The sequence below is a fragment of the Brevibacillus sp. FSL K6-0770 genome (genome assembly GCF_038000275.1).
In the GTDB taxonomy this organism is placed as follows: domain Bacteria; phylum Bacillota; class Bacilli; order Brevibacillales; family Brevibacillaceae; genus Brevibacillus; species Brevibacillus parabrevis.
Genome location: NZ_JBBOBQ010000001.1, coordinates 207501 through 262778 on the forward strand (window position 1 = coordinate 207501; position 55278 = coordinate 262778).

A 55278-nucleotide genomic window follows, 5' to 3' on the forward strand; every position below is an offset into this window, starting at 1 on the left:
CTGGTTGATATTTACCGACAAGATCACCAGAAGTTCATTCCCATGGGGATTCCTATTATGCATAAATTCCGCACTCCACTCGACGCCAATGAGATCAGGCAAAAGCTTGGACTTGTACCGGAGCAAAAATGCATTATTCTCTCTGGTGGAGGTCTTGGCCTTGGTTCGATGGAAAAGGTCCTCGATGGGCTGGAAGCGATCAACCTTCCGCTGAAAACGTTTGTGTTGACCGGAACCAACGAGAAGCTGTACAAAAAAGTGACGAACAGAAGCTATCGTCACGAGGTAGTCCCGCTTAAATTTATCAACAATTTTCACGAGTATCTGGAGGTTGCCGATTTGATCGTGACCAAATCTGGCGGACTGACCTCAGCCGAGGTCATGAGCAAACGGGTGCCGATGATTATTTACAACCCGTTGCCTGGACAGGAAGAACGGAACAGCCACTTCCTGTTGAACAACGGCTGTGCTGTACATGCCAATTTGTCGGAGCAGCTCATTTACTTTATCGATGAATTGTTGCACAGTCCATCAAAAGTTGACTATATGCGACGCATGGGACAAAAAATATCAAAGCCGGATGCCGCTCAGCGCATCGCCGAATTTATTTTGGACGACATGAGCATGGTGCAGGCTGAAACAGACTAATGTTCTCGGAAGCACTGACAGGAGGTTGCCTATGAGTATACCGTTTGCTATTTTCTTCGACATGGATGGCACATTGCTGCAAACGGAAAAGTTGTCGACGCCCGCCTTTGTGCGGACGTTTGAACGATTGAGAGAAACAGGCTTGTGGCAAGGCGAGACGCCGAGCGAGGAAGACCTGGTCAATGTACTGGGAATGACCATCGAGCAAGTTTGGCAAAAGCTGTTGCCAGGCGCAAGTGAAGAAGCAGTCCACGCCGCAGATACTTTTTTGCTGGAAAATGAAATTGCCTTGCTGAAGGAAAAAGTGACCGATTTATACCCAGGAGTGAGGTCAACTCTGGAACAGCTTCACGCCCAGGGGATTCCTCTGTTTGTCGCGAGCAACGGACAAGAGGAGTACATCGAGGCCATATGCCAGGAGTATGGGCTAAAGCCGCTGCTGACGGATTTGTACTCCGCAGGAAGGTTCCGTACGCGCTCGAAAAATGATCTGGTGGCAAAGCTCCTCTCTGACTATGACATCGCGCACGCGTACATGGTGGGGGATCGTCACTCGGATATCGAGGCCGGGACAGCAAACGGCTTGTTTACAGTCGGTTGCGACTTTGGTTTTGCCAAACCGGGAGAGCTGGATGGAGCCGATATGATCATTACAGATTTCCCGCAATTGCTGGATCATTTGCCAGCGATCGACACCAAATCATAGAGCCTGACATAAACCATTCCTTTAGGGAGTGGTTTTTTTCATACTTAGCAACCCGACATTTTTCGTAAAAAGAGTGCAACGCTTGTCGCTTATGCCCGACAAAAGGCTCGCCACCTGACTGTTTTGCATGGTTTCAAGCGACCGGATTTTGCCCACACTAGAAAGTGTATGGATCACTTGCAAGGGCGCCATAAACCCATTATAATTAAAGTCAAAGATAGTCAAAGTCAGTAGATGACACATATGGAATAGGAGGCGATGACTTGCGTAACATCTCGGACATCATTGAACAGCACTTGAAAGGCATTTTGACACAAAGTCCTAATGGCTCGGTCGAGATCCAGCGTAGTGAGCTTGCCGACTTATTTCAATGTGTACCGTCGCAAATCAATTACGTCATCAACACGCGATTTACTGTACAAAAAGGGTACATTGTAGAAAGCAAGCGTGGAGGCGGGGGTTACATCCGCATTCGCAAGGTACAGATTGTGAGCAAGGCGCGATTGCAGGAATTGCTGACCGAGGAACTGATTGGAGAAAGCATTTCGCAGAGTGTGGGGAACGCGATTGTGGAAAGGCTGTTCGAAGAAGGACTGGTCAATGTCAGGGAAGCGACCTTGATGAAAATCGCAACCTCACGAAATGTTTTGACTCTGGATGCTGAATTGCGAGATCGTTTGCGGGCAAATATTTTAAAGCAGATGATTGCGGCTATCTTGTTGAAGTAAACGAAGCATGTATGTGTTAGGGGGTAGGATGTAATGAACTGTGAGGAATGCGGAAAACGACCGGCGACACTGCACTTGACGAAAATCGTCAACGGCGAGAAAACCGAATACCATATTTGTGAGCAATGCGCTTCCGAAAAAGGGGACGTCTTTACCGGATTTCACAATTTCAGCATCAACAATCTCCTTTCAGGACTGTTAAAATTTGACCCCATGCAAAAAAACGGACGCGAGCCTGCCACCAGTAAGCCGCTCCGTTGCGAAACTTGCGGACTCACGTATGCCCAGTTCAGCAAAAGCGGCCGCTTCGGTTGCAGCGATTGCTACACCTTCCTGGGCGATCGACTCGATCCGTTGTTCCGCCGTATCCATGGCAATACGCAGCATAGCGGCAAAGTTCCGGAGCGCACAGGCGGACAGTTGAAAATCCGCAAAGAGCTGGAACAACTAAAGCGTGCGTTGCAAAACCATGTCGCCAGTGAAGAGTTTGAAAAAGCGGCAGAGATGCGTGACCGGATACGTGCGCTGGAACAAAAAATCGCTCAATCGTAACAAGGGGAGGTAAGCTGGTCATGTCACAACAGCAGTTTATGCAAAACCCGTGGAGCAATTGGATGAAAGGAGAAGGTCCTGATTCCGATATCGTCATCAGCACACGGCTGCGCATCGCCCGAAACCTGCGCCAGCACCCTTTTCCGTTACTGGCGACAGACTCGCAAGGGGAAGAAGTCGTCAGAAAGGTGACGGAAGTGAGCGAATCGGAGGCCATGCGCAAGCTCCAGCAGCTTCAAGTCCTCAACATGGACCAGATCAACCCGTTGGAAAAGCGGGTGCTGGTGGAGAAGCATCTGATTAGCCCTCACTTGGCGGAGGAATCGCGAAAAGGTGCTGTGCTGTTGAGTCCTGACGAGTCGGTCAGCATCATGGTAAACGAAGAGGATCATATTCGAATCCAGGTGCTGCTGCCGGGGTTTCGCCTGAACGAAGCATGGGAAATAGGAACAAAAATAGATGATGTTTTCGAGAAAAATTTAAACTTCGCGTTCGACGAGACGAGAGGCTACCTTACAAGCTGTCCGACCAACGTCGGCACAGGCATCCGGGCTTCCGTCATGCTGCATCTGCCAGCACTGGTGATGACGCAGCAAATCAGCAGAATTTTGCAGGCCATCAATCAGGTTGGCCTCGTCGTTAGAGGAATTTACGGGGAAGGCAGCGAAGCACTAGGAAACCTGTTTCAGTTGTCCAACCAAGTCACGCTCGGGATGTCGGAAAGCGATATTCTCTCCAACCTGTATGGCGTAGCCAGACAAATTATCGAGCAAGAACGCGTTGCCCGTACTTATTTGCTGGAGCATACACGCATATCTTTGGAAGACCGCATCTTCCGTTCCTACGGCATCTTGATGTATGCACGCACTGTGGAGTCCAAGGAAGCAGCTCAGCGCCTCTCCGATGTGCGCCTTGGCATTGACCTGGGCATTATCTCGGGAGTATCGCCACTGGTGATGAACGAGCTGTTGGTAACAACCCAGCCTGGCTTCTTGCAGCAGCATGCAGGGCAAAAGTTGACGCCAGACCAGCGGGACGAGAGAAGGGCTCGGCTGATTCGGGAGAGGCTCAGTACGACGGGCTCAGCTTGATTGTTTCTCAGACATAAGGCATCACAGCAGTTAACCTATAGAGAAAAAACATGGTTACACGGAGGTGTACGATATGATGTTTGGACGTTTTACAGAACGAGCACAAAAGGTACTGGCGCTTGCCCTGGAAGAGGCGGTGCGTCTCGGCCACAAGGATATTGGGACTGAGCATGTACTGCTGGGACTGATTCGGGAAGGCGAGGGTATTGCTGCCAAGGCATTGCAATCGCTCGGGCTTGGTCTCGATAAAATCCAGAGCGAAGTGGAGTCGTTGATCGGACGGGGAACAGAGCAGTCCGGTAGTAATTACACCCCAAACTATACACCTCGTGCGAAAAAAGTAATTGAACTGTCCATGGATGAAGCGCGCAAGCTCGGCCATACTTACGTGGGAACAGAGCACATTTTGCTCGGCCTGATCCGCGAAGGCGAAGGCATCGCTGCGAGAATCATGAACAACTTGGGAGTCAGTCTGAACAAGGCGCGCCAGCAGGTGCTGCAATTGCTGGGAAGCTCCGAAATGATGGCGTCGCATCAGCCTTCCGGCGGCAATCCGGCAGCGAATACGCCTACTCTGGACGGTCTGGCACGGGACTTGACTGCGATTGCACGCGATGGCGGGCTCGATCCTGTCATTGGCCGGCAAAAAGAAATCGAGCGTGTGATTCAGGTACTTAGCAGACGCACCAAGAACAACCCTGTCTTGATCGGGGAGCCTGGTGTGGGGAAAACGGCGATTGCAGAAGGTCTGGCTCAAAAAATCGTGAACAACGAGATTCCCGAAACTCTCCGCGACAAGCGCGTCATGACGCTGGATATGGGAACAGTAGTGGCGGGAACCAAATATCGCGGTGAGTTTGAAGACCGCCTGAAAAAAATCATGGACGAAATTCGCCAGGCAGGAAACATCATCCTGTTTATCGATGAGCTGCACACGCTGATCGGGGCTGGCGGAGCGGAAGGCGCAATCGACGCTTCCAATATTCTCAAGCCGGCGCTGGCTCGCGGTGAACTTCAGTGCGTAGGGGCAACCACCCTGGACGAATACCGCAAGTACATCGAAAAAGACGCTGCGCTGGAGCGTCGCTTCCAACCGATTCAGGTGGATGAGCCGACTGCCGAGGACGCGATTCGCATCTTGCACGGCTTGCGCGACCGTTACGAAGCCCACCACCGTGTGAAAATTACCGACGAAGCTATCGAGCAGGCAGTGAAGCTGTCTGACCGTTATATTACCGATCGTTTCCTCCCTGACAAAGCCATCGACCTCGTCGATGAGGCGGCTTCCAAAGTGCGCTTGCAATCGTTCACCGTCCCGCCTAACCTCAAGGAGCTGGAAGGGCGTCTGGAAGAAGTGCGCAAGGAAAAAGACGCTGCCGTGCAATCGCAGGAGTTTGAAGAGGCTGCTGCACTCCGTGATCAGGAGCAGAAGCTGCGCGAGGAACTCGACAAAACGAAAAAAGACTGGAAAGAGCGTCAAGGCCAGTTGAACATGGAAGTAACTCCTGAGGACATCGCCACTGTGGTAGCCAGCTGGACTGGTATTCCGGTGTTGAAGCTGAAGGAAGAAGAAACAGAGCGTCTGTTGAAAATGGAAGATATTTTGCACGACCGTGTTATCGGCCAGGACGAAGCGGTCAAATCGATTTCCCGAGCGATCCGCCGTGCCCGCGCTGGTTTGAAGGACCCGAAACGTCCAATCGGTTCGTTTATTTTCCTCGGCCCTACAGGTGTAGGGAAAACCGAACTCGCTCGCGCTGTAGCTGAGACACTGTTTGGAGATGAAGACGCCATGATCCGCGTCGACATGTCCGAGTACATGGAAAAACACTCTACAGCACGTCTCGTAGGGGCTCCTCCAGGGTATGTAGGCTTTGACGAAGGCGGTCAGCTGACGGAAAAAGTGCGCCGCAAGCCTTACTCGGTCATCCTGCTGGATGAGATCGAAAAAGCGCACCCGGATGTATTCAACATTTTGCTCCAGGTGCTGGACGACGGCCGATTGACTGATTCCAAAGGACGCACAGTAGACTTCCGCAACACCGTCGTGATCATGACCTCCAACGTAGGTGCAAGCATGATCAAGAAAAATACGACACTCGGTTTCACTACCAACGACACCGAGAAGAAATATCAGGATATGAAGGACAAAGTCATGGATGAGCTGAAAAAGAGCTTCCGCCCTGAATTTCTGAACCGTATTGATGAAGTGATCGTGTTCCACTCTCTGGAGCAGGAGCACATCGAGCAAATCGTGTCCTTGATGACCGACGAGCTGCGCAAGCGTTTGAAAGAGCAGAGCATCGACTTCCAACTGACCGAGGAAGCCAAAAAGCTGCTGGCAAAAGAGGGCTTCGACCCGGCATACGGTGCGCGTCCGTTGCGTCGCGCCATCCAGCGCCATATCGAAGACAATTTGTCGGAAGAACTGCTCAAAGGCAACATCAGCAAAGGCGATACAGTCAACATCGAAGCCGAAGATGGCAAGCTGGTTGTCAAGCGACTGGAAAAAACTAAATCGTAAGCACAAAATAGCAGAGAATGCCTCCTGTTCTGGGAGGTATTCTTTTTTTCAATGCGTAACTATGATAAAAGTAGAAAAGAAATTCCAAGTGAGGGTGCGATTATGTCAAAGTATAAAACGAAATACGCGTGTCAAGAATGTGGCTATGAATCGCCTAAGTGGATGGGAAAATGCCCTGGCTGCGGCAGCTGGAACACTTTGGTCGAGGAAGTGACAGTGAAAGCAGCCCCTCGTCATGAAGGAATCAGCGGCGGTACGCGTCAGGCGGCTATTCCTTTGACGCAGGTCGCCAGTGCAGAAGAACCGCGCATGGACACGACGATCGGAGAGTTGAACCGTGTTCTCGGCGGCGGGCTGGTACCAGGCTCCCTTATACTGGTTGGCGGCGATCCGGGTATCGGGAAATCTACATTGCTGTTGCAGACCTCTTTTGCCTTGGCTCATAAAGGGGCCAAAGTGCTGTACGTATCAGGCGAGGAGTCGGCAAAACAAATCAAGCTTCGCGCTGATCGCCTGCATATGCAAACCCCCCCGATGTTTGTGTTGGCAGAAAATGATTTGGATTTGATCGAGCAGCATATTAATCAAGTAGACCCTCACGTATTGATCATTGACTCGATCCAGACAGTCTTCCATCCCACGGTTCAATCCGCAGCCGGAAGTGTCGCACAGGTGCGTGAGGCTACCGCTCAACTGATGCGCATCGCCAAAGGCAAAGGGATCGGGACCTTTATTGTCGGCCACGTGACCAAAGAAGGTTCGATTGCAGGTCCGCGCATGCTTGAGCATATGGTGGACGCGGTCCTTTATTTTGAGGGCGAGCGCCACAATACGTTCCGAATCCTGCGTGCTGTCAAAAATCGATTCGGTTCGACAAACGAGATCGGCATTTTCGAGATGAAAGATCGCGGTCTGGAAGAGGTGGCAAACCCTTCGGAAATTTTTCTGGCCGAACGTCCTTTTGGCGTGGCAGGCTCCACCGTCGTAGCGAGCATGGAGGGCACTCGTCCCGTCCTGGTCGAGCTTCAGGCACTCGTAGCCCCAACCAGCTTCGTTACGCCGCGCAGAATGGCTACAGGCGTCGACCATCAGCGTGTGGCGATGATCATGGCTGTTTTGGAAAAGCGCATGGGGATGATGCTGCAAAATCAGGACGCGTATGTCAATGTCGCAGGGGGCGTCCGCTTGGATGAGCCTGCTGTCGACTTGGCGATCGCGGTCAGCATTGCCAGCAGCTTCCGCGACCACGCCACGAATCCGCATGACGTGGTGATCGGGGAGATCGGTCTGACGGGAGAGGTGCGTGGCGTATCGCGCATCGAACAGCGCGTGCGGGAAGCGCATAAGCTCGGCTTCAAACGCGTAATCATCCCGGAGAAAAATATTCGCGGCCTGGATGCTCCTGACGATATTCAGGTGATCGGGGTCAGCAATATCGCAGATGCTTTGAACGAGGTGATAAGGAGGTAAGGGCGGGATATGCAGGAGAACACCAAAAGAACTCCGCTGTTCGGCGATGTGCTTCGTTTGGTCGCACCCGGAACGCAGCTTCGTGAAGGGCTGGAAAATGTTTTGCGCGCAAAAACCGGCGGCCTGATCGTCGTCGGTTACGGACCGGAAATGAAGCAAATCGTCGATGGCGGTTTTTCCATCAATTGCGATTTTTCTCCTGCCCATTTGTATGAATTGGCGAAGATGGATGGGGCGATTATAGTAAGTGAAGACGCCAAGCGAATTTTGTACGCCAATACGCAACTGTTCCCGCCGGCATCCATCCATACCAGCGAGACAGGGACGCGACATCGGACGGCGCAACGAACGGCCATCCACACCAACTACCTGGTCATCGCCATATCGCAACGACGCAATGTCATCACGTTGTATCAAGGGAATTTCCGCTATGTGCTGAATGAAATCAGCGTCATTTTAGCCAAAGCCAATCAGGCTGTGTCCACCCTGGAAAAATACAAGGCCGTGCTGGATCAGACGATGACCAACCTGGGCGCTCTGGAATTTGAGGAACTGGTCACCCTGCATGAAGTTGCTTCTGTGCTGCAGCGGATCGAGATGGTGCTTCGGATCAAGACGGAAGTTTCCAAGTACATATGTGAACTTGGTGTCGAAGGCAGACTTGTCAGCATGCAATTGGAGGAGCTTGTGTCGAATATTGGCGAAGAAGCGCACATGCTTATTCGCGATTACGCCAAAGATTCGTCTTACGCTCCTGAGCTTGTACTGGGCGAAATGAAAAAGCTAAGCTCGGAGGAAGTGCTGGAGTTGGGGTCTTTCCTGCGCGTTCTCGGATTTTCGGCAAGCGCCAGCATGCTGGAGGAGTCGGTGTCGCCCAGGGGCTACAGAATTTTGTACAAAATCCCCAGATTGCCAATTTCTATCATCACAAACCTCGTCGCACATTTCCATTATTTGCCCAGAATTATGATGGCAACGATTCAGGAATTAGACGAAGTAGAGGGGATTGGAGAGGTGCGGGCCAGGGCGATCAAAGAGGGTCTGAAACGGATTCAGGAACAAGTGTTCATTGACAGGCACATTTAAAGTAGAATAGGATAAAGGCATTATTTGTTATTCAACATTTGCCCAGGGGACTTGAAAGCGAAAGTCAGCTTGACAGGATACACTGTCTCCTCTGCAAAAGAAATCAGGAGGTAGTCTATGTTCGTGAAATCGTTGCCGAACATGCTAACCGTAAGCAACTTGTTTCTGGGAGTCTTGGCAATTATTCTTGCGTTTCGAGGAGATCATTACGTCGATTATGCGGCGATCACGGTGATCATCGGCATGCTGGCCGACGGGTTGGATGGACGCGTCGCTCGTATGTTGAATGCGCAAAGTGAGTTTGGAAAGGAACTCGATTCGCTTTCTGACGTCATTACGTTTGGGATAGCTCCGGCTTTCATCATGTATGTTGTTGTCCTTCAGCACTTCGATCTGCTGGGGATTCTCATTACGGCCATCTTCCCGATCTGTGGGGCGCTCCGTCTGGCGAGATTCAACGTCCAGGCCGGGGTTCCGGGATATTTCATCGGATTGCCAATCACAGCTGCCGGCGGTGTGCTGGCGACTCTTGCGCTTTATCACCAGGTTTTCAACCCGGTACTGCTTGCAGTGAGCATGCTGCTCCTCGCCTTCCTCATGGTATCGAAGGTCAAGTATCCCAACTTCAAAAAGGTCGGGATTCCAAAATCCGCTTACTGGATTACGCCCATTATTATCGCCATCGTCGTCGTTGTTGCGATCAAGTATCCGCAACAGTTTCCGAAGATCGTCTTCTTGCCGCTTGCCTTTTACGCCCTGTACGGAATAAAAAAAAACGTTGACTTTCTCGTCAAAAAATTACGCAAGCGGAAAAACAAAGAAGAAGAATCTGTGCCATTTGAATAAGCCAGGCAATGAAAAAACCCGCACTTCGATGTGCGGGTTTTTCGTTTTTGTATGCAACTTTTCGTAGGGTTCATTCGTAATACGAGTGTGGGGTTAAGAAAGATTGAACACGCCCAGGGTATTCAGCCGGTTTGCCTCTTTTTGCAGGACGTCTTCCAGTTTGATGTCTGTGATGTTGCACAAGGCGGTCAGGTAAAAAAGATTTTTGCCAAGCTCTGCTGTGACTACATCGCGACAATGCTCGCATAGTGGGCCGTTAAAGTGAGTGTCCAGGTGGGACTTGTTCTCCTCCAGGTTTTTGCTGGAATCGTAACTTTGCTTTTTGGCTACCACTTCAACACAACCGCATTCGGTGATGGCTTTGGTCAGGGAGCGATTGATGCGAGATGCCGTCTCCTGAACTTTGGACATGACGTCCAGTACGCTTCGATGTCGGATCAAAAGCTCTGATACTTGCGTTTGAAAGTCGTCTACATTTCGTTTGTCCATATCAATTCACCTCTGCTTTAGGCTGATCGTATCGTCACAATTTTCGCTCATTGTGTTACTGCCATTATAAGAAGGGAGTCTGGTCGCTGTCAATTTGCCCGAGAAGGAAACAGGTGTTTGAGGTTGACGGGAAAATGACAACTATGTTAAAATTTTTGGCTATTTGACATGGTAAAATCATTTTTGCTATAGTGAGGGAAAGCGACAATGAAGCAATTTCGCTATTTGGAAAGTTACAGGGTTTTACTCAAAGGCTTCTGTCTATATTAATAAAAGGAGGTGAAGGCATGGTACGCCGCATAGGAAAAATCTTTTTTGTCTTGGTTGGCGGTGGCTTGGGCTACCAATACGGTGCCGAACTGTTTTCGCTGCTTAACCCGCTTTTGAATTTTGGAGTAGTTGGTGGAGCGCAATATATTGGGGCGGTACTTGGTGCCATTCTGTTCTTCTTTTTAGCTAATTGGCTTTTGGACTACGTCTTGAAAGTAGTTCGCTGGGGAGAAGAGACTCTCGTCAAAATGCCGATTGTTGACGTGATGTTCGGAGCGATGGGGTTGATTAGTGGTCTTATTGTTGCCTTTTTATTATTCCTGCCCATCAGTAAAATTCCGTTTCCGGTAATAGGTGATCTGTTGCCGCTGGTTGTTTCCGGGTTGCTTGGCTATCTGGGCTTTCAGGTAGGATTTCGCAAGCGGGACGAGATTATGTCGGTTTTCTCGATTGGACGCAAGGATAAGAAAAAGGAACAGGCTGCAACAGCAACAAATGTCGAGCACAAAATTTTGGACACGAGCGTCATTATTGACGGACGCATTGCAGATATTTGCCGTACGGGCTTTTTGGAGGGCGTACTGGTCATTCCGGGCTTTGTCCTGGAGGAACTGCAACACATTGCCGATTCTTCTGATGTACTGAAACGAAATCGCGGCCGTCGAGGCTTGGATATTCTCAACAAGATTCAGAAGGAAATGAAGGTCAAGGTTCAAATCTGGGAAGGCGACTTTGAAGAAGTATCCGAAGTGGACAGCAAGCTGATCAAGCTGGCGAAGGTCATGAACGGCAAAGTCGTCACCAACGATTTCAACCTGAACAAAGTATGCGAATTGCAAGGCGTGGCTGTATTGAACATCAACGATTTGGCGAATGCCGTGAAGCCTGTCGTCTTGCCAGGGGAAGAAATGAACGTGCAGGTCATCAAGGATGGAAAAGAGCACGGTCAGGGCGTCGCGTATCTCGATGACGGCACGATGATCGTCGTGGAAGGCGGACGCGAATACATTGGCAACGACGTGGATGTGCTGGTCACCAGTGTACTGCAAACGTCTGCGGGACGAATGATTTTCGCGAAGCCGAAGCTCTTGGAAAGAGCACTGTAAGAAGAGACGAGAAGCACAAGACGGGAGAGAATGAAAAAGTGAGTACGGGTGTCGTGATCGTTGCTGCCGGTTCGGGGAAAAGAATGGGCGGCCACCGGAACAAACTATGGTTGCCGCTTGCCGGAGAACCGATTTTGGCTCACACAGTTCGCCTTTTCGCCTCGCATCAGGACATCGACCGGATCGTACTGGTAGTGAGCGAGCCGGACTACGCTGACGTGCTGGCCTTGCTCACGGCCGAAAACTTGCAAGTAACGGTCACCTTGGGCGGCAATGAGCGGCAGGACAGCGTCAGAAACGGTTTGGCTGCCTTGGCAACCTCCTGTACCTACGTGCTTGTTCACGATGCGGCAAGGCCATTCGTTACCAAGCAGCAGATCAGTGACATGATCAGACAGGTGCAGCGCGATCAGGCTACGATCATGGCTGTACCTGTAAAAGATACGATAAAAGTGGTGGGGGCATCAGGCTTTGTGGAAGATACCCCGGCACGGGAAAGCTTGTGGGCGGTTCAAACCCCACAAGCTTTTCGTATGTCTTTGCTGCAAGAAGCGCATGAGGCGGCCAAAAAGGCGGGCAAGCTCGGTACGGATGATGCCATGCTGGTCGAATGGCTCGGCCATCCGGTTTCAGTGATGCAGGGAAGCTATGAGAATATCAAGATCACTACGCCGGATGACTTGTGGCTGGGTGAAGAGATTATGCGAAAGCGAAGGGGAGAGTAATTCATGCGTATTGGACAAGGATTTGACGTGCATCAACTGGTAGAAGGCCGTCCGTGCATTATCGGCGGCATCACCATTCCGTACGAAAAGGGGCTGCTCGGCCATTCTGACGCCGATGTGCTGCTTCACGCGATCAGTGACGCGATTCTCGGTGCGATTGGCGAAGGCGATATCGGCCGCCATTTCCCTGATACAGATCCTGCGTTCAAAGGAGCGGACAGTGTCGTGTTGCTTGAGCATGTGTGGAAGCTGGCAAAAGAGCGCGGCTATCGCCTGGGCAACGTCGATGCGACTATCATCGCGCAAGCTCCCAAAATGGCACCTTACATACCGCAAATGTGCGAAGTCATCGCTCGTGTACTGGAGGCAGAAGATGCTTCCCAGGTTAACGTGAAGGCGACAACATCGGAAAAGCTCGGTTTTACAGGCAGAGGAGAAGGAATCGCGGCCCAGGCTGTATGCTTGCTTGTCAAGTAAAGGGGCAAGGTGTAACATAAAGCCTTAGAAACGTATTCATGAAAGATCATAGCCTTTTACATTCACAAGGATGGTGCTATCAATGGCGAAAGAAATCCGCACGCGTTATGCGCCGAGTCCTACGGGGCATTTGCACATCGGCGGTGCGCGCACAGCGCTTTTTAACTATCTGTTTGCCAAACATCACGGCGGTTCGTTTATTGTCCGGATCGAGGATACAGACCAAACGCGCAATAAAGAAAATGCCGATGAAGAGCAAATGAAAAACTTGAAGTGGCTCGGAGTCGAATGGGAAGAAGGCACGGATGTGGGCGGCCCTTATGGCCCGTACCGCCAAACCGAGAGATTGGATATTTACCGCCAATATATCGATCAACTGCTTGCGGAAGGCAAGGCTTACTACTGTTACGCGACGAAGGAAGAGCTGGATGCAGAGCGCGAAGAGCAACTGGCGCGCGGGGAGACTCCGCGGATTTTGGAGAAGCATCGCCATGTGACGGAAGAACAGCGCGCGCAGTATGAAGCGGAAGGCCGCGTGCCGTCCATTCATTTCCTTGTGCCGGACAACCGCGAATACGTAGTAAACGACCTGATCCGCGGACAGGTGACATTCAACTCGAACGAAATGGGAGACTTCGTCATCTGTCGTCCTGACGGAATCCCTACCTATAACTTCGCTGTCGTAATCGACGACTACCTGATGAAAATTAGCCACGTCATTCGCGGCGAAGAGCATTTGTCCAACACGCCTCGACAACTGATGATCTACGAAGCTTTCGGTTGGGAAGCTCCTGACTTTGCTCACTTGGCGCTGATTCTCAATCAGGACGGCAAGAAGATGTCCAAGCGTGATGAGAGCATTTTGCAGTTCATCGAGCAATATCGCGATCTCGGCTTCTTGCCGGAGGCGATTGTGAACTTCCTCGTCCTGTTGGGCTGGTCGCCAGGCGGCGAAGAGGAAATTTTCCTCATCGATGATTTGGTCAAGCTGTTCTCCATGGAGCGCGTGAGCAAGTCGCCGGCTGTATTCGACGCAACCAAGATGAACTGGATGAACAACTACTACCTGAAGCGTCAACCGCTCGATCTGATTACAGATATGTGCGTGCCGCACCTGCAAAAAGCGGGCTTCATCGAAGAGACGCTGTCTGACGCCAAACGGGAATGGGTACGCAGCATTGTCGCCCTGTACCAGGAGCAAATGTCTTACTGTGCACAAATCGTTCCGCTGGCTGCCCTTTTCTTCCTGGACGAAGTGGTGTACGATGAAGAAGCGACAATGGTGCTGAAAGAACCGCAGCTTCCGGAAGTCCTCGCTTCTTTTGTGAAACACCTGTCAGCCCAAGATGCATATAATGTGGATGTCATCAAAGCGGCGTTGAAGGAAGTGCAAAAGGAAACAGGCCACAAAGGAAAGGCGCTGTTCATGCCTGTACGCGTTGGCACAACAGGTCAGGCGCATGGCCGCGATTTGGCTGAGACTTTATTCCTGCTCGGACGTGACAAAGTATTGGCGCGCGCGCAGCGTGTGATTGAAAACGGAAAATAGCCTGTAACAAGGCACATGATATAAAACGAATGCGACGATCAGGAGAAGTACGTCAGGTTACACGTTTACAGAGAGGATGGTGGGGTGAGAACCATCCAGCGTGCCCTGTTCGGAAATGCGCCTGTGAGCAGTGAGCTGAACATGTCGGACTCTTCGGACGACACCAGTAGGTGACATCGGTTCCCGCCGTTATCGGGATGTAGAGCGAGATCGTTTGTCTGGCCGTTTTTAGCCAGAGGCCACAGCGATCTAAGCAGAGTGGAACCGCGGTATAACCCGTCTCTGTCCCTTCGTGTTGATGAAGGGGTAGGGGCGTTTTTTATTTTTCCGACCTTAGATCTAGCAGAAAATCCAGGCAGGAGGTGCCACCCAACTATGTTCGCACAGATGAAAGATGACATTCAGGCTGTATTTGAAAGAGACCCGGCAGCACGCAGTGCATTGGAAGTTGTCATGACCTATTCAGGTTTGCACGCCATTTGGGGGCACCGGATTGCTCACAAGCTCTGGAAGGCCGAGTGGTGTACACTCGCGCGGATTGTTTCGCAGGTCGCTCGCTTTTTCACAGGGATCGAAATTCACCCAGGCGCACGCATTGGCCGCGGACTGTTTATCGATCACGGTATGGGCGTGGTCATCGGGGAAACATGCGAAATCGGCGACAATGTTACGATCTACCAAGGTGTCACGCTCGGAGGAACCGGCAAGGAAAAAGGCAAGCGCCATCCCACCATCGGCAACGATGTGATTATCGCGACGGGTGCAAAAGTTTTGGGGTCTTTCAAAATTGGCGATAATTCAAAGATAGGGGCTGGCGCAGTCGTTTTGCAGGAAGTGCCGCCCAATTCGACCGTAGTAGGAATCAAGGCGCGCATCGTCATTCAGGATGGCAAACGCGTCAAACACGATCTGGACCACGTCAACATGCCTGACCCGGTTGCAGACACGATTCGTCTCATGCAAAAGGAAATTGATCATTTGCGCAAAGAATTGGATCTTTTGAGGGAGGATAAAAAGAACCATGGGCATTCAGCTGACTAACACAATGACACGCCGAAAGGAACCGTTCGTTCCTTTGGAGCCGGGCAAGGTGAAAATGTACGTGTGCGGCCCGACCGTGTACAATTACATTCACATCGGAAATGCTCGTCCGGCTATTGTTTTCGACACGCTTCGCCGTTATTTGAAGTATCGCGGTTATGAAGTGACTTTTGTACAAAATATCACGGATGTGGACGACAAGCTGATTCGGGTGGCGAACGAGGAAGGAACGACCGTCAAGGAAGTGGCTGACCGTTACACAGATGGATACAACCAAGACCTCGGCACATTGAATGTTCTGCCGCCTGACATTCAGCCGCGCGTGATGCAAACGATCCCGGAAATCATTTCGTTTGTCGAAGGGCTGATCGAAAAAGGCTATGCGTACGAGAGTGAGGGAGACGTGTACTTCCGCACCGGACGTTTTCAGGAATACGGAAAACTTTCTCACCAGCCGCTGGACGATTTGCAGGCAGGCGCTCGCGTCGAGATCAACGAGAAAAAGGAACATCCGCTCGACTTCGTGCTCTGGAAAGCTGCCAAGCCAGGAGAAGTTACGTGGAGCAGCCCGTGGGGCGACGGCAGACCAGGCTGGCACATCGAATGCTCGGCTATGGCGCTGAAGTTCTTGGGCGAGGAAATTGACATCCACGCTGGTGGAACCGATCTTGTGTTCCCGCACCATGAAAATGAGATTGCCCAATCCGAATGCTTTACCGGAAAAGTGTTTGCCCGCTACTGGCTGCACAACGGGATGCTCAACATCGACAACGAAAAAATGTCCAAATCCCTCGGCAATTTTTTGCTTGCCCGCGATCTGGTAGGGAAGTTCGGAGGCCAGCTGATCCGCTTTTTCATGCTCCAGGGGCACTACCGCAACCCGATCAATTTCAGCTACGAATTGCTTGAACAAGCGGCGAACGGCCTTGATCGCATCAAAACAGCGTATACAAACCTTTCCCACCGTCTGGATACGGCAAGGGAAGAAGAGCCGAACGGACAATCCGGGGAGCAGGCGCGTATCATTTCGGAATTGCGGGATCGGTTCATCGCCGAAATGGACGACGACATCAATACAGCGAACGCGATCACTGTCATTTTCGATGTGGTGAAGGAAGCGAACCTGTACTTGCGCCATCAAAATGTAGGGGCGGCCGAGGTGCGCGCTTACATGGAGCTGATCGTGGAGTTGACAGAGGTTCTTGGGCTGATCGTTGCAGAAGAGCAAGAGCTGTTGGACAGCGAGATTGACGCATTGATCGCAGAGCGCACAGAGGCGCGCAAAGCGAAAAACTTTGCCCGTTCTGACGAAATTCGCGATTTGCTCGCGGCAAAAGGAATCGTGCTTGAGGACACGCCACAAGGTGTTCGCTGGCGCCGAAAATAAGGGGCCGAAGAAACAAGATGCAAAAAGAAGAATTGACCCGAGATCCCAACCTGACAAATCCACTCGTGCTCGCCTTTCTGGGCGATGCTACCTATGCGCATTGCGTGCGGTACCATCTGATCGCCAAGGGGCTGGTTAAACCTAACCAGCTCCACAAGGCGGCCAATCGTTACGTGTCAGCCAAGGCACAGGCCAATGTGCTGCTTACGCTGATGCCGACATTGCCGGAGGATGAGTTGAATGTGGTGAAGCGGGGACGGAATGCGAAGTCTGGTTCTACCGCCAAAAATGCCGACATTATCGACTACCGGCATGCCACGGCCTTTGAAGCGCTGATTGGCTACTTGTATTTGTGCGGAAAAGAAGAGCGGATCGCAGAAATTGTGCAACAGGCGTTTGCTATTGTGGAAGGAGAGTAAGGCATGAGTGAAGAGTGGATTTTGGGGAAAAACCCCGTCATTGAAGCGCTGCGGTCCGGGCGCACTATCAATAAAATCTGGGTTGCGGAAGGGACCAACAAAAATCTGATGGCACCCGTTTTTGCTTTGGCAAAAGAGAACGGGGTCATCGTGACGACAGCCAACCGCAAAAAGTTGGATCAGCTCGTATCGACGGACAACCATCAGGGAGTTGTGGCATCGGTAGCTGCTTATGATTATGTGGAAGTGGACGATATTTTGAAACGGGCAGAGGAAAAAGGCGAGCAGCCGTTTATTTTGCTGCTGGACGAGCTGGAGGACCCGCATAACCTCGGTTCGATCATGCGTACGGCGGATGCTGTGGGAGCGCATGGAGTCGTCATTCCGAAGCGCAGATCGGTCAGCCTGACCGCAACAGTGGCAAAAGCTTCTGCCGGAGCAATCAATTACGTGCCGGTTGCGCGCGTCACCAATCTCGTGCGCACGATGGAGGAATTGAAAGAACGGGGAGTCTGGATTGCAGGAACAGACGCGAGTGCCAAGCAGGACTTCCGCCAGGGCGATTACACGATGCCGCTCGCAATCGTCATCGGCAGCGAAGGAAAAGGGATGAGTCGCCTCGTACGGGAAAACTGTGATTTCCTTTACAGCCTTCCGATGGCGGGAAATGTGACCTCTCTGAACGCTTCTGTAGCTGCTGCTTTGTTGATGTATGAAGTATATCGCTCCAGGAGTCCACTTCCGACGCGGGTGAAGTAAAATGGCAAAAAGAAAAGCCAAGCAGCTGTTGATCGTAGACGGCTACAATATCATCGGTGCCTGGCCAGAGCTGCGCGTTTTGAAGGATCAGGAACGGATGGCTGAGGCGCGCGATCTGTTAATCTCCCAAATGGCAGAGTACCAAAGCTATACCGGGACAAAAGTGATTATCGTGTTCGACGCGTACAACGTCCCGGGTATCGGTCGGCAGATGGAAGACTTTCTGGTTGAAATTTATTTCACGAAGAAAAAGGAGACGGCTGACGAGAAAATTGAACAGCTTGTCTCCGAATTTAACCAAAAAAATCGACAAATTTATGTAGCGACTTCTGACTACACATCCCAACGTGTTATTTTTGGACAGGGAGCCTTGCGCAAATCCGCGAGGGAGTTATTGCTGGACATGGAAAACGCAGGCAAGGAAATCAAGCAACAGGTTCAAAAAACGCATGAAGAACGCTTCTCCAAACGGGTTGTGCTGAATGACGAAATAGCGAAAATATTCGAAAAATGGAGAAGGGAATAACTTGGATTCGGTTGACGCTTTTTTATGGCATCATGTATAATAGCGTCATCTATGGAGAAACCGGTTGGCGGAGGGATCATTTGTGAGCGTTGACCTCAAGGAGTTAAAACATGCCCAATATGAACTAATGACCGACGAAGAAGTAGTCGACCTGGTTCGCGATAATGATGCCGAAGCTCTGGAGTATTTGATCAACAAATACAAGAACTTTGTGCGTGCCAAAGCGAGATCCTATTTTCTTATTGGGGCTGACCGCGAAGACATTGTACAAGAAGGCATGATTGGTCTGTACAAGTCCATTCGCGACTTCAGAGGCGACAAGCTCACGTCGTTCAAGGCATTTGCCGAGCTTTGCATTACCCGTCAAATCATCACGGCGATCAAAACGGCGACCAGGCAGAAGCACATTCCGCTCAATTCGTACGTTTCGCTGGACAAGCCTATTTACGACGAGGATTCTGACCGTACGCTGCTTGATGTGATTTCTGGAACTAAAGTAACCGATCCCGAAGAGCTGTTCATCAATCGCGAAGAGTTTGATGACATCGAAGGGAAAATGAGTGAAATTTTAAGTGATTTGGAGCGGCAGGTGCTGATGCTCTATTTGGATGGACGATCCTATCAGCAAATTGCCGTTGAGCTAAAGCGCCATGTCAAATCTATCGATAATGCGTTGCAACGCGTCAAGCGCAAGCTGGAGCGCTATCTGGAAGGCAGAGAGATTCATCTGTAAAACAGGGAATCTCTTTTTGTTTTTTCGCGTCATTGGGGCCAAAAAGCTTTGTACATAACGAGACTTCGGGTGAATATGGAAGCAAAAGCCCTTCTTTTTGTCAAGTCATTTTGTTTGACATGGGTATTTCGGTATGATAAATTTATTTAGGTAGCCATAGACTCTTATCTCTCTGTTCTATGGTTACTTTGATGAATGAAATGGTCAGGAAAAAGTAGCGGTTTTCCCGTACTATTTGTCATTGAGTACATTTAACGAATAGCAGGTTTGAAATGAGATGGAGGTGGCAATAAATGCGAGTAAACATCACGTTGGCGTGCACCGAGTGTGGCGAGCGTAACTATATCTCCACAAAAAACAAGCGAACCACTACTGAACGTGTTGAGCTGAAAAAGTATTGCTCCCGTGACAAGAAGCAAACCCTTCATCGCGAGACGAAGTAATGGTTGATGCGACGAAGTCAGGGGGTGGCAAAGTGGGTTTTTTAGCACGAATCGGAGCCAGTTTTCGCCGTACCGGTGATTTCTTTGGCGACGTAATGTCCGAACTAAAGAAAGTCCGTTGGCCGAACCGCAAGGAATTGACCACGTATACGCTGGTTGTTCTCATTACGGTTGTGCTTCTGGCAATATTCTTCTTCGTCGTTGATTTGGGAATCTCGCGCTTGATCGATTTGATTCTAGGAAAGTAATTTTGCAAGTCTTAGGAGGGACGGACGGTTAACGTCCTGGTGGATATGGAAAAAGCATGGTATGTCGTTCATACGTACTCAGGTTACGAAAACAAGGTTAAGACGAACCTGGAGAAGCGCGTCGAGTCGATGGGCATGGAAGACAAGATCTTTCGCGTTCTCGTTCCCACTGAGGAAGAAGTGGAGACTAAGGATGGCAAAAAGCGCACCGTCACGAAAAAGGTTTTTCCTGGATACGTCCTTGTTGAAATGGTGATGACGGACGACTCTTGGTATGTCGTGCGAAACACTCCTGGGGTTACCGGCTTTGTCGGATCCACGGGCGCTGGCTCCAAGCCGACAGCGCTGCGTCCTGAAGAGGCCGATACGATTCTCAAGCAAATGGGGATCGAAATTCCCAAGATCAGAGTCGATTTTGCTCTCCGCGATATGGTGCGCGTCACAGATGGTCCATTTTCTAATCGCACCGGGGAGATTATCGAGATTTACCCGGACAGACAGAAGGTTCGCGTATTGGTGGACATCTTCGGTCGCGAAACACCGGTGGAGCTAGACTTTACACAAGTTCAAAAATTGGATTAGGATTCAACTTGAAAAGTATCGCGCTATGTGGTACATTTCATTTTGTTTTAACAATCCCACAACAATATCTGGGGTTTCTTGCACTCTCACTATAGATCGAAAGTCTTTTACGAGACTTTCTTAATAAGGTGGGAGGGGGCATTCCCCCGTAATAACCACATGTGAAGTAAGGAGGTGTCTTACGTGGCTAAGAAGGTTATCCGCGTAATTAAATTACAAATCCCAGCAGGTAAAGCGAATCCTGCACCTCCAGTAGGTCCGGCTCTCGGTCAAGCTGGTGTAAACATCATGGGGTTCTGTAAAGAATTCAATGCACGTACAGAAAGCGAAGTTGGCATGATCATTCCGGTGGAAATCACCGTGTTTGAAGACCGCTCTTTCACTTTTATTACAAAAACTCCTCCAGCTGCAGTTCTGTTGAAGAAAGCTGCTGGTATCGAGTCCGGATCCGGCGTACCGAACAAAACAAAAGTTGCTACGCTGAAACGTGATAAAGTTCGCGAAATCGCTGAACTGAAACGTCCTGACCTGAATGCTGCATCCGTGGAAGCGGCTATGCGCATGGTGGAAGGTACTGCACGTTCCATGGGTATCGTAATCGAAGACTAATTGTCTTGAGTGCAAGGGGGCACAGACGTTGTGCCCCCCTGTCTGTGGGAGGATTAACCGCTACGACCACATTGAAGGGAGATTTAAATCATGGCAAAAAAAGGTAAGAAATATCAAGAGGCTGTAAAGCTCGTTGATAAAAACAAAGTATACGAAGTAGTTGAAGGCATTGAGCTGGTTAAAAAAGCAGCTACTGCTAAATTCGACGAAACAGTTGAAGCAGCATTCCGTTTGGGTGTAGACCCTAAACGTGCTGACCAACAAATCCGTGGCGCTGTAGTATTGCCACACGGTACTGGTAAAGTACAACGCGTTCTCGTATTCGCTAAAGGCGAAAAAGCAAAAGAAGCAGAAGCTGCTGGCGCTGACTTCGTAGGCGATGCAGACATGATCGCGAAAATTCAAGGTGGCTGGTTCGACTTTGACGTCGTAGTAGCTACTCCTGACATGATGGGTGAAGTAGGTAAATTGGGTCGTGTACTCGGTCCAAAAGGCCTGATGCCAAACCCTAAAACCGGAACTGTTACTTTCGACGTAACAAAAGCGGTTAACGAAATCAAAGCAGGTAAAATTGAGTATCGCGTAGACAAAGCAGGTAACATCCACGCTCCTATCGGAAAAGCATCCTTCGATGCTGATAAGCTGGCTGAGAACCTGGCAGCTCTGACTGAAGCACTGAACCGTGCGAAACCAGCTGCGGCTAAAGGCGTTTACATGAAAAATGTAACCCTGAGCTCCACTATGGGCCCTGGCGTACGCGTAGCTGTAAAATAATGACACTTGACTTCCTTTTGGGAAGTTGTTAAGATAGTCCCTGTTGATGAAAAGAATATGCCGTAGACAGAAGGTGCGGTACTTGCGAGAGTAACGCTTAATATCCCTCCGAGGCGTGTAATGTACGAAAGAGGAAACGTTGATTTCCTTTGACGATAGAGCATTATGCCCTCGTGATGTCTGCGAGGGCATTCTTCATTTTCTAGGATTAGAGCACGGGAGGTGTAAACAATGGCAGAAATTCGTCCAACCGTTATTCGTGAAGAGAAAGTACAAGCGATCAACGAAATCGCAGCCAAGCTCCGTGAGAGCCAAACCACAGTGGTGGCTGACTACCGCGGTCTGACTGTAGCCCAAGTTACCGAGCTCCGCAAACAACTGCGTGAAGCTGGTGTTGAGTTCCAGGTGTTGAAAAACTCCCTGACTCGTCTGGCTACTGAAAAAGAAAGCTTGACTGAACTGGATCAATATCTGACTGGCCCGAACGCTTTGGCGTTCTCCAAAGACGATATCATCGCTCCAGCGAAAGTTATTGCTGAATTCGCGAAGAAAAACGACAAGCTGGAAATCAAGGGTGGCGTGATCGAGGGCAAAGTAGTTGGTGCTGAACAAATTCATGCACTGGCAACTCTTCCTTCCCGCGAAGGTCTCTTGTCCATGCTTCTCTCCGTCCTGCAAGCTCCAATGCGCAACGTTGCACTGGCAGTCAAAGCAGTGGCCGAGCAAAAAGAAGGTCAAGGCGCTTAATCGTCTGATCGGCTGATGTTTCAATAAAACTATCCATTGAATGGAGGATTTCAAAATGTCTAAAGAGCAAATCTTGGAAGCCATCAAAGGCATGTCCGTTCTCGAACTGAACGACTTGGTAAAAGCAATTGAAGAAGAATTCGGTGTAACTGCTGCTGCTCCTGTAGCTGTAGTTGCTGGTGGCGCTGCTGAAGCTGCTGCTGAGCAAACTGAGTTCACTGTAAACCTGGTAAGCGGCGGAGCTTCCAAAATCAACGTTATTAAAGTTGTTCGCGAGCTGACTGGTCTGGGTCTGAAAGAAGCAAAAGACCTGGTAGACAACGCTCCAAAAACACTCAAAGAGGGCGTTTCCAAAGACGAAGCAGAAGCTCTCAAAGCAAAACTCGAAGAAGCTGGCGCACAAGTAGAAGTGAAGTAAGTTAGCTTTCTTTAGAAATTCCCCTTGCCTGCGGCAGGGGGTTTTTCTGTAAGAGGACGGCGAGTTTTTTTTCAATCGATGAGGAAGGGTGAATCACACGTGGGAGATCACTATTACACCAGTCAACCGGGAACGGCGCATGACGAACAGCAATTTTCGTTTGTGCTTCGCGGGAGGGAGCTTCGCTTCACCACTGACGCCGGTGTTTTTTCCCGGGACCGGATTGATTTTGGCAGTGTATTGCTCATCGAAAACATGGAGATCGGCAGTCACGCTCGGGTTTTGGATGTGGGGTGCGGCTACGGGCCGATTGGCTTGACCGCTGCCACGCTGGCTGACCAGGGAAAAGTGACGATGATCGATGTGAACGAGCGTGCGGTTGACCTGGCTCGTCGGAATGCCGAAAGAAACGGAATCAAAAATATCGAAGTGCGGGTCAGTGATGTTTACAGTGCCGTGCAAGGTGAGCAGTACGACGTCATTTTGACCAATCCGCCGATTCGGGCGGGCAAAGAAATTGTACATCGCATTTTTACTGAAGGACATGAGCTGCTCGTTGAAGGTGGAGAGATGTGGGTAGTCATTCAGAAAAAGCAAGGCGCCCCGTCTGCATTGAAAAAGCTGCAAGAAACCTACCGTGAAGTGATAGAAGTGGATCGGGAAAAGGGCTACTCCATTTTTCGCGCAATCAAATAGTCAAGCGATAATCATTAGAAAACTTTTCTTGACGTGAATATTTGATTGTGGTAGCATTATAAAATGTCAATATGGGATAAATGTCTATTTTTCAGTAATTCCCTGTTTGTCAAGCGTTTCTACTTTTTTCCTGAAAGAGGAATGTTTGTGTAAAAACATGGGAATTCTTTTAAAATAGAGTTTCTCTGGGTTAAAAATGGTTGATGCTGCTTTAACCCATTTTTATTTTAAGGTGTTCGCCTGCAATTGCAAGATTGCCGAATGCCAAGTTTCTATGTGTGAAAACACAACCTGAGGGGTGAATAAGTTGGCAGGTAAAGTGATTCAAAGTGGCCGACACCGCCAGCGTCGTACGTATTCACGTATTAACGAAGTGCTGGGCCTTCCAAATCTCATCGAGATTCAGCAAAAGTCCTACCAATGGTTCCTTGATGAGGGGCTCCGTGAGATGTTCCAAGACATTTCGCCAATCCAGGACTTCACTGGCAATCTCGTGCTGGAGTTTATCGACTACAGCTTGGGAGAGCCAAAGTACGATGTTGACGAGTCGAAAGAACGTGACGTCACCTATGCGGCGCCTCTGCGTGTGAAGGTACGTTTGTTGAACAAAGAGACGGGAGAAGTGAAGGAACAAGAAGTCTTCATGGGGGATTTCCCGCTCATGACCGAAACGGGAACCTTCATTATTAATGGTGCTGAGCGCGTAATCGTCAGCCAGCTTGTTCGTTCCCCCAGTGTATATTACAACACCAAAGTGGACAAAAACGGCAAGCAGACGTTTACAGCTACGGTAATCCCGAACCGGGGTGCGTGGCTGGAGCTGGAGACCGATGCGAAAGACGTAATTTATGTCCGCATCGACCGTACGCGAAAAATCCCGGTAACGGTTCTTTTGCGTGCACTGGGCTTCGGTTCCGACATCGAGATTCTCAACTTGCTGGGTGAAGATGAGTACATCAAGAACACGCTGGAAAAAGACAATACCGACTCTACGGAAAAAGCGCTGATCGAGATTTACGAGCGCCTTCGTCCGGGTGAGCCGCCAACAGTCGAAAACGCGAAGAGCCTCTTGATCTCTCGTTTCTTCGATCCAAAACGTTACGACCTGGCTTCTGTAGGTCGCTACAAGATGAACAAAAAGCTTCATCTGAAAAACCGTCTGTACAACCAGCGTTTGGCTGAAACATTGGTAGATACCAAAACCGGCGAAATTTTTGCCGAGGCGGGACAAATGATTGACCGCCGCGTACTGGATCGCATTGTGCCTGCGTTGGAAACCAACATTGGTTTCCTTGATGTTCGTACGCATGGCGGCGTTTTGGAAGAAGAGACGATTCATCTGCAATCCATTAATATTTTCTCTCCGATTGAAGATGGCAAGATCATCAAAGTCATCGGAAACGGAAATGTGGATAAATCCTTCAAGCATATTACGCCGGCGGATATCGTTTCGGCGATCAACTATTTCATGAACCTGCTTCATGGCGTTGGTTCCACTGACGATATTGACCACTTGGGCAACCGTCGTCTCCGTTCCGTGGGTGAGCTTTTGCAGAACCAGTTCCGTATCGGTTTGTCCCGTATGGAGCGCGTGGTTCGCGAGCGTATGTCCATTCAGGATCAGAACCAAATCACGCCGCAGGCTCTGATTAACATCCGTCCTGTTATTGCGTCGCTGAAAGAGTTCTTCGGAAGCTCCCAGCTGTCTCAGTTTATGGACCAAACCAACCCATTGGCTGAGCTGACGCACAAACGCCGTCTGTCCGCTCTCGGACCTGGTGGTTTGACGCGTGAGCGCGCGGGCTTTGAAGTGCGCGACGTTCACCACTCTCACTACGGCCGTATGTGTCCAATTGAGACGCCAGAGGGACCAAACATCGGTTTGATCAACTCCCTGTCGTCCTTTGCGCGCATTAACGACTACGGCTTCATTGAAACGCCACGCCGCAAGGTAGACCCGGAAACAGGCTTTGTGTTGAGGGACATCGTCTATCTGACTGCGGATGAAGAGGATGTTTTCAACGTGGCGCAGGCGAACCAGCCTCTCGATGATGATGGACGCTTCGTGAACGACATGGTTATCTGCCGTCGTAAAGGCGAGATCTTGAGCGTGCCTCGCGACAAGGTAGACTTCATGGACGTATCGCCTAAGCAAGTTGTATCCGTTGCGACGGCGCTCATTCCGTTCCTTGAGAACGATGACGCGAACCGCGCGCTGATGGGTTCAAACATGCAGCGGCAGGCCGTTCCGCTTTTGATTCCACAAGCACCGTTCGTCGGTACGGGTATGGAGCACAAAGCAGCGCAAGACTCCGGTGTGGCGATCGTTGCCAAGCATCCGGGTCAAGTTGAGCGTGTAACGGCTCGCGAAATCTGGATTCGCCGCTATAAAGAAATCGACGGCAAGAAAGTTGCTGGCGATATCGACAAATACAAAATGCACAAGTTCATCCGTTCCAACCAGGGAACCTGCATCAACCAGCGTCCGATCGTAAGCCGCGGAGACTGGATTGAAAAAGGCGACATCATTGGTGACGGTCCTTCCACCGAAAAAGGTGAATTGGCATTGGGTCGTAACGTAATCGTCGCGTTTATGACGTGGGAAGGTTACAACTACGAGGATGCGATTCTCCTGAGTGAGAAGCTTGTGAAGGATGACGTTTATACGTCGATCCATATTGAAGAATACGAGTCCGAAGCTCGCGACACCAAGCTGGGCCCAGAAGAGATCACCCGCGATATTCCTAACGTCGGGGAAGACGCTCTGAAAAACCTGGATGAGCGCGGTATTATCCGCGTCGGCGCTGAGATTCAAGACGGCGACATTCTCGTTGGTAAAGTAACGCCAAAAGGGGTTACCGAGCTGACTGCGGAAGAACGCCTCTTGCACGCCATTTTCGGGGAAAAAGCCCGTGAAGTTCGCGATACATCCCTGCGCGTACCGCATGGTGGTTCCGGTATTATCGTAGACGTGAAAGTGTTTACGCGTGAGAACGGCGACGAGCTGCCTCCAGGCGTGAATCAACTGGTTCGTGTCTACATCGCCCAAAAACGGAAAATCTCCGTGGGTGACAAGATGGCCGGACGACATGGTAACAAAGGGGTTATTGCCCGGATCATGCCAGAAGAGGATATGCCATTCCTCCCAGACGGCTCTCCTGTTGAAATCGTACTGAACCCGTTGGGCGTACCTTCCCGTATGAACATCGGTCAGGTATTGGAGACTCACTTGGGTATGGCAGCGAAGCTTCTCGGCATCCATGTGGCGACACCTGTATTCGACGGTGCCCGTCAGGCAGAAGTATTCGAGACTTTGGAAGAGGCTGGCCTCGACCGTGATGGTAAAACCATCTTGTATGATGGACGTACAGGTGAACCGTTCGATCGTCGTGTAACGGTCGGATGCGTATACATGCTGAAACTGGCTCACTTGGTAGATGACAAGATTCACGCCCGTTCTACCGGTCCATACTCTCTCGTTACTCAACAGCCATTGGGTGGTAAAGCTCAATTCGGCGGACAGCGTTTCGGGGAGATGGAGGTTTGGGCATTGGAAGCTTACGGTGCAGCCTACACCTTGCAGGAAATTCTCACCGTCAAGTCGGATGACGTCGTGGGTCGCGTGAAGACGTACGAAGCGATTGTCAAAGGTGAAAACGTGCCAGAGCCAGGTGTTCCTGAATCGTTCAAGGTTCTGATCAAGGAACTGCAAAGCTTGGGTATGGACGTGAAAATCCTGTCCGGCGACGAGCAGGAGATTGAAATGCGTGAAATGGAAGATGAGGATGAAGGCAACGGTGAAAAACTGAACCTCGTTCTCGAAGGTGGAAGCTTGAACGACGAGTAAGATTCCGGTACAAAGGGAGGTAACGCCCTGTGATAGACGTGAACAACTTCGAATATATGAAGATCGGCTTGGCTTCCCCCGATAAGATCCGTTCGTGGTCTTTCGGGGAAGTGAAAAAGCCAGAGACGATCAACTACCGCACACTGAAACCGGAAAAAGACGGCTTGTTCTGCGAACGCATCTTTGGACCGACCAAAGACTGGGAGTGCCATTGCGGTAAGTACAAGCGTGTGCGTTATAAAGGTGTAGTGTGCGACCGTTGCGGCGTGGAAGTGACCCGCGCCAAAGTACGGCGTGAGCGCATGGGGCATATTGAACTGGCTGCCCCAGTTTCTCACATCTGGTATTTCAAAGGGATTCCAAGCCGCATGGGCTTGGTGCTCGACATGTCCCCGCGTTCCCTGGAAGAAGTTATCTACTTCGCTTCTTATGTAGTAACTGATCCAGGTGATACACCACTCGATAAAAAGCAGCTGCTCTCGGAAAAAGAGTACCGCAACTATCGTGAGAAGTATGGCCACTCTTTCCAAGCGATGATGGGAGCTGAGGCGATCAAACGCCTGCTCGCGGAAATCGATCTGGACAAAGATGTGGAAACGTTGAAAGAAGACCTGAAAACAGCACAAGGCCAACGTCGCAACCGTGCGATCAAACGTCTGGAAGTGCTTGAGGCATTCCGCAACTCCGGAAACCACCCGGATTGGATGGTTCTGGACGTACTGCCGGTAATCCCGCCAGAGCTTCGCCCAATGGTTCAACTCGATGGTGGACGTTTTGCCACTTCCGACTTGAATGACCTGTACCGTCGCGTAATCAACCGGAATAACCGTCTGAAGCGCCTGCTTGAACTGGGTGCTCCTGACATTATCGTACAAAACGAAAAACGGATGCTGCAGGAAGCAGTAGACGCACTTATCGACAACGGTCGTCGCGGCCGTCCGGTAACTGGACCAGGTAACCGTCCGCTGAAATCTCTCAGCCACATGCTGAAAGGTAAACAAGGACGTTTCCGCCAAAACTTGCTCGGTAAGCGCGTTGACTACTCCGGTCGTTCCGTTATCGTTGTAGGACCTAACCTGAAGATGTACCAGTGCGGTTTGCCAAAAGAAATGGCATTGGAACTCTTCAAACCGTTCGTGATGAAAGAGCTCGTTTCCAAAGGACTCGCTCATAACATCAAGAGCGCCAAGCGCAAGGTAGAGCGCGTTCAGCCTGAAGTATGGGACGTTCTCGAAGACGTGATTCGCGAGCATCCGGTGCTTCTGAACCGTGCCCCCACCTTGCACCGTCTGGGTATCCAGGCTTTCGAACCAGTATTGGTTGAAGGCCGTGCGATCCGTTTGCACCCGCTCGTTTGTACAGCGTACAACGCTGACTTCGACGGTGACCAAATGGCGGTTCACGTTCCGTTGTCCGCAGAGGCGCAGGCAGAAGCCCGTATCCTCATGCTGGCAGCGCAAAACATCTTGAACCCGAAAGACGGTAAACCAGTAGTAACGCCATCCCAGGACATGGTGCTTGGTTCTTACTATCTGACACTGGAACGTGAAGGCGACAAAGGCGAGGGTACGATCTATCGCGATCCTCATGATGCGATCGCTGCTTACCAGCAAGGCTTCATCAGCTTGCATACGCGCATCGTTTTGCCAGCGAGACGCCTGAACAAAACCAGCTTTACTGAACGCCAACAGAACGCGCTCATCGTAACGACAGTAGGGAAAGTGATCTTCAACGAGATCTTCCCTCCAGATTTGCCGTTCATCAACGTTCCGACCAAATCGAACCTGCAAAACATGGTTCCTGACGAATACTTTATTTTTGACAAAGGTACCAACGTAACCGAGTTTGTGCGCAACCTGCCAGATCCGGGTGCGGTGAAAAAAGGCTTCCTGGGAACGATCATTTCCGAGTGCTTCCGTCGCTTCGGCACGATGAAAACTTCCATGATTCTCGACAGAATCAAAGAGCTTGGCTTCACGTACTCCACTAAAGCGGGTATCACAATCGCGGTAGCGGACATTGCCGTACCTGGCAAGAAGAAAGACATCCTCGATGAAGCGGATCAAAAGGTTGCAACTGTCATGACGCAGTTCCGCCGTGGTCTGATTACTGAGGATGAGCGTTATGACCGCGTTATCTCCATCTGGTCCAAAGCCAAGGATGAGGTAACCGAGGTACTCATGAAGTCCATGGATAAGTTCAATGCGATCTTCATGATGGCGAACTCCGGTGCCCGCGGTAACGTATCCCAGATCACTCAGCTCGCTGGTATGCGCGGTCTGATGGCGAACCCATCCGGTCGAATCATCGAGTTGCCGATCAAATCCAACTTCCGTGAAGGTCTGACTGTATTGGAGTACTTTATCTCCACGCACGGTGCGCGGAAAGGTCTCGCCGATACGGCGCTGCGTACTGCGGACTCGGGTTACTTGACCCGTCGTCTCGTAGACGTTGCCCAAGACGTGATCGTCCGCGAAAAAGATTGCGGTACAGATAAAGGTATTCGTGTTACAGCGATCAAGGATGGCCGTGAAGAAATCGAGAAGCTGTCTGACCGTCTGGTTGGACGTACATGCTTCGAGACACTCCGCCACCCGGAAACAAAAGAAGTCATCATCGGCCGCAACGAGGAAATTTCCGAAGAGGTTGCCGAGTATATCGAAAAAGTGGGCATCACAAGTGTCTACATCCGTAACGTACTTGCTTGCCGCACCAGCCATGGTGTCTGCAAACTTTGCTACGGACGCAACCTGGCAACAGGAGCCGAAGTGGAAGTTGGGGAAGCGGTTGGTATTATTGCCGCTCAGTCCATTGGTGAGCCGGGTACCCAGCTGACCATGCGTACCTTCCATACCGGTGGGGTTGCGGGAGACGATATTACCCAAGGTTTGCCGCGTATTCAAGAGTTGTTCGAAGCGCGCAATCCGAAAGGTCAAGCCGTTATTTCTGAAATCGACGGGGAAGTTGTCGACATTCGTGAAGGTAAAGACCGTCGTGAAATCGAAGTTCGCGGTGAAGCGGAAAACAAAGTGTACGCTGCTCCATACGGCTCGCGCATCAAAGTATCTGTTGGTGTCAAGCTGAGCGCTGGTGACGAGCTCACGGAAGGTTCCGTCGACCCGAAAGAAATGCTCAAAGTTCGCGGCATGCGCGGCGTTTCCAACTACATTTTGCAAGAGGTACAAAAAGTTTACCGCATGCAGGGTGTAGAAATTAACGACAAGCACGTTGAGGTTATGATCCGTCAGATGCTCCGCAAGCTGCGCGTCATCGACAGCGGAGATACAGACCTCTTGCCAGGCTCTTATGTGGAAGTTCCTGAGTTTGAGCAAGCGAACGCAAAAGTTCTCATCGAAGGCAAAAATCCAGCAGTGGGTCGTCCGGTTCTTTTGGGGATTACAAAAGCATCCCTGGAAACCGACTCCTTCCTGTCGGCGGCTTCCTTCCAGGAGACAACGCGCGTTCTCACAGACGCAGCGATCAAAGGAAAAGTGGATCGCCTGCTCGGTCTGAAAGAAAACGTGATTATCGGGAAACTTGTTCCGGCAGGTACCGGTATGTCTCGCTATCGCAATGTAAAAGTAGCAAGTCAGGTTGATTACGAAGCAGAACTCGAAGCTCTCAAAGCTGAGCAAGAAGCGGTTTCTGTAGAGTAATTGTGGGGGTGGCGTCCGCCAGATTTTGGCGGGCGCCTTCCTGAATAAAAAATATGAGTTGGGCGTTGACAACAGCGAACCCACCTGATATTATATTCAAGTGTGCCTGATATCTGTACTTTGGAGGATATGAGAATCATGTCTTATGAAAAAGTAGAGCGGGCCAAGGAGTTGACGATCGGTGTTAAGCAAACGATGAAAGCTGTGGAAAACCAGCAGGTTGAAGCAGTGTACATCGCGGTTGATGCTGATAGACGTTTGACCCAAAAAGTCGAGCTCCTTTGCAAAGAGAAGGGTGTTCCAGTCATTCATGTAGATTCCATGCGCCGTCTAGGCAAAGCGTGCGGAATTGAAGTGGGAGCGGCTACCGCTGCGATTAAGAAAAGTGGTTAACGATGTTTTTGTCTGTTGCGCGATGCGTAAAAGATGGACAAGAACTTTCTATTTGGCCTAAAAATGACTCACCTGGATCTGTGGTCTTGAAGATTGGGTATTAAGAAGGGAGGTAACATCATGCCTACAATTAACCAATTGGTGCGTAAAGGTCGCGAGGACAAGGTTGTGAAGTCTAAGTCCCCAGCTTTGCAAAAAGGGTACAACAGCTTCAAGAAAAGCCAAACCAACCAAAGCTCTCCTCAAAAACGTGGTGTTTGCACTCGTGTAGGTACCATGACTCCGAAAAAACCGAACTCCGCGTTGCGTAAATACGCTCGTGTGCGTTTGACAAACGGAATCGAGGTAACAGCTTACATCGGTGGTATTGGCCACAACCTGCAAGAGCATAGCGTCGTGCTGGTGCGCGGCGGTCGTGTAAAAGACTTGCCAGGGGTACGCTACCATATCGTTCGTGGTGCACTTGACACTGCTGGCGTAAACAACCGTAAACAAGGTCGTTCCAAATACGGTACAAAACGTCCAAAACCAGGTCAAGCAGCTGCAGCAGCGAAAAAGAAATAAGAAAAGCGCCTTTGAAGTGGCGTGAATTTATACCGAAAAGAAGGAGGGAATACGATGCCTCGTAAAGGTCCTGTAACCCGTCGTGACGTGTTGCCAGATCCTATTTACAACAGCAAGCTGGTTACTCGCTTGATTAACCGTCTGATGTTGGATGGCAAACGCGGTGTAGCGCAAAATATTCTCTACAACGCATTCACCATCATTCAGGAGCGCACAAGCCGCAACCCGATGGAAGTGTTTGAAGAAGCACTGAAAAACGTAATGCCTGTACTGGAAGTTAAAGCTCGCCGTGTAGGTGGTGCTAACTACCAAGTACCGATCGAAGTAAAACCGGAGCGCCGTACCACTCTTGGTCTGCGTTGGTTGGTTAACTACTCCCGTAACCGTGGAGAGAAAACCATGGAACAACGCCTGGCTAACGAGATCATGGACGCTGCTAACAACACCGGTGCAGCAGTTAAAAAGCGTGAAGACACGCACAAGATGGCTGAAGCGAACAAAGCGTTTGCTCACTATCGCTGGTAGGAAATTGAATCGGGTGTCCGTCTTGGATACCCGTTTATTCAAAAACTCGAGTATGGAAGGAGCATACCTGAATGGCTCGCGAGTTCTCTTTGCCGAATACGCGTAATATCGGTATCATGGCTCACATCGATGCTGGTAAAACGACAACGACTGAGCGTATTCTGTTCTACACCGGTCGCGTTCACAAAATTGGTGAGGTGCACGAAGGTGCAGCAACCATGGACTGGATGGAACAAGAGCAAGAGCGCGGTATCACCATCACTTCGGCTGCTACTACTGCTCAATGGGATGGCCATCGTATCAACATTATCGACACGCCAGGCCACGTAGACTTCACTGTAGAAGTTGAGCGCTCCCTGCGCGTTCTTGACGGTGCTGTAACCGTTTTTGACGCAAAAGGTGGCGTTGAGCCGCAAACCGAAACCGTATGGCGCCAAGCTGACCGCTACGGCGTACCGCGTATGTGCTACATCAACAAAATGGATATCTTGGGTGCTAACTTCGATATGTGCTTGGGACAGATCAAATCTCGTCTGGGTGCAAATCCTGTAGCAGTTCAATATCCAATCGGTGCTGAAGACCAATTCAAAGGTATGGTTGACCTGATCGAAATGAAGGCAATCATCTATACCGATGACCTGGGCAAAACTTCTGACGCTACCGAAATCCCAGCTGACCTGAAAGACAAATGCGAAGAGCTGCGTCTTGCACTGGTTGAAGCAGCTGCGGAACAAGACGAAGAGCTCATGATGAAGTACTTGGAAGGCGAAGAGCTGACCAACGACGAAATCCGTGCAGCTCTGCGTAAAGGTACAATTGAGTGCAAACTGACTCCTGTAATGTGCGGATCTTCTTACCGTAACAAAGGTGTTCAGCCTATGCTGGACAACGTTGTTCGTTATCTGCCATCTCCAGTAGACATTCCTGCAATCAAAGGTACTTTGCCTGACACTGAAGATGAAGTTGAACGTCCAGCTGACGACAACGGTCCGTTCTCTGCTCTTGCTTTCAAGATCATGACTGACCCGTATGTTGGCCGTCTGACTTTCTTCCGCGTTTACTCCGGCGTACTGAACTCCGGTTCTTACGTTCTGAACTCCACAAAAGGTAAACGTGAGCGTGTAGGTCGTATCCTGCAAATGCACGCAAACCACCGCGAAGAGATTCAAATCGTTTACTCCGGTGACATTGCTGCAGCTGTAGGTTTGAAAGATACAACAACTGGTGATACTCTGTGTGATGAAAAGGCTCCAGTAATCCTTGAGTCTATGGAGTTCCCAGAGCCAGTTATCTCTGTTGCGATCGAACCAAAATCCAAAGCAGACCAAGACAAGATGGGTATCGGCCTGTCCAAACTGGCTGAAGAGGATCCAACGTTCAGAACCCGCACAGACGAAGAGACTGGTCAAACGATCATCTCCGGTATGGGTGAGCTTCACCTGGAGATCATTGTTGACCGTCTGAAACGCGAATTTAAAGTCGAGTCGAACGTAGGTGCACCACAAGTAGCTTACCGTGAAACATTCCGGAAAGAAGCGAAAGTGGAAGGTAAATTCGTTCGCCAGTCCGGTGGTCGTGGTCAATACGGTCACGTTTGGGTGGAGTTCGCTCCTCTCGAACCAGGTCAAGGCTTCCAATTCGAAAACAAAATCGTCGGTGGTGTGGTACCGCGCGAATACATCCCTGCTGTACAAGCGGGTATCGAAGAAGCGATGAAAAATGGTGTTATCGCCGGCTTCCCGCTGGTTGATATCAAAGCTACTATCGTAGACGGTAGCTACCATGATGTCGACTCCTCCGAGATGGCATTTAAAGTAGCAGGTTCTCTCGCTCTGAAAGAAGCTGCGAAAAAATGTGGCGCTGTATTGCTCGAGCCAATCATGAAAGTAGAAGTTACAATGCCTGAAGAGTACATGGGCGACGTAATGGGTGACCTGAACTCCCGCCGCGGTCGTATCGAAGGTATGGAAGCTCGTGCAAATGCACAAGTAATCCGTGCAATGGTACCACTGTCCGAGATGTTCGGATACTCCACAGTTCTTCGTTCCCGTACCCAAGGCCGTGGCGTTTACTCCATGGTGATCGACCACTACGAAGAAGTACCTAAATTCATCGCTGAAGAAATCGTTAAGAAATCTAAAGGCGAATAATTTACGGTTCCGCTTTATCTTGAATCAGGAAAGGTTTACAATATTTAAGGTACAACCCTTGGTAGGGTAAACCTTTCTTACCTATAAAACCCTTATCATTTAAGGAGGCTTTAGCTCTCATGGCAAAAGAAAAATTTGAGCGTAATAAACCACACGTTAACATCGGTACTATTGGTCACGTTGACCACGGTAAAACTACCCTGACTGCTGCCATCACTACTGTATTGGCAACACAAGGTAAAGCAAAAGCAATGAACTATGCTGCGATTGACGCTGCTCCAGAAGAAAAAGAGCGCGGTATCACAATCAACACAGCACACGTTGAGTACGAAACTGACAACCGTCACTATGCACACGTTGACTGCCCTGGTCACGCGGACTATGTGAAAAACATGATTACTGGTGCTGCTCAAATGGACGGAGCTATCCTGGTTGTATCCGCAGCTGATGGCCCAATGCCACAAACTCGCGAGCACATCCTGCTCTCCAAACAAGTAGGCGTACCTTACATCGTAGTATTCATGAACAAATGCGACATGGTAGACGATGAAGAGTTGCTCGAACTGGTTGAAATGGAAATCCGTGACCTGCTGTCTCAATACGAGTTCCCAGGTGACGACACTCCAGTAATCAAAGGTTCTGCTAAAGAAGCTTTGGACAACCCAACTGGTGACTGGGCTAAGAAAATCGTTGAACTGATGGACGCTGTTGACAGCTACATCCCAACTCCTGAGCGCGCAACTGACAAGCCTTTCCTGATGCCAGTTGAGGACGTGTTCACAATCACTGGCCGTGGTACAGTTGCTACTGGTCGTGTAGAGCGCGGTATCGTTAAAGTTGGTGACCCAGTTGAGATCATCGGTCTGGCTGAAGAAACAAAAACTTCCACTGTAACTGGTGTTGAGATGTTCCGCAAATTGCTGGATCAAGCTCAAGCTGGTGACAACATCGGTGCTCTCTTGCGCGGTGTAGACCGTAAAGACATCGAGCGTGGACAATGCTTGGCGAAACCAGGTTCCGTTAAGCCTTACACTAAGTTCAAAGCAGAAGTTTACGTTCTGTCCAAAGAAGAGGGCGGACGTCACACTCCTTTCTTTGCTAACTACCGTCCACAATTCTACTTCCGTACAACTGACGTTACAGGTATCATCCAACTGCCAGAAGGCGTTGAAATGATCATGCCTGGCGACAACACTGAGTTCACCGTTGAACTGATCGCTCCAGTAGCGATGGAACAAGGTACTCGCTTCGCGATCCGCGAAGGTGGCCGTACAGTAGGCGCTGGCGTTGTAGCTTCTATCGACGCGTAGGATTTACTGATACGTACAAAAACCCGACAGCATATGTTGTCGGGTTTTTCTTTTTGCCTGTTTACTCTCATCGATTTTCTGCATGGCTCCCATCAAAATGATTCAATAAGCCAATAGATGACCGTGTGCTACAATACGATCAGCGGATGGGGGATAGAGAAATGAAAAACAATGAAAAGCTGTTATTTTTCATGCTGGCTGGCGTAGTCATACTTTGGGGCTTGAACGTGGTAATGGTAAAGTATCTCACGTCGTTTCCGCCGCTGTATGTAGCAGCTATTCGCATGACGGTCGCAGGAATTTGCTTGGCGCCAATCATTTATAAATACAGAACGAGCTTGCGGTTGAAAAAAACAGATTGGCTGTTGATTGCCGGAGTAGGGGCCAGCTCTATTGCGTTGCACCAGATCACATTGGCAGCAGGCGTGCAGACGACTACAGCAGGCAATGCGTCGCTGATCCTCGGATTGAACCCACTGGCAACAGCTCTGCTGGCTATGCTTTTCCTCGGAGAACACATGTCGTGGCAAAAAGGACTCGGCATTGGCGTAGGGTTTGCGGGAGTGTTGATTGTCGTCATTTCGCAACATGGCGGAATCCATATGAACGGCTGGGGAGATGCGATCATGTTTTTCTCCATGCTGATGTACGTCACTGGCGGCTTATTGATTCGCAAGCTTGTCGTCCGGGGAGTTCCTGTGCTGCTGATCACAGCCTTGTCGCAAATGTTCGGAATCGCGTTTTTGTGGGCGACAGCTCTCACGCTGCAACCGGCATCCTACTACTTGTCGCTTGAAGTGTCTGCGTTCCAATGGCTGGTGATCTTCATTTCCGGGGCGCTTTCTACAGCTTTGGGTTCGGTAGGCTGGAATTATGGTATTCGCCAGCTGGGAGCAAGCCGAACTGCCTTGTTCTTGAACGGAATGCCAATGGCGAGCCTGTTCTTTGCAGCGCTGTTCCTGGGGGAACAATTAAAGCTGGTCCACATGCTCGCGCTGTTAATGATTGTGGCCGGGGTGTACCTCGGATCAAGAAACCTCGTCAAGACGAAGTCCAGCTCAGCAAAAACGATGGCTAAAATAACAAAAGCGTAGGGAGATCCCTACGCTTTTTCTTCTTGGTCCCACTTGTTCACCATATGATAAGCGGTCAAACGCAGACGCTCAAAAATTTGCTCGCGTATCTCGCCCTCAAGTCCGGTTTTGTCCATCGCCGTTTTCATGCAAGCCAACCAGGCTTCTGCCTGTACAGGGCCAATGGGGAAACGAATGTGGCGTGCACGCAGCATCGGATGTCCGTGGCGATTTGAATAGAGGGTAGGCCCACCGAGAAACTGGGTAAGAAACATATATTGGCGCTCTTTCACTTCCGTAAAGTCTTCGGGGAAGAGCGGAGCAAGGTCAGGGTGCCGGGCAACCAGGTCGTAAAATGTATCAACCAGACGGGACAAAGTATCAGCCCCGCCGATCATCTCATAGGGAGTGCGCATGGTCTCAGACATACAAATAACCTCCTTTGCAATGACGAATCCCTTTAAGTATAACGTGTTCTTTCTATTATAGATAGAACAGTGGCGAGTTGGCAGGGAATCCCGCTTGCCTTTCTGCTCAGAAATCAGTAAGATGTTCAAGGTGAGTCTTTCAGTAGGCTCGCGTGTACAAAAAAATGTGCGGCAAACTAAGAAATCACTTGCGTAGCCCAAATATTTTTAGTACAATATTGAATGTTGGTCATGGACTTGCGATGATGTGGGAGGTTGCTGACACACCCGGCCCCTTTGCCATGACCGGGGTGCAGGATATTTCCACGGAGAAATGTCTGTTTAATAAATGGGCGAAAAAGGAGGGACTAAAATGGCAAAGCAAAAGATTCGTATTCGTTTGAAGGCGTATGATCACAAAATCCTCGATCAATCCGCGGAGAAAATCGTGGACACAGCGAAGCGTTCCGGTGCAAACGTATCCGGTCCAATTCCGCTTCCTACCGAGAAAGCAGTTTATACGATCCTGCGTGCGGTGCATAAGTACAAAGATTCTCGTGAGCAATTCGAGATGCGTACTCACAAACGTTTGATCGACATCTTGAACCCTACACCACAAACAGTAGATGCTTTGATGCGTCTGGATCTGCCGTCTGGTGTAGATATCGAGATCAAACTGTAAGGTCCCAAAAAGCGATACACGCGCAGACGTTGTCTTGATAAGCGTGTTATACCAAGCAACAAACCCTTAAAATGGCACCCCTGCGCATCGATGGGGACTTGATACAACATAAAAAACGTTTTACTGAAATAAGCACAGGAGGTGGCACAAATGACCAAAGGAATCTTAGGGAAAAAACTTGGAATGACTCAAGTTTTTGGTCCAAACGGAACAGCGATCGCTGTAACGGTTATCGAAGCAGGTTCTAACGTGGTTCTTCAAAAGAAAGACGTGGAGAACGACGGCTACGAAGCGATCCAAATCGGCTTCGAAGACAAAAAAGAACAGCGCGCTAACAAGCCGGAAAAAGGCCATGCAGCAAAAGCTAACACTGCTCCTAAGCGCTTCGTTCGCGAAATTCGCGGAATTAACCTCGCTGATTACGAGGTTGGTCAAGAGTTGAAAGTAGACATTTTTGCCGAGGGAGAAATCGTTGACGTATCCGGCGTAACCAAGGGTAAAGGTTTCCAAGGTGCGATCAAACGTCACAACCAATCCCGCGGTCCTATGGCTCACGGTTCGCGTTACCATCGCGGTCCTGGTTCCATGGGTGCTGTCGCTCCAAACCGCGTTTTCAAAGGTCAAACCCTGCCAGGTCAAATGGGTGGCGACAACGTAACCATTCAAAACCTGGAAGTAGTTAAAGTAGATGCTGCTCGCAACCTGATTCTCGTTAAAGGCTCCGTGCCTGGCCCGAAAAACAGCTGCGTGCTCGTATCGACGGCAGTCAAGAAACACTAAGGAAAGGAGGAACTGACATGCCGAAAGTAGCTCTTTATAACCAAACTGGTTCTCAAGTTGGCGAAATCGAATTGGCAGATAGCGTGTTCGGGATTGAGCCTAACAACGCTGTTCTGTACGATGCGATCGTGATGCAACAAGCATCCCAACGTCAAGGAACACACGATGTAAAGAACCGCTCTGAAGTACGTGGTGGTGGCCGCAAGCCATGGCGCCAAAAAGGTACAGGTCGCGCACGCCAAGGTTCCATTCGCTCTCCGCAATGGAAAGGTGGCGGTGTTGTATTCGGTCCAACTCCGCGCAAATACGGTTACAAACTGAACCGTAAAGTTCGCCGTTTGGCTCTGAAATCCGCACTGTCCGCGAAAGTACAAAACAACGAACTCCTGGTTCTGGAAGCTCTGAACTTCGCAGCTCCTAAAACCAAGGAAATGACAGCTGTTCTGAACAGCTTGAAAGCAGATCGCAAAGTTCTGATCGTGACTTCCGAGTACGATCAAAACGTAGCTCTCTCTTCCCGTAACATCCCAGGTGCCAAATTCGTAGATGCTGCAGGCATTAACGTTCTGGATCTGGTAGCGCATGACAAAGTAATCGTGACGAAAGAAGCGGTTGCGAAAGTAGAGGAGGTGCTCGCATAATGAAGAGCCTTCATGATGTCCTTAAACGCCCTGTCATTACCGAGCGCACCACTGACATGATGGCTGAGAAGAAGTACGTTTTCGAAGTACCTCTCAAAGCTAACAAAACAGAAATCAAGCAAGCTGTTGAAAAAGTATTTGGCGTAAAAGTAGAAGCAGTAAACACTGTTCGTGTTCCTGCGAAACCAAAACGCTACGGAAAATACTCCGGTTACACATCCGAGTGGAAGAAAGCAATCGTTAAGCTGACTGATGACAGCAAAGAATTGGCCTTCTACGAGGGAGTATAACCTCGACGACTACCGAAAAGGAGGGTAATAACATGGGTATCAAAAAGTTTAAACCGACTTCTCCTGGTCGTCGCCAAATGACGGTTTCTACTTTCGAGGAGATCACCACATCGACTCCCGAAAAATCCTTGTTGGCGCCTCTCAGCAAAAAAGCTGGTCGCAACAACCAAGGTAGAATTACCGTTCGTCATCAAGGTGGCGGTCATAAACGTAAATACCGTATTATCGACTTCAAGCGTAACAAAGATGGTATCGTAGGTCGCGTAGCTACTATCGAGTACGATCCAAACCGTTCCGCTAACATCGCGCTGATCAACTATGTTGACGGTGAAAAACGTTACATCCTCGCTCCACACAACCTGAAAGTGGGCGACGAGATCGTATCCGGAGCAGATGCCGACATCAAAATCGGTAACGCGCTGCCACTGGAGAAAATCCCGGTAGGTACTACCATCCACAACATCGAGTTGAAACCTGGTAAAGGTGGACAACTGGTGCGTGCAGCTGGTGCTTCTGCTCAACTGCTCGGTCGTGATGGTGAGTTCGTAATCGTTCGCCTGTCTTCCGGTGAAACTCGCCGCATCCATAACGTATGCCGCGCTACCATCGGTCAAGTAGGTAACCTGGATCACGAACTGCTGAACATCGGTAAAGCAGGACGTTCCCGCTGGTTGGGTATCCGTCCAACTGTACGCGGTAGCGTAATGAACCCTAACGATCACCCACACGGTGGTGGTGAAGGTCGCGCTCCAATCGGTCGTAAAGCACCTGTTACTCCTTGGGGTAAACCAACCCTGGGTCTCAAGACTCGCAAGAAGAAGAACAAGTCCGACCAATACATCATCCGCCGCCGCAAGAAATAAGGTAGGCTGATATAATACCGAACGCCTTTGGCGAAGGGAGGTTCACTAATGGGACGTAGCTTAAAAAAGGGTCCTTTCGTGGATGACCACTTGATGAAAAAAGTTGACGAGCAAAATGAAAAGAACGAGAAACGCGTGATCAAAACTTGGTCTCGCCGTTCCACCATCTTCCCTGAGTTCGTAGGACACACGTTTGCAGTATACGATGGCCGCAAACATGTACCAGTATACGTATCGGAAGACATGGTTGGTCATAAATTGGGTGAATTCGCACCAACTCGTACCTTCAAGGGTCACGTCGACAACGACAAGAAATCCAAGAAGCGCTAAATTTCTCTTGACAGAGAGGAGGTACAAAGATGGAAGCTAAAGCAGTTGCTCGCAATATTCGCATCGCGTCTCGTAAAGTCCGCCTGGTTGTTGACTTGATCAGAGGCAAGCAAGTAGGTGAAGCGTTGGCGATCCTGAAACATACGCCAAAAGCAGCTTCTCCAGTTGTTGAAAAGCTCCTGAAGTCGGCTATTGCAAACGCTGAGCACAACTACGAAATGGATCCTAACAGCCTCGTAGTGAGCAAAATCTTCGTAGACCAAGGTCCTACGTTGAAGCGTTTCCGTCCGCGCGCTATGGGTCGCGCAAGCCGCATCCATAAACGCACAAGCCACATCACAGTGGTACTAAACGAGAAATAAGGAGGGATTACGTGTGGGTCAAAAGGTAAGCCCGGTAGGACTTCGGATCGGTGTCATTCGTGACTGGGAGTCCAAATGGTACGCTGACAAGGACTTCGCAACTCTGTTGCACGAAGACTTGAAAATCCGCAAGTTTGTAAAAGGGCGTCTGAAAGACGCTGCTGTATCCACTATCGAAATCGAACGCGCAGCTAATCGCGTGAACGTTACGATTCACACCGCTAAGCCTGGTATGGTAATTGGTAAAGGTGGAGCTGAGGTTGAAACTCTGCGCAAATCCTTGACTGATCTGACTGGCAAACGCGTTCATATCAATATCAACGAAGTAAAACGTCCGGATCTGGATGCTACTCTGGTAGCTGAAAATATCGCACGTCAACTGGAAAACCGCATTTCCTTCCGCCGTGCGCAAAAGCAATCGATCACTCGTACGCTGCGCGCTGGTGCAAAAGGTATCAAAACTTTGGTAAGCGGTCGTCTTGGCGGCGCGGACATCGCACGTTCTGAAGGTTACAGCGAAGGTACTGTTCCGCTCCATACGCTGCGTGCTGACATCGACTACGGTACTGCTGAAGCACATACCACTTATGGTCGTATCGGTGTAAAAGTATGGATCTATCGTGGAGAAGTCCTTCCAGCGAGAAAGAACGTCGCTACTGAGGAAGGAGGCAAGTAATCATGTTGACGCCAAAACGCGTGAAACACCGTAAACAACACCGCGGGAAAATGGCTGGTAACGCAAAAGGCGGTACTACTGTTGCGTTCGGTGAATACGGATTGCAAGCAATGGAGCCATCTTGGGTAACTAACCGTCAGATCGAGGCTGCTCGTATCGCGATGACTCGTTACATCAAACGTGGCGGTAAAGTATGGATTAAAATCTTCCCTGACAAGCCAATTACACAAAAACCGCTCGAAGTACGGATGGGTTCCGGTAAAGGTTCTCCTGAGAAATGGGTAGCGGTAGTGAAGCCAGGCAAGATCATGTTTGAACTTGCTGGCGTACCTGAAGAAGTCGCTCGCGAAGCTATGCGCCTTGCTATGCACAAGCTGCCTATCAAGTGCAAATTCGTGAAGCGTGAAGAAGTGGGTGGTGACGCACATGAAGGCTAATGAGTTCCGTAATTTGACCACTGCCGAGATCGAACAAAACGTCGCTTCTTTGAAAGAAGAGTTGTTCAACCTTCGTTTCCAGTTGGCTACGGGTCAACTCGAAACCACATCTCGCATTAAACAAGTGCGTAAGGATATTGCTCGTGCGAAAACCATCCTGCGCCAGAGAGAATTGGGAATCGGCTAATTAAAGGAAGGAGGTTTGAACGATGACCGCAGAACGCAATATGCGTCGATCCGTTGTAGGTCGCGTTGTTTCCGACAAAATGGATAAAACCATTGTTGTGCTTGTTGAAACTTACAAGACACACCCGTTGTACGGCAAACGCGTGAAATACTCCAAAAAGTTCAAGGCTCACGACGAGAACAACACGGCAAAAGTGGGCGACATCGTAGAATTGATGGAAACTCGTCCTTTGTCCAAAGATAAACGTTTCCGTTTGGTACGTATCGTCGAAGAGGCAGTAATCGTATAAGTCAGATTTTCGGATATCAAATCCGAAAGGAGGAACAGTAAATGATCCAAACTCAGACGAGATTGGCTGTTGCTGACAACTCCGGTGCAAAGGAACTCATGTGCATCAAGGTTCTGGGTGGTTCCGGTCGCAAAACGGCGAACATCGGTGATGTTATCGTGTGCTCCGTAAAATCCGCTACACCCGGCGGCGTTGTCAAGAAAGGTCAAGTAGTTAAAGCAGTTGTAGTTCGTACTGTAAGTGGCGTTCGTCGTCAAGATGGTTCTTACATTCGTTTTGATGAAAATGCAGCTGTAGTCATCAAAGAAGATAAGTCCCCACGTGGTACTCGTATCTTTGGACCAGTAGCTCGTGAGCTCCGCGACAAAGATTTCATGAAGATCATCTCTCTGGCTCCAGAGGTTATCTAATTGAACGGAAAAACTCAGGCAGTTTGTTCGATAGGAGGTGCACCAAGCGATGCACGTTAAAAAAGGCGACACTGTTATCGTAATTGCGGGCAAAGATAAAGGCAAAAAAGGTCGCGTTCTCGCTGCTTATCCGAAGAAAGAACGCGTACTGGTTGAAGGTATCAACCTCGTGAAGAAACACAGCCGTCCGTCCCAAGCTAACCCGCAAGGTGGCATTGTGACTCAAGAAGCAGCGATTCACGTTTCCAACGTATCTTTGATCGATCCGAAGTCCGGAAAAGCTACTCGCATCGGTTACAAAGTTTTGGATAACGGTAAGAAAGTACGGTATGCGAAAAAGTCTGGCGAAGTACTCGACAAGTAGTCAGGTTGGAAAGGAGGATATCCTAGATGGCAACAAGATTGAAAGAAAAGTACACTAACGAAATCGTGCCTGGTTTGATGAGCAAGTTCAACTACACTTCCATCATGCAAGTGCCGAAAGTAGAAAAGATCATCATCAATATGGGTGTTGGCGAAGCGGTAGGCAACGCTAAATCCTTGGATACTGCGGTTGAAGACCTGCAAATTATCGCTGGTCAAAAGCCTGTAGTAACTCGCGCTAAGAAGTCCATCGCTGGCTTCAAATTGCGTGAAGGTATGCCGATCGGTGCGAAGGTTACCCTGCGCGGCGAGCGTATGTACCACTTCCTCGACAAATTGATGAACGTATCTCTCCCGCGTGTTCGTGACTTCCGTGGAATTTCTTCCAAGGCATTTGACGGTCGCGGTAACTACACACTTGGTCTGAAGGAACAACTGATCTTCCCTGAGATCGAGTACGATAAAATCGACAAAGTTCGCGGTATGGACATCGTAATTGTTACTTCCGCGAAAACGGATGAGGAAGCTCGTGAGTTGCTGACTCAAATGGGTATGCCATTCCGTAAATAAACCCACTCGTAAGGAGGGAAGAATGTGGCAAAGAAATCTATGATCATCAAGCAACAGCGGCAGCCGAAGTTTGCAGTACGCGCGTACACTCGTTGCGAGCGTTGCGGACGTCCTCACTCCGTATTGCGCAAATTCAAACTCTGCCGTATTTGCTTCCGTGAACTTGCTTATAAAGGTCAAATTCCAGGCGTGAAAAAAGCAAGCTGGTAATTTGAAACGGGAAGGAGGTTTTCTCTCATGGTTATGACTGATCCAATCGCAGATATGTTGACACGTATTCGTAACGCCAACATGGTTCGCCACGAGAAAGTGGAAATCCCGGCGTCCACCATCAAGAAGGAAATCGCGCGCATTCTGAAAGAAGAAGGCTTCATCCGCGATGCGGAGTTTGTTGAAGACAACAAACAAGGAATTATCCGCGTATTCCTGAAATATGGTGCGAACAACGAGCGCGTCATCACAGGTCTGAAACGTATCTCCAAACCAGGACTTCGTGTTTATGCAAAAAACAATGAAGTACCTAAGGTTTTGGGTGGCCTCGGTTGCGCGATCATCTCTACATCCACTGGCGTTATGACTGACAAGCAAGCTCGTCAAGCTCATGTTGGTGGAGAAGTTCTTGCATACGTTTGGTAATCAACAGAATGTAAAAAGCACAGGAGGTGCACCACATGTCTCGTGTCGGTAGAAAACCGATCGTGGTACCTGCAGGCGTTACCCTCACTCTGAACGGAACTGAGCTGACGGTAAAGGGCCCTAAGGGTCAACTCGTTCGTAACTTCCATGAAGATATTAAAATCAACATCGCTGAAAACGAAGTAGTAGTAGAGCGTCCAAGCGATAACAAACTTCACCGTTCCCTGCACGGTACAACTCGTGCGCTTGTTGCCAACATGGTAAAAGGCGTATCCGAAGGCTTCACTCGTACCTTGGAACTGGTCGGTGTAGGTTACCGTGCTGCCAAAACTGGCAACGGCGTTACTCTTTCTCTTGGTTTCTCCCACCCAGTGGAAGTTACTCCAGAAGCGGGTATCGAAATCGATGTACCAAACCAAACCACTCTGGTGGTTAAAGGCATCAACAAAGAGCGCGTAGGTCAAGTTGCTGCTGAAATTCGTTCGCTGCGTAAACCTGAGCCTTACAAAGGTAAAGGTATTAAGTACAGTGATGAAGTGGTTCGTCGTAAAGAAGGTAAAAAAGGTAAATAAGCTTCTAGCTTCATGAGAAAGGAGGCCGCTTAATGTTTACGAAAGCTGATAAAAACAAAGCTCGGAAAAAACGTCACCTGCGTATCCGCAAACGTGTGATTGGTACTGCCATTCGCCCACGTCTGAACGTATTCCGTTCTTCTAAGCACATCTACGCTCAACTGATTGATGATGCAACTGGCGTAACACTGGCATCTGCATCTTCTTTGGATAAAGAGCTGGGCCTGAAAAATGGCGCTAACGTGGAAGCTGCTACAGCTGTTGGCACACTGATCGCTAAGCGTGCACAAGAAAAAGGTGCGACTGAAGTGATTTTTGACCGCGGTGGTTACATCTATCATGGACGTATTAAAGCACTGGCAGAAGCAGCTCGTGAAGCTGGTCTGCAATTCTAACAACAAGGAGGGTAAGGAATGCGTATCGACCCTAGCAAATTAGAGCTCGAAGAAAAAGTAGTCGCTGTTAACCGCGTAGCTAAAACGGTTAAAGGTGGACGTCGTATGAGCTTCAGCGCCCTGGTTGTTGTGGGAGACCGTAACGGCCACGTAGGTGCTGGTATGGGTAAAGCTCAAGAAGTTCCAGACGCCATTCGCAAAGCGATTGACGACGCTAAGAAAAAATTGATCCGTGTACCGATGAGAGGAACAACTGTTCCACACGAAGTTATGTGCCAATTCGGTGCTGGTAAAGTTCTCATCAAACCTGCTGCCCCTGGTACAGGTGTTATCGCCGGCGGACCTGTTCGTGCCGTACTCGAACTGGCTGGTGTAGGCGATATCTTGAGTAAGTCTCTTGGTTCCAACAATCCTATCAACATGGTCAACGCTACGCTGGAAGGCCTTGGTCGCCTGAAAACAGCGGAAGATGTCGCGAAATTGCGCGGTAAGACTGTTGACGAGTTGTTGGGTTAATAAGGAGGGAATGAACATGGCAAAATTGCAAATCACCCTCAAACGTAGCCTGATCGGTCGCACTGTAGACCAACAAGATACTGTAAAAGCTCTTGGTCTTCGCAAAATCAACTCCACTGTAGTGAAGGAAGACAACGCTGCAATTCGTGGAATGGTTTTCAAAGTGAAGCACTTGGTTGAAGTGAAAGAAGTAGAAGCATAATTGAACATCTCAATCAGTTAGGAGGTGCAACGTATGAAATTGCATGAACTGCAACCTGCAGAAGGATCCCGTCACACTCGTAAGCGCATCGGTCGCGGTATCGGTAGCGGTACTGGCAAAACTGCTGGTAAAGGTCACAAAGGTCAAAACGCTCGTTCCGGTGGCGGTGTACGCCCAGGTTTCGAGGGTGGTCAAAACCCATTGTACCGTCGTCTGCCTAAGCGTGGTTTCACTAACATCAGCCGCAAAGAATTTGCGATTGTTAGCCTGGACGCGCTGAACCGTTTCGAAGAGGGTACTGTAGTAACGCCTGAACTGTTGAAAGAAACAGGTGTTATCAGCGCGCTGCGCGACGGTGTTAAGGTTCTTGCTAACGGTGAACTGACTGTGAAGCTGACCGTTAAAGCTCACAAGTTCTCCGGAGCTGCTGCTGAGAAGATCGCTCAAGTCGGTGGAACAACCGAGGTGATCTAATGTTAGCGTCCTTAACTAACATTTTTAAGATTGGCGACTTACGTCGTAAGATCCTTTTTACTCTCATGATGTTGGTCGTCTTCCGGATCGGAAGCTTTGTACCCGTTCCTAACGTAAACGTCGAGCTGTTTCAGCAGAACACAAACCACTTGTTGGGCTTGTTGAACACCTTCTCTGGTGGAGCACTGCAAAACTTCTCGATTTTTGCCATGGGTATCATGCCATACATTACGGCCTCGATTATCATGCAGCTGATGTCGATGGATGTAGTGCCTAAGCTGACGCAATGGGCACGCGAAGGGGAAGTTGGCCGTCGCAAGATTGCTACTGTTACCCGTTACGCTACGATCATCCTCGGCTTGATTCAGTCTGTTGGTATGACGATCGGTTTTAATAATATGGCGCCTGGCTTGCTCAAGGACACTTCCGTTGGCAGCTATGCACTCATTGCGTTGACACTGACGGCTGGGACCGCATTCATGATGTGGATGGGGGAACAGATTACGGAAAAGGGTATCGGTAACGGGATTTCGATCCTGATCGTTGCTGGTATCGTCGCGAACATTCCACACGGAATCACGACGATTTACACTACGCAATTCGCTGACCCTTCTCAAAACGTATTCTTCAGCATCGTCAAAGTTGTGATCATTCTGCTGGTGATCCTCGCTATTATCGTCGGGGTTATCTTTATGCAGCAAGGGATTCGTAAAATTCCAGTGCAATACGCGAAGCGAGTGGTTGGACGTAAAATGTACGGTGGTCAATCCACACACATTCCACTGAAAATCAACTCTGCGGGTGTTATTCCTGTAATCTTTGCGGTCTCGCTCGTACTGTTCCCTTCGACAATCGCACAGTTCTGGGTGGATTCATCCGGTACAGGGTTCGCCAACTGGATCTATCGCAACTTCCAAGTCAATGAACCGTTGGGAATGACGTTGTACGCTATCTTGATTCTCGGGTTCACCTATTTCTACACATTTGTTCAGATCAATCCTGTGCAAATGGCAGAGAACATGAGAAAAAATGGCGGTTACATTCCTGGTATCCGACCCGGTAAAAACACTGAGGTTTACATTACTCGTACACTAAACCGCCTTACATTGGCTGGCGCTTTGTTCTTGATGGCAATTGCTATCTTGCCATTCTTCTTCAGTAAGCTGGCTAACTTGCCGCAGCAGATTTACATCGGCGGCACTTCGCTCTTGATTGTGATCGGGGTAGCCCTTGATACAATGAAGCAGATCGAAAGCCAGATGATCAAACGCCATTACCAAGGGTTTATCAAGTAATGACTTAGATGTTTACAGAAAAGCCTCTGTAGCTTTTCTTTATGGGACGGAGGGAATGGACGTGAATATAATTCTGATGGGGCTGCCTGGTGCCGGTAAAGGAACACAGGCAGAACGTATCGTAAAAGAGTTTGATATCCCGCACATTTCGACTGGCGACATGTTCCGGGCTGCGGTTAAAAACGAAACGCCGCTCGGACTGCAAGCCAAATCCTTTATGGATAAAGGTTTGCTTGTTCCCGATGAAGTAGTCATCGGAATTGTGCGGGAGCGCCTCTCGATGGAAGACTGCGCAAAGGGTTTCCTGTTGGATGGATTTCCGCGCACAGTTCCACAGGCGGAAGCGTTGACAGCTACCGTAAAAGAGCTGGGACGCGAAATTGATCATGTGATTAATATCAACGTTCATCGCGAGCAATTGATTGAACGTCTGACCGGTCGCTGGATCTGCCCTGTATGTGGAGCTAGCTATCACACGATGTTCAATCCTCCAAAAGAGGCTGGCGTGTGTGACAAAGATGGTGGTAAGCTGTATCAGCGTGAAGATGACAAGATCGAAGTGGTAACACAACGTCTTGACGTCAACATCGCGCAGACTCAGCCACTCATCGACTACTACTCCGCACAGGAACTCCTGCGAGATATCAATGGGGAACAAGATATCCAGGTAGTGTTTGCGGAAATTAAGTCATTGCTAAGAGGGTAATTGCCGAATGATTATCCTGAAGTCGAAAGCAGAACTTGAGGTTATGCGCGAAGCTGGTCGTATCGTCGCACTCACCCATCAAGAACTGGCCAAGGCAATTAAGCCTGGTGTCACGACAAAGCAGCTAGACGAAATTGCCGAGACATTTATTCGCAGCATGGGAGCAGTTCCATCATTTAAAGGCTACGGTGGCTTTCCAGGTAGTATCTGTGCTTCAGTCAATGAAGAACTCGTACACGGGATCCCAGGAAAACGGGCGTTGCAAGAGGGAGACATCATCAGTATCGACATCGGTGCTCAGTTCCAAGGGTACCATGGAGACTCCGCTTGGACGTATCCGGTCGGCAAGATTTCAGCAGAGAATGAAAAGCTGTTGCGGGTAACGGAAGAATCGCTCTTCAAGGGGCTTGAAAAAGCTGTTCCTGGTGGACGATTGTCTGATATCTCACATGCGATTCAAGTTCATGCAGAAGCTGCCGGCTTCACACTCGTCCGCGAGTATGTGGGGCATGGGATTGGGCAAAACTTGCACGAAGATCCGCAGGTTCCTAACTACGGTCCTCCTGATCGGGGGCCGAGGTTAAAACCAGGCATGGTGTTGGCAATTGAGCCAATGGTAAATGCCGGCGAACGTTATGTCCGCACATTGGAGGACAATTGGACGGTAGTAACATTGGATCGGAAAACATGTGCTCATTTTGAACACACCATCGCGATTACGGAAGATGGCTATGAGATTTTTACACGAACATAAAGCGGGAGTTCCGAGTGATTCGGGATTGTCGTCCAACGTGTCGACGATAAGTTCGTTGTGTGATCATTTCGCAAAACTCATGGTCCGACTGAAGAGCAGAAGAAAGGAGAGTTTACCATGGCAAAAGATGATGTAATTGAGGTAGAAGGCACAGTAATTGAGCCTTTGCCGAATGCTATGTTTCGAGTAGAATTGGAGAATGGACACAAAGTCCTTGCTCACGTGTCCGGAAAAATCCGCATGCACTTTATCCGTATCCTGCCGGGGGATAAAGTAACTGTTGAACTGTCGCCGTACGACTTGACCCGCGGACGTATTACGTACCGCTATAAATAGTAAGCAAAACCCCTAGAAAAGGGAGGCAAGAACCATGAAAGTGAGACCTTCGGTTAAACCGATCTGCGAGAAATGCAAGGTTATCCGTCGTAAAGGTAACGTAATGGTTATTTGTGAAAATCCTAAGCATAAGCAAAAACAAGGGTAAACAAGGAGGTGCTTCTGACACATGGCACGTATTGCAGGCGTAGACTTGCCGCGCGAAAAACGCGTTGAAGTTGCTCTTACCTACATTTTTGGTATTGGCCGCCCCACGTCTAAAAAAATTCTGTCTGCCACTGGCGTAGACGTGAACACTCGTGTTCGCGATCTGACAGAAGATGAAGTTAGCAAACTGCGTGAGTACATCGACAAAACCGTTAAGGTGGAAGGCGATCTCCGTCGTGAGATTTCCCTGAACATCAAACGTTTGATGGAAATCGGATGCTTCCGTGGAATCCGTCACCGTCGTGGACTGCCAGTTCGTGGTCAACGCTCTAAAACAAATGCTCGTACACGTAAAGGTCCACGTCGTACGGTAGCAAACAAGAAGAAGTAAAGGAGGGTAAACTGACATGGCGAAAAGAAAACAGGCTACAGCAACTCGTACCCGTCGTCGTGATCGTAAAAATGTTGAAGTCGGCGTAGCACATATCCGCTCTACTTTCAACAACACGATCGTAACCATTACAGATCCACACGGTAACGCGATCTCTTGGTCCAGCGCTGGTTCCCTCGGCTTCAAAGGCTCCCGTAAAAGCACTCCATTTGCTGCACAAATGGCTGCTGAAGCGGCTGCACGTGTTGCTATGGAACATGGCATGCGTTCCCTTGAAGTATCGGTAAAAGGCCCAGGTGCTGGTCGTGAAGCAGCGATCCGTTCCCTGCAAGCAACTGGTCTTGAAGTGAACATGATTAAAGACGTGACGCCAATTCCGCACAACGGTTGCCGTCCACCAAAACGTCGCCGCGTGTAACTGGTTTATATTGTTCAGAACATGTCCATACTAGAATGGTAAATTCTGATTTATAGCTTGTCATGCACGCAAACGGTAAACCGCCGGGGAAATTCCTGAGTGGGCACGTATGCGGCCCACCCAAGGATTTCGACGTTTTGAAGGAGGGTTTGTTTAATGATAGAAATAGAAAAACCAAAAATCGAGGTTGTGGAAGTAAGCGACGACAACTCGTATGGGAAATTTGTTGTAGAACCTCTGGAGCGCGGATACGGAACTACCCTTGGCAACTCGCTGAGACGAATTCTTCTTTCGTCCTTGCCAGGCGCGGCAGTTCGTACTGTTCAAATCGATGGGGTTCTTCACGAGTTCTCGACAGTGGAAGGCGTCGTTGAAGATGTAACCGAGATCATCCTGAACATCAAAGGCTTGGCGCTGAAGATCCATTCCGATGAAGAAAAAGTAATCGAGATCGATGCAGAAGGCGAAGGCGTTGTCAAAGCGGGAGATATCCGTGCTGACAGTGATGTGGAGGTCTTAAACCCTGATCTTCATATTGCAACGTTGGCCAATGGCGGTCGTCTGCATATCCGCATGACAGCTGGACGTGGTCGTGGTTATGTTCAATCAGATGGAAACAAATCCGAGGATCTGCCTATTGGTGTGATTCCGATTGATTCGATCTACACGCCGATCAAGCGCGTTAACTATCAAGTGGAAAATACCCGCGTAGGGCAAATGACCAACTATGATAAATTGACACTTGAGGTTTGGACAAACGGCAGTATCAGTCCGGAAGAAGCCGTAAGTCTCGGCGCCAAAATCATGACGGAGCACTTGAACCTGTTTGTCGGTCTGACCGATGAGGCGAAAGATGCTGAAATCATGGTTGAAAAAGAGGAAGACAAAAAGGAAAAAGTTTTGGAGATGACTATCGAAGAGCTGGACCTTTCTGTTCGTTCCTACAACTGCTTGAAGCGTGCCGGTATCAACACCGTGCAAGAGCTGACGCAGAAGACCGAAGAGGACATGATGAAAGTGCGCAACTTGGGTCGCAAATCTCTGGAAGAAGTGCAGGAAAAGCTGGCTGAGCTGGGACTTTCCCTGCGTAGCGACGACTAGAGTAGCAATTCCAAAAGGCAAGCTTTTGTTCTCTCAAGTCAGTCCCTTTAGGGGGATTACAGATCTGGCTTCCCGACAGTAGAGGTTTCTACGTAGTGTTGCCAGCTTGAAAAGGGAGGTAAAGACAATGGCATACCGTAAATTGGGTCGTCGTAGTTCAGCTCGTAAAGCGTTGTTCCGCGACTTGGTAACTGACCTGATCATCAACGAGCGTATCGAAACTACAGAGATGAAGGCGAAAGAACTGCGCCCAATCGCTGAGAAAATGATCACGCTCGCGAAACGCGGCGATCTGCATGCTCGTCGTCAAGTGGCTGCTTACGTTCGTAAAGAAGTTGCGAACGCAGAAGGTCGCGATGCTGTACAAAAACTGTTCGATGAAATCGCGCCACGCTTCAAAGAGCGCAACGGTGGATACACTCGTATCCTGAAAGCCGGCCCTCGCCGCGGCGACGCTGCTCCAATGGCGTACATCGAATTTGTTTAATAGTGGATAGAAATTGGTCGTTTGACATTGGGAGCGAGACACAACCTCGGCACCGGTGGTAATTGACCGTGAAAAGGGTGGGGGCAGATCTGGTCATAGGCTGGACTCTGATTCAACCCTTTTTTTCTTTCTGTCTGGAGAAATCCTGCTGGTCTGTTGAAGGCTGGGGAGGAAACACCTCATGAATGAAGAGAGCCTGCTGGCACTGCAAGATGTTTCGTATTCCTACGATGGAGAGAATGGCAGTCACGTTCTTGTATTGAAGGATGTCGATCTGACCATTCAAAAAGGTTCCTTTGTGTCCGTACTGGGCCATAACGGTTCCGGCAAGTCTACGATGGCGAAGCTGATGAACGCCTTATTGCTTCCTGAAGGCGGGAGGGTGCTTGTCGCTGGCATGGATACTGCCAAGGGAGAGATGGTCTGGGAGATACGCCGTCATGTAGGCATGGTCTTCCAAAACCCTGACAATCAGATTGTCGGGGCTACCGTGGAGGATGATGTCGCCTTCGGGCTTGAAAACATGGGGGTTGATCCCGAGCAGATGCGGCAGCGTATTGATGAGGCATTGGCTTCGGTAGGGATGGAGGCGTACTTGCTGGCACAGCCGCACCGCTTGTCAGGGGGACAAAAGCAGCGCGTGGCGATTGCCGGAATCATGGCAATGCGGCCATCGGTCATCATTTTGGATGAAGCGACAGCTATGCTGGACCCCCAGGGCAGACAGGAAGTGCTGCAACTGGTGAAGACCTTGAATCGTGACGAAGGGATTACCATCATCAATATTACGCATTTCCCGGATGAAGCGATCTACTCAGACCGGGTCGTCGTGATGAATGCCGGAGAAGTTCTGATGGAAGGAACGCCTGAAGAGGTGTTTAATCAGGTCGAGCGTTTGAAGAAAGTCGGACTGGATGTTCCATTCGCTGTCCGGATTCGGCATGTGCTGGCTTCCAAAGGAATTGATCTCCCGTTTGTACTGCACCAAGAGGAGCTGGTGGAGCACGTATGCAGATTACTTTTGACCAGGTAAGCCATGTTTACGGAAAAGGAACACCGTTTGAGCGTATAGCCTTGCACGACATCTCGTTTATGATTCCATCGGGGTCTTTTGTAGGGATTATCGGGCAAACAGGCTCCGGCAAGTCGACATTGATCCAGCATTTGAACGGCTTGCTTTTGCCAAGCGCCGGGAAAATAACCTTGGGTGATACGGTAATCACCGCGAAGCAGCGATTGCCGCATGAGCAACGGCGGGATATCGGTCTTGTTTTCCAGTACCCGGAACATCAATTGTTTGAGGAAACGGTAGCGAAGGATGTTGCCTTTGGGCCTTCAAACTTTGAATTGCCGGAAGCGATGGTGGATGCCAGGGTGCGGGAAGCTCTTGAGATCGTTGGTCTGGATTACGAAAAAGTCAAGGATCGCTCCCCGTTTCACATGAGCGGAGGGCAAATGCGGCGTGTAGCGCTGGCGGGTGTTCTGGCCATGCAGCCGAAAGTTCTCGTTTTGGACGAGCCGACAGCCGGTTTGGACCCAGAAGGGCGCAATTTGATCCTCGAAGCGATCTACCGCATTCATCAGGAGCAGAAGCTGACGACGCTTCTGGTCACTCACAGCATGGAAGAGGCGGCGAGGTATGCCGACTATATGCTCGTGCTGGCGCAGGGAAAAGTGGCTTTGCAGGGCAAGCCGGATGAAGTCTTCATGCAGGCAGAACGACTCCGCGAGCTGGCTATGGATGTGCCTGAGACGGTTGCGTTTGTGTCGAGGCTGAACCAGATGCTGCCGGACAAGGAAGGTCTGCCGAACTCCGTCTATCGGGAAGAAGAGTTGATTGCCCATCTGCTGGAACGTCTTTCCGTACCAAAGGAGGGCTAGGCATGCTGCAAAATATAGCCATTGGTCAATACGTACCTGGGCATTCCTTTTTACATCGCGCTGATCCGCGAAGCAAACTGCTCTTTATTATTCTTTTTGCCACGTTAGTCTTTTTGGCTAACAATGCGTTAACGTACGCGGTATTGATCGCTTTTACGCTGTATGCCGGACTGCTGTCCAGGCTCTCGCTTGGCTATATTCTGAAAAGCTTGAAGCCTGTTTGGATACTGATCGTGTTCACCATCGTCCTGCACATTTTCATGACCAAAGGCGGTACCGTCTACTTCCAGTGGGGCTGGTTTACTGTGGAGGAACGCGGGGTGCAGCAAGCAATCTTCATTTCCTTCCGTCTTGGGTTGCTGGTGATCATCAGCTCTTTGCTGACGCTGACTACCTCGCCCATCGATTTGACGGAGGGGCTTGAACGTCTGCTTGGCCCATTTGCCCGGATTGGCGTCCCTGTGCACGATATTGCCCTGATGATGTCGATTGCGATCCGTTTCATACCTACCT

At 49.8% G+C, this 55278-nt stretch carries 70 protein-coding genes and 2 other annotated features (2 of these 72 running past the window's edge); of the genes, 68 read left to right on the plus strand and 2 right to left on the minus strand.

The genetic code is table 11. The features are described 5' to 3' along the window. The 9 genes from NST23_RS01215 to pssA all read left to right on the plus strand — a co-directional run. Window positions 1-648, plus strand: the 3' portion of a protein-coding gene (locus NST23_RS01215; RefSeq protein ID WP_063231142.1) for an MGDG synthase family glycosyltransferase. Its footprint begins 474 nt before the window's first position; 648 of the gene's 1122 nt are visible here — the last part of the coding sequence; its start codon lies beyond the left edge, outside the window; its stop codon occupies window positions 646-648. Window positions 649-679: 31 nt separating this feature from the next. After that, window positions 680-1354, plus strand: coding sequence for an HAD-IA family hydrolase (locus tag NST23_RS01220; RefSeq protein ID WP_173598084.1), 675 nt, complete (start codon window positions 680-682; stop codon window positions 1352-1354). A 263-nt stretch (window positions 1355-1617) separates the two neighbouring features. Then, window positions 1618-2082, plus strand: a complete 465-nt coding sequence (locus tag NST23_RS01225) for a CtsR family transcriptional regulator (protein ID WP_063231140.1) — start codon at window positions 1618-1620, stop codon at window positions 2080-2082. A gap of 33 nt (window positions 2083-2115) precedes the next feature. Further along, entirely contained in the window at window positions 2116-2634 is a 519-nt protein-coding gene (locus NST23_RS01230) for a UvrB/UvrC motif-containing protein (RefSeq protein WP_063231139.1), read from the plus strand. 20 nt (window positions 2635-2654) lie between these two features. Then, entirely contained in the window at window positions 2655-3725 is a 1071-nt protein-coding gene (locus NST23_RS01235; RefSeq protein WP_122966817.1) for a protein arginine kinase, read from the plus strand. 73 nt (window positions 3726-3798) lie between these two features. After that, entirely contained in the window at window positions 3799-6249 is a 2451-nt protein-coding gene (locus NST23_RS01240) for an ATP-dependent Clp protease ATP-binding subunit (RefSeq protein ID WP_122966816.1), read from the plus strand. Between the two features lie 102 nt (window positions 6250-6351). Then, on the plus strand, window positions 6352-7719 hold the full coding sequence (gene radA / locus NST23_RS01245) for a DNA repair protein RadA (RefSeq protein WP_063231136.1): 1368 nt from the start codon (window positions 6352-6354) through the stop codon (window positions 7717-7719). Window positions 7720-7728: 9 nt separating this feature from the next. Further along, entirely contained in the window at window positions 7729-8805 is a 1077-nt protein-coding gene (disA, locus tag NST23_RS01250) for a DNA integrity scanning diadenylate cyclase DisA (RefSeq protein ID WP_122966815.1), read from the plus strand. 117 nt (window positions 8806-8922) lie between these two features. Further along, on the plus strand, window positions 8923-9651 hold the full coding sequence (pssA, locus tag NST23_RS01255; protein ID WP_063231134.1) for a CDP-diacylglycerol--serine O-phosphatidyltransferase: 729 nt from the start codon (window positions 8923-8925) through the stop codon (window positions 9649-9651). A 93-nt stretch (window positions 9652-9744) separates the two neighbouring features. Here pssA and NST23_RS01260 read toward each other — a convergent pair whose 3' ends face one another. Then, on the minus strand, window positions 9745-10140 hold the full coding sequence (locus NST23_RS01260) for a hypothetical protein (RefSeq protein ID WP_063231133.1): 396 nt from the start codon (window positions 10138-10140) through the stop codon (window positions 9745-9747). A 287-nt stretch (window positions 10141-10427) separates the two neighbouring features. Between NST23_RS01260 and NST23_RS01265 the strand changes: the two genes are divergently transcribed. The 26 genes from NST23_RS01265 to NST23_RS01390 all read left to right on the plus strand — a co-directional run bounded on the left by NST23_RS01265 (window position 10428) and on the right by NST23_RS01390 (window position 37188). Then, window positions 10428-11516: a PIN/TRAM domain-containing protein gene (locus NST23_RS01265; protein WP_122966814.1), complete on the plus strand. Its 1089-nt coding sequence runs from the start codon at window positions 10428-10430 to the stop codon at window positions 11514-11516. Window positions 11517-11554: 38 nt separating this feature from the next. Continuing rightward, the gene (gene ispD, locus NST23_RS01270; RefSeq protein WP_274874689.1) at window positions 11555-12241 is read left to right on the plus strand and encodes a 2-C-methyl-D-erythritol 4-phosphate cytidylyltransferase; all 687 of its coding nucleotides are present in this window, start codon (window positions 11555-11557) and stop codon (window positions 12239-12241) included. Window positions 12242-12244: 3 nt separating this feature from the next. Continuing rightward, window positions 12245-12718 (plus strand): 2-C-methyl-D-erythritol 2,4-cyclodiphosphate synthase, encoded by a 474-nt coding sequence (gene ispF / locus NST23_RS01275; RefSeq protein ID WP_063231130.1) that lies wholly within the window; start codon window positions 12245-12247, stop codon window positions 12716-12718. 82 nt (window positions 12719-12800) lie between these two features. Beyond that, a complete protein-coding gene (gltX, locus tag NST23_RS01280; RefSeq protein ID WP_242773178.1) occupies window positions 12801-14267 on the plus strand; it encodes a glutamate--tRNA ligase in 1467 nt (488 codons plus the stop codon). A gap of 25 nt (window positions 14268-14292) precedes the next feature. After that, window positions 14293-14554, plus strand: a binding site (T-box leader). Window positions 14555-14642: 88 nt separating this feature from the next. Continuing rightward, window positions 14643-15308, plus strand: coding sequence for a serine O-acetyltransferase (cysE, locus tag NST23_RS01285; RefSeq protein WP_063231128.1), 666 nt, complete (start codon window positions 14643-14645; stop codon window positions 15306-15308). After that, a complete protein-coding gene (cysS, locus tag NST23_RS01290; protein WP_122966811.1) occupies window positions 15289-16695 on the plus strand; it encodes a cysteine--tRNA ligase in 1407 nt (468 codons plus the stop codon). Before cysE ends, cysS begins: the two co-directional genes overlap by 20 nt. Before the next feature lie 17 nt (window positions 16696-16712). Further along, a complete protein-coding gene (locus tag NST23_RS01295) occupies window positions 16713-17114 on the plus strand; it encodes a Mini-ribonuclease 3 (RefSeq protein WP_063231126.1) in 402 nt (133 codons plus the stop codon). A gap of 3 nt (window positions 17115-17117) precedes the next feature. Next, window positions 17118-17873 carry a 23S rRNA (guanosine(2251)-2'-O)-methyltransferase RlmB gene (gene rlmB, locus NST23_RS01300; protein WP_063231125.1) on the plus strand — a complete coding sequence of 252 codons (756 nt, stop codon included), beginning with the start codon at window positions 17118-17120 and terminating at the stop codon, window positions 17871-17873. 1 nt (window position 17874) lies between these two features. Then, a complete protein-coding gene (locus tag NST23_RS01305; RefSeq protein ID WP_122966810.1) occupies window positions 17875-18399 on the plus strand; it encodes an NYN domain-containing protein in 525 nt (174 codons plus the stop codon). 82 nt (window positions 18400-18481) lie between these two features. Beyond that, on the plus strand, window positions 18482-19132 hold the full coding sequence (gene sigH, locus NST23_RS01310; RefSeq protein ID WP_005828894.1) for an RNA polymerase sporulation sigma factor SigH: 651 nt from the start codon (window positions 18482-18484) through the stop codon (window positions 19130-19132). 293 nt (window positions 19133-19425) lie between these two features. Further along, window positions 19426-19575, plus strand: coding sequence for a 50S ribosomal protein L33 (gene rpmG / locus NST23_RS01315; RefSeq protein WP_003392018.1), 150 nt, complete (start codon window positions 19426-19428; stop codon window positions 19573-19575). Then, window positions 19575-19823 (plus strand): preprotein translocase subunit SecE, encoded by a 249-nt coding sequence (gene secE / locus NST23_RS01320; protein WP_063231123.1) that lies wholly within the window; start codon window positions 19575-19577, stop codon window positions 19821-19823. Before rpmG ends, secE begins: the two co-directional genes overlap by 1 nt. Before the next feature lie 45 nt (window positions 19824-19868). Continuing rightward, the gene (gene nusG, locus NST23_RS01325) at window positions 19869-20405 is read left to right on the plus strand and encodes a transcription termination/antitermination protein NusG (RefSeq protein WP_063231122.1); all 537 of its coding nucleotides are present in this window, start codon (window positions 19869-19871) and stop codon (window positions 20403-20405) included. A gap of 183 nt (window positions 20406-20588) precedes the next feature. Further along, the gene (rplK, locus tag NST23_RS01330; protein ID WP_005828886.1) at window positions 20589-21014 is read left to right on the plus strand and encodes a 50S ribosomal protein L11; all 426 of its coding nucleotides are present in this window, start codon (window positions 20589-20591) and stop codon (window positions 21012-21014) included. 90 nt (window positions 21015-21104) lie between these two features. Further along, window positions 21105-21788 carry a 50S ribosomal protein L1 gene (rplA, locus tag NST23_RS01335; RefSeq protein ID WP_122966809.1) on the plus strand — a complete coding sequence of 228 codons (684 nt, stop codon included), beginning with the start codon at window positions 21105-21107 and terminating at the stop codon, window positions 21786-21788. Between the two features lie 42 nt (window positions 21789-21830). Further along, window positions 21831-21995, plus strand: a sequence feature (ribosomal protein L10 leader region). Window positions 21996-22019: 24 nt separating this feature from the next. After that, window positions 22020-22535, plus strand: coding sequence for a 50S ribosomal protein L10 (rplJ, locus tag NST23_RS01340; protein ID WP_063231120.1), 516 nt, complete (start codon window positions 22020-22022; stop codon window positions 22533-22535). 55 nt (window positions 22536-22590) lie between these two features. Then, window positions 22591-22953, plus strand: a complete 363-nt coding sequence (gene rplL, locus NST23_RS01345) for a 50S ribosomal protein L7/L12 (RefSeq protein ID WP_063231119.1) — start codon at window positions 22591-22593, stop codon at window positions 22951-22953. Window positions 22954-23052: 99 nt separating this feature from the next. Further along, window positions 23053-23649 (plus strand): class I SAM-dependent methyltransferase, encoded by a 597-nt coding sequence (locus NST23_RS01350; RefSeq protein WP_122966808.1) that lies wholly within the window; start codon window positions 23053-23055, stop codon window positions 23647-23649. A 307-nt stretch (window positions 23650-23956) separates the two neighbouring features. Beyond that, the gene (gene rpoB / locus NST23_RS01355; protein WP_122966807.1) at window positions 23957-27496 is read left to right on the plus strand and encodes a DNA-directed RNA polymerase subunit beta; all 3540 of its coding nucleotides are present in this window, start codon (window positions 23957-23959) and stop codon (window positions 27494-27496) included. Window positions 27497-27525: 29 nt separating this feature from the next. Beyond that, the gene (gene rpoC / locus NST23_RS01360) at window positions 27526-31152 is read left to right on the plus strand and encodes a DNA-directed RNA polymerase subunit beta' (RefSeq protein WP_063231116.1); all 3627 of its coding nucleotides are present in this window, start codon (window positions 27526-27528) and stop codon (window positions 31150-31152) included. A 138-nt stretch (window positions 31153-31290) separates the two neighbouring features. Then, complete coding sequence (locus NST23_RS01365) at window positions 31291-31545, plus strand: 50S ribosomal protein L7ae-like protein (protein WP_122966806.1); 255 nt, start codon at window positions 31291-31293, stop codon at window positions 31543-31545. A gap of 120 nt (window positions 31546-31665) precedes the next feature. Beyond that, window positions 31666-32109, plus strand: coding sequence for a 30S ribosomal protein S12 (gene rpsL, locus NST23_RS01370; protein WP_005828873.1), 444 nt, complete (start codon window positions 31666-31668; stop codon window positions 32107-32109). A 54-nt stretch (window positions 32110-32163) separates the two neighbouring features. After that, window positions 32164-32634, plus strand: coding sequence for a 30S ribosomal protein S7 (gene rpsG / locus NST23_RS01375; RefSeq protein ID WP_063231114.1), 471 nt, complete (start codon window positions 32164-32166; stop codon window positions 32632-32634). Between the two features lie 71 nt (window positions 32635-32705). After that, entirely contained in the window at window positions 32706-34784 is a 2079-nt protein-coding gene (fusA, locus tag NST23_RS01380; protein ID WP_063231113.1) for an elongation factor G, read from the plus strand. Between the two features lie 119 nt (window positions 34785-34903). After that, on the plus strand, window positions 34904-36094 hold the full coding sequence (gene tuf / locus NST23_RS01385) for an elongation factor Tu (RefSeq protein ID WP_122966804.1): 1191 nt from the start codon (window positions 34904-34906) through the stop codon (window positions 36092-36094). Between the two features lie 161 nt (window positions 36095-36255). Then, window positions 36256-37188: a DMT family transporter gene (locus NST23_RS01390; RefSeq protein WP_173598086.1), complete on the plus strand. Its 933-nt coding sequence runs from the start codon at window positions 36256-36258 to the stop codon at window positions 37186-37188. 8 nt (window positions 37189-37196) lie between these two features. Here NST23_RS01390 and NST23_RS01395 read toward each other — a convergent pair whose 3' ends face one another. Further along, window positions 37197-37595 carry a globin domain-containing protein gene (locus tag NST23_RS01395; RefSeq protein ID WP_122966802.1) on the minus strand — a complete coding sequence of 133 codons (399 nt, stop codon included), beginning with the start codon at window positions 37593-37595 and terminating at the stop codon, window positions 37197-37199. Window positions 37596-37947: 352 nt separating this feature from the next. Between NST23_RS01395 and rpsJ the strand changes: the two genes are divergently transcribed. The 33 genes from rpsJ to NST23_RS01560 form a co-directional block, all read left to right on the plus strand. Further along, window positions 37948-38256, plus strand: a complete 309-nt coding sequence (gene rpsJ / locus NST23_RS01400) for a 30S ribosomal protein S10 (protein WP_005828858.1) — start codon at window positions 37948-37950, stop codon at window positions 38254-38256. A gap of 150 nt (window positions 38257-38406) precedes the next feature. Beyond that, entirely contained in the window at window positions 38407-39036 is a 630-nt protein-coding gene (gene rplC / locus NST23_RS01405; RefSeq protein WP_122966800.1) for a 50S ribosomal protein L3, read from the plus strand. 17 nt (window positions 39037-39053) lie between these two features. Next, the gene (gene rplD / locus NST23_RS01410) at window positions 39054-39677 is read left to right on the plus strand and encodes a 50S ribosomal protein L4 (protein ID WP_063231108.1); all 624 of its coding nucleotides are present in this window, start codon (window positions 39054-39056) and stop codon (window positions 39675-39677) included. Next, window positions 39677-39967 (plus strand): 50S ribosomal protein L23, encoded by a 291-nt coding sequence (gene rplW / locus NST23_RS01415; RefSeq protein WP_007716243.1) that lies wholly within the window; start codon window positions 39677-39679, stop codon window positions 39965-39967. Before rplD ends, rplW begins: the two co-directional genes overlap by 1 nt. Window positions 39968-39999: 32 nt before the next feature. Then, window positions 40000-40830 (plus strand): 50S ribosomal protein L2, encoded by an 831-nt coding sequence (gene rplB / locus NST23_RS01420; protein ID WP_063231107.1) that lies wholly within the window; start codon window positions 40000-40002, stop codon window positions 40828-40830. A 48-nt stretch (window positions 40831-40878) separates the two neighbouring features. Then, window positions 40879-41160: a 30S ribosomal protein S19 gene (rpsS, locus tag NST23_RS01425; RefSeq protein WP_005828846.1), complete on the plus strand. Its 282-nt coding sequence runs from the start codon at window positions 40879-40881 to the stop codon at window positions 41158-41160. Window positions 41161-41189: 29 nt separating this feature from the next. Then, the gene (gene rplV / locus NST23_RS01430; RefSeq protein WP_063231106.1) at window positions 41190-41522 is read left to right on the plus strand and encodes a 50S ribosomal protein L22; all 333 of its coding nucleotides are present in this window, start codon (window positions 41190-41192) and stop codon (window positions 41520-41522) included. 13 nt (window positions 41523-41535) lie between these two features. Continuing rightward, on the plus strand, window positions 41536-42198 hold the full coding sequence (gene rpsC, locus NST23_RS01435) for a 30S ribosomal protein S3 (RefSeq protein WP_063231105.1): 663 nt from the start codon (window positions 41536-41538) through the stop codon (window positions 42196-42198). Between the two features lie 2 nt (window positions 42199-42200). Continuing rightward, window positions 42201-42635: a 50S ribosomal protein L16 gene (gene rplP, locus NST23_RS01440; RefSeq protein WP_063231104.1), complete on the plus strand. Its 435-nt coding sequence runs from the start codon at window positions 42201-42203 to the stop codon at window positions 42633-42635. Continuing rightward, window positions 42625-42822 carry a 50S ribosomal protein L29 gene (rpmC, locus tag NST23_RS01445; protein ID WP_005828838.1) on the plus strand — a complete coding sequence of 66 codons (198 nt, stop codon included), beginning with the start codon at window positions 42625-42627 and terminating at the stop codon, window positions 42820-42822. Before rplP ends, rpmC begins: the two co-directional genes overlap by 11 nt. 22 nt (window positions 42823-42844) lie before the next feature. Next, window positions 42845-43111, plus strand: a complete 267-nt coding sequence (gene rpsQ, locus NST23_RS01450) for a 30S ribosomal protein S17 (RefSeq protein ID WP_005828837.1) — start codon at window positions 42845-42847, stop codon at window positions 43109-43111. Window positions 43112-43152: 41 nt separating this feature from the next. Then, the gene (gene rplN / locus NST23_RS01455) at window positions 43153-43521 is read left to right on the plus strand and encodes a 50S ribosomal protein L14 (protein ID WP_005828835.1); all 369 of its coding nucleotides are present in this window, start codon (window positions 43153-43155) and stop codon (window positions 43519-43521) included. Between the two features lie 49 nt (window positions 43522-43570). Beyond that, on the plus strand, window positions 43571-43885 hold the full coding sequence (gene rplX / locus NST23_RS01460; protein WP_005828833.1) for a 50S ribosomal protein L24: 315 nt from the start codon (window positions 43571-43573) through the stop codon (window positions 43883-43885). A gap of 26 nt (window positions 43886-43911) precedes the next feature. Next, a complete protein-coding gene (gene rplE / locus NST23_RS01465) occupies window positions 43912-44454 on the plus strand; it encodes a 50S ribosomal protein L5 (RefSeq protein WP_063231103.1) in 543 nt (180 codons plus the stop codon). 24 nt (window positions 44455-44478) lie between these two features. Beyond that, a complete protein-coding gene (locus tag NST23_RS01470) occupies window positions 44479-44664 on the plus strand; it encodes a type Z 30S ribosomal protein S14 (RefSeq protein ID WP_005828830.1) in 186 nt (61 codons plus the stop codon). A 27-nt stretch (window positions 44665-44691) separates the two neighbouring features. Next, window positions 44692-45090: a 30S ribosomal protein S8 gene (rpsH, locus tag NST23_RS01475; protein WP_047074701.1), complete on the plus strand. Its 399-nt coding sequence runs from the start codon at window positions 44692-44694 to the stop codon at window positions 45088-45090. Window positions 45091-45125: 35 nt separating this feature from the next. Beyond that, complete coding sequence (rplF, locus tag NST23_RS01480; protein WP_063231102.1) at window positions 45126-45662, plus strand: 50S ribosomal protein L6; 537 nt, start codon at window positions 45126-45128, stop codon at window positions 45660-45662. 32 nt (window positions 45663-45694) lie between these two features. Further along, window positions 45695-46057, plus strand: a complete 363-nt coding sequence (gene rplR / locus NST23_RS01485) for a 50S ribosomal protein L18 (protein WP_063231101.1) — start codon at window positions 45695-45697, stop codon at window positions 46055-46057. 18 nt (window positions 46058-46075) lie between these two features. After that, complete coding sequence (gene rpsE, locus NST23_RS01490; RefSeq protein ID WP_047074695.1) at window positions 46076-46573, plus strand: 30S ribosomal protein S5; 498 nt, start codon at window positions 46076-46078, stop codon at window positions 46571-46573. 16 nt (window positions 46574-46589) lie between these two features. After that, entirely contained in the window at window positions 46590-46775 is a 186-nt protein-coding gene (gene rpmD, locus NST23_RS01495; protein WP_007716270.1) for a 50S ribosomal protein L30, read from the plus strand. A 33-nt stretch (window positions 46776-46808) separates the two neighbouring features. Continuing rightward, complete coding sequence (gene rplO / locus NST23_RS01500) at window positions 46809-47249, plus strand: 50S ribosomal protein L15 (RefSeq protein WP_007716272.1); 441 nt, start codon at window positions 46809-46811, stop codon at window positions 47247-47249. Then, window positions 47249-48544, plus strand: coding sequence for a preprotein translocase subunit SecY (secY, locus tag NST23_RS01505; protein ID WP_122966799.1), 1296 nt, complete (start codon window positions 47249-47251; stop codon window positions 48542-48544). The genes rplO and secY overlap by 1 nt, the downstream gene beginning before the upstream one ends. 61 nt (window positions 48545-48605) lie before the next feature. Then, window positions 48606-49250 carry an adenylate kinase gene (locus NST23_RS01510; protein ID WP_063231099.1) on the plus strand — a complete coding sequence of 215 codons (645 nt, stop codon included), beginning with the start codon at window positions 48606-48608 and terminating at the stop codon, window positions 49248-49250. 7 nt (window positions 49251-49257) lie between these two features. After that, on the plus strand, window positions 49258-50004 hold the full coding sequence (map, locus tag NST23_RS01515) for a type I methionyl aminopeptidase (RefSeq protein ID WP_005828809.1): 747 nt from the start codon (window positions 49258-49260) through the stop codon (window positions 50002-50004). 117 nt (window positions 50005-50121) lie between these two features. After that, on the plus strand, window positions 50122-50340 hold the full coding sequence (infA, locus tag NST23_RS01520; RefSeq protein ID WP_003333772.1) for a translation initiation factor IF-1: 219 nt from the start codon (window positions 50122-50124) through the stop codon (window positions 50338-50340). Window positions 50341-50374: 34 nt separating this feature from the next. Next, window positions 50375-50488: a 50S ribosomal protein L36 gene (gene rpmJ / locus NST23_RS01525; RefSeq protein ID WP_003333770.1), complete on the plus strand. Its 114-nt coding sequence runs from the start codon at window positions 50375-50377 to the stop codon at window positions 50486-50488. A gap of 21 nt (window positions 50489-50509) precedes the next feature. After that, window positions 50510-50878: a 30S ribosomal protein S13 gene (rpsM, locus tag NST23_RS01530; RefSeq protein ID WP_063231098.1), complete on the plus strand. Its 369-nt coding sequence runs from the start codon at window positions 50510-50512 to the stop codon at window positions 50876-50878. Window positions 50879-50894: 16 nt separating this feature from the next. After that, entirely contained in the window at window positions 50895-51296 is a 402-nt protein-coding gene (gene rpsK, locus NST23_RS01535) for a 30S ribosomal protein S11 (protein ID WP_005828803.1), read from the plus strand. 156 nt (window positions 51297-51452) lie between these two features. Beyond that, on the plus strand, window positions 51453-52397 hold the full coding sequence (locus tag NST23_RS01540) for a DNA-directed RNA polymerase subunit alpha (protein WP_005828801.1): 945 nt from the start codon (window positions 51453-51455) through the stop codon (window positions 52395-52397). A 127-nt stretch (window positions 52398-52524) separates the two neighbouring features. Then, window positions 52525-52884: a 50S ribosomal protein L17 gene (gene rplQ, locus NST23_RS01545; RefSeq protein ID WP_063231097.1), complete on the plus strand. Its 360-nt coding sequence runs from the start codon at window positions 52525-52527 to the stop codon at window positions 52882-52884. Window positions 52885-53065: 181 nt separating this feature from the next. Then, the gene (locus NST23_RS01550) at window positions 53066-53917 is read left to right on the plus strand and encodes an energy-coupling factor transporter ATPase (protein ID WP_122966798.1); all 852 of its coding nucleotides are present in this window, start codon (window positions 53066-53068) and stop codon (window positions 53915-53917) included. Next, window positions 53893-54765 carry an energy-coupling factor transporter ATPase gene (locus NST23_RS01555; protein WP_122966797.1) on the plus strand — a complete coding sequence of 291 codons (873 nt, stop codon included), beginning with the start codon at window positions 53893-53895 and terminating at the stop codon, window positions 54763-54765. Before NST23_RS01550 ends, NST23_RS01555 begins: the two co-directional genes overlap by 25 nt. 2 nt (window positions 54766-54767) lie before the next feature. After that, on the plus strand, window positions 54768-55278 hold the 5' portion of the coding sequence (locus NST23_RS01560; protein WP_122966796.1) for an energy-coupling factor transporter transmembrane component T family protein. It continues 287 nt past the right edge of the window; the window shows 511 of its 798 coding nt (coding positions 1-511); it begins with the start codon at window positions 54768-54770; its stop codon lies off the right edge, out of view.

Coding starts and splice junctions, on each gene's coding strand:
- NST23_RS01220 (WP_173598084.1), top strand. CDS start 680: ATGAGTATACCGTTTGCTATTTTCTTCGACATGGATGGCACATTGCTG.
- NST23_RS01230 (WP_063231139.1), top strand. CDS start 2,116: ATGAACTGTGAGGAATGCGGAAAACGACCGGCGACACTGCACTTGACG.
- NST23_RS01235 (WP_122966817.1), top strand. CDS start 2,655: ATGTCACAACAGCAGTTTATGCAAAACCCGTGGAGCAATTGGATGAAA.
- NST23_RS01240 (WP_122966816.1), top strand. CDS start 3,799: ATGATGTTTGGACGTTTTACAGAACGAGCACAAAAGGTACTGGCGCTT.
- radA (WP_063231136.1), top strand. CDS start 6,352: ATGTCAAAGTATAAAACGAAATACGCGTGTCAAGAATGTGGCTATGAA.
- disA (WP_122966815.1), top strand. CDS start 7,729: ATGCAGGAGAACACCAAAAGAACTCCGCTGTTCGGCGATGTGCTTCGT.
- pssA (WP_063231134.1), top strand. CDS start 8,923: ATGTTCGTGAAATCGTTGCCGAACATGCTAACCGTAAGCAACTTGTTT.
- NST23_RS01260 (WP_063231133.1), bottom strand. CDS start 10,140: ATGGACAAACGAAATGTAGACGACTTTCAAACGCAAGTATCAGAGCTT.
- NST23_RS01265 (WP_122966814.1), top strand. CDS start 10,428: ATGGTACGCCGCATAGGAAAAATCTTTTTTGTCTTGGTTGGCGGTGGC.
- ispF (WP_063231130.1), top strand. CDS start 12,245: ATGCGTATTGGACAAGGATTTGACGTGCATCAACTGGTAGAAGGCCGT.
- gltX (WP_242773178.1), top strand. CDS start 12,801: ATGGCGAAAGAAATCCGCACGCGTTATGCGCCGAGTCCTACGGGGCAT.
- cysE (WP_063231128.1), top strand. CDS start 14,643: ATGTTCGCACAGATGAAAGATGACATTCAGGCTGTATTTGAAAGAGAC.
- cysS (WP_122966811.1), top strand. CDS start 15,289: ATGGGCATTCAGCTGACTAACACAATGACACGCCGAAAGGAACCGTTC.
- NST23_RS01295 (WP_063231126.1), top strand. CDS start 16,713: ATGCAAAAAGAAGAATTGACCCGAGATCCCAACCTGACAAATCCACTC.
- rlmB (WP_063231125.1), top strand. CDS start 17,118: ATGAGTGAAGAGTGGATTTTGGGGAAAAACCCCGTCATTGAAGCGCTG.
- NST23_RS01305 (WP_122966810.1), top strand. CDS start 17,875: ATGGCAAAAAGAAAAGCCAAGCAGCTGTTGATCGTAGACGGCTACAAT.
- rpmG (WP_003392018.1), top strand. CDS start 19,426: ATGCGAGTAAACATCACGTTGGCGTGCACCGAGTGTGGCGAGCGTAAC.
- secE (WP_063231123.1), top strand. CDS start 19,575: ATGGTTGATGCGACGAAGTCAGGGGGTGGCAAAGTGGGTTTTTTAGCA.
- nusG (WP_063231122.1), top strand. CDS start 19,869: ATGGAAAAAGCATGGTATGTCGTTCATACGTACTCAGGTTACGAAAAC.
- rplA (WP_122966809.1), top strand. CDS start 21,105: ATGGCAAAAAAAGGTAAGAAATATCAAGAGGCTGTAAAGCTCGTTGAT.
- rplJ (WP_063231120.1), top strand. CDS start 22,020: ATGGCAGAAATTCGTCCAACCGTTATTCGTGAAGAGAAAGTACAAGCG.
- rplL (WP_063231119.1), top strand. CDS start 22,591: ATGTCTAAAGAGCAAATCTTGGAAGCCATCAAAGGCATGTCCGTTCTC.
- NST23_RS01365 (WP_122966806.1), top strand. CDS start 31,291: ATGTCTTATGAAAAAGTAGAGCGGGCCAAGGAGTTGACGATCGGTGTT.
- rpsL (WP_005828873.1), top strand. CDS start 31,666: ATGCCTACAATTAACCAATTGGTGCGTAAAGGTCGCGAGGACAAGGTT.
- rpsG (WP_063231114.1), top strand. CDS start 32,164: ATGCCTCGTAAAGGTCCTGTAACCCGTCGTGACGTGTTGCCAGATCCT.
- fusA (WP_063231113.1), top strand. CDS start 32,706: ATGGCTCGCGAGTTCTCTTTGCCGAATACGCGTAATATCGGTATCATG.
- tuf (WP_122966804.1), top strand. CDS start 34,904: ATGGCAAAAGAAAAATTTGAGCGTAATAAACCACACGTTAACATCGGT.
- NST23_RS01390 (WP_173598086.1), top strand. CDS start 36,256: ATGAAAAACAATGAAAAGCTGTTATTTTTCATGCTGGCTGGCGTAGTC.
- NST23_RS01395 (WP_122966802.1), bottom strand. CDS start 37,595: ATGTCTGAGACCATGCGCACTCCCTATGAGATGATCGGCGGGGCTGAT.
- rpsJ (WP_005828858.1), top strand. CDS start 37,948: ATGGCAAAGCAAAAGATTCGTATTCGTTTGAAGGCGTATGATCACAAA.
- rplC (WP_122966800.1), top strand. CDS start 38,407: ATGACCAAAGGAATCTTAGGGAAAAAACTTGGAATGACTCAAGTTTTT.
- rplD (WP_063231108.1), top strand. CDS start 39,054: ATGCCGAAAGTAGCTCTTTATAACCAAACTGGTTCTCAAGTTGGCGAA.
- rplW (WP_007716243.1), top strand. CDS start 39,677: ATGAAGAGCCTTCATGATGTCCTTAAACGCCCTGTCATTACCGAGCGC.
- rplB (WP_063231107.1), top strand. CDS start 40,000: ATGGGTATCAAAAAGTTTAAACCGACTTCTCCTGGTCGTCGCCAAATG.
- rpsS (WP_005828846.1), top strand. CDS start 40,879: ATGGGACGTAGCTTAAAAAAGGGTCCTTTCGTGGATGACCACTTGATG.
- rplV (WP_063231106.1), top strand. CDS start 41,190: ATGGAAGCTAAAGCAGTTGCTCGCAATATTCGCATCGCGTCTCGTAAA.
- rplP (WP_063231104.1), top strand. CDS start 42,201: ATGTTGACGCCAAAACGCGTGAAACACCGTAAACAACACCGCGGGAAA.
- rpmC (WP_005828838.1), top strand. CDS start 42,625: ATGAAGGCTAATGAGTTCCGTAATTTGACCACTGCCGAGATCGAACAA.
- rpsQ (WP_005828837.1), top strand. CDS start 42,845: ATGACCGCAGAACGCAATATGCGTCGATCCGTTGTAGGTCGCGTTGTT.
- rplN (WP_005828835.1), top strand. CDS start 43,153: ATGATCCAAACTCAGACGAGATTGGCTGTTGCTGACAACTCCGGTGCA.
- rplX (WP_005828833.1), top strand. CDS start 43,571: ATGCACGTTAAAAAAGGCGACACTGTTATCGTAATTGCGGGCAAAGAT.
- rplE (WP_063231103.1), top strand. CDS start 43,912: ATGGCAACAAGATTGAAAGAAAAGTACACTAACGAAATCGTGCCTGGT.
- rpsH (WP_047074701.1), top strand. CDS start 44,692: ATGGTTATGACTGATCCAATCGCAGATATGTTGACACGTATTCGTAAC.
- rplF (WP_063231102.1), top strand. CDS start 45,126: ATGTCTCGTGTCGGTAGAAAACCGATCGTGGTACCTGCAGGCGTTACC.
- rplR (WP_063231101.1), top strand. CDS start 45,695: ATGTTTACGAAAGCTGATAAAAACAAAGCTCGGAAAAAACGTCACCTG.
- rpsE (WP_047074695.1), top strand. CDS start 46,076: ATGCGTATCGACCCTAGCAAATTAGAGCTCGAAGAAAAAGTAGTCGCT.
- rpmD (WP_007716270.1), top strand. CDS start 46,590: ATGGCAAAATTGCAAATCACCCTCAAACGTAGCCTGATCGGTCGCACT.
- rplO (WP_007716272.1), top strand. CDS start 46,809: ATGAAATTGCATGAACTGCAACCTGCAGAAGGATCCCGTCACACTCGT.
- secY (WP_122966799.1), top strand. CDS start 47,249: ATGTTAGCGTCCTTAACTAACATTTTTAAGATTGGCGACTTACGTCGT.
- map (WP_005828809.1), top strand. CDS start 49,258: ATGATTATCCTGAAGTCGAAAGCAGAACTTGAGGTTATGCGCGAAGCT.
- infA (WP_003333772.1), top strand. CDS start 50,122: ATGGCAAAAGATGATGTAATTGAGGTAGAAGGCACAGTAATTGAGCCT.
- rpmJ (WP_003333770.1), top strand. CDS start 50,375: ATGAAAGTGAGACCTTCGGTTAAACCGATCTGCGAGAAATGCAAGGTT.
- rpsM (WP_063231098.1), top strand. CDS start 50,510: ATGGCACGTATTGCAGGCGTAGACTTGCCGCGCGAAAAACGCGTTGAA.
- rpsK (WP_005828803.1), top strand. CDS start 50,895: ATGGCGAAAAGAAAACAGGCTACAGCAACTCGTACCCGTCGTCGTGAT.
- NST23_RS01540 (WP_005828801.1), top strand. CDS start 51,453: ATGATAGAAATAGAAAAACCAAAAATCGAGGTTGTGGAAGTAAGCGAC.
- rplQ (WP_063231097.1), top strand. CDS start 52,525: ATGGCATACCGTAAATTGGGTCGTCGTAGTTCAGCTCGTAAAGCGTTG.
- NST23_RS01550 (WP_122966798.1), top strand. CDS start 53,066: ATGAATGAAGAGAGCCTGCTGGCACTGCAAGATGTTTCGTATTCCTAC.
- NST23_RS01555 (WP_122966797.1), top strand. CDS start 53,893: ATGCAGATTACTTTTGACCAGGTAAGCCATGTTTACGGAAAAGGAACA.